Raw genomic sequence first — 57,671 nt, forward strand, 5'->3', positions numbered from 1 at the left:
GCAGCCCGAGCCACCCGGCAGTGAACGCCAGCAGCCTCCGGTTTCATCATCGAACGCACTACAGAACAAAGGAAATCCCATGAAGGGCGATAAAGAAGTCATCCGCATGCTCAACGCACAGCTCACCAACGAACTGTCGGCCATCAACCAGTACTTCCTGCATGCGCGCATGTACAAGCACTGGGGCCTGGAAAAGCTGGGCAAGAAAGAATACGAAGAATCGATCGGCGAAATGAAACACGCCGACAAGCTGATCGACCGCATCCTGATGCTCGACGGCCTGCCGAACCTGCAAGCGCTGCACAAGCTGCTGATCGGCGAGAACACGCCGGAAATGCTGGAATGCGACTTGAAGCTGGAACGCGCCGCGCACGCCACCGTCAAGGAAGGCATCGCCATCAGCGAAAAAGCGGGCGACTACGTCTCGCGCGACCTGTTCCTGATGATCCTGGAAGACACGGAAGAGCATATCGACTGGCTGGAAACGCAGATCGACCTGATCGCCAAGATCGGCATCCAGAATTACCTGCAAAGTCAGATGGCCGTCGAAGAGTAATGAGGACACCTGCCAAAACCTACTGCGCGTCGGCATAGGCGGCCTGCGATGCTCACCGTACTAGAGTACGGTTGCGCTTCTCGGCCACCTCTTCCTTCCGCTCGCTACGGTTTTGTCAGGTGTCGTAACATCGTTGGTGGAACAAGAAAAACCGGCAATTGCCGGTTTTTTTACGCCTGTACTTAGAGCCGTCCAGCGCCCTGGCGCCCGTTCAATTTGACGAACAGCACCGCCACCGCCGCGCACAGCAACAGGGCGCCGGCCAGCCGGATGACGTTCTCCGGATTGCCGCCCAGCCAGCTTCGGTAATACAGGGGCAAGGTGAAGATCTGGATGATCATCGGAATGACGATGAACATGTTGAATATGCCCATGTAGACGCCCGTGCGCTCGGGCGGAATGCAGCCGGCCAGCATGATGTAGGGATTGCCCATGATGCTGGCCCAGGCCAGGCCCACGCCCAGCATGGGCAGCAACAGCAGCGCCGGGCTGTGGATCAGCGGGATGCTCAGCATGCCCACGCCGGCCGCGCACAGGCACAGGCTGTGCATGCGCTTGGGGCCGAAGCGGCGCGTGAACGGCACCAGCGCAAAGGCAGCGACAAAGGCGACGAAATTATAGAAGGCGCCCACCTGCCCGTTCAGCAGGCCCGCGTCGCGAAAGCCTTGCGACGCCGGATCCGTCGTGTGAAACAGGGTCGCCGCCAGCGACAGCGCAATGTACTGCCAGTAGCAGAACATGGCGTACCACTGGAACAGGTTGACGATGGCCAGCTGCTTCATCGTCGGCGGCATGTCGCGCAGGGCCGCGCCGATATCGGCCAGCGTGTGGCGCCAGCCCGGCGGGCGGCTGCGGATGGCCGCCAGTTCGGCCGCCGTGAGGGGGTTTTCTGGCGTCGTCTTCAGGGTCCACAGCACCGAGGCGAGGGAAAAGACGGCACCGATCAGGAAGGCGGCGATGACGATGTGCGGGATATGGCTGCCATTGACGGCATCCTTGTTCATGCCCAGCATGACCAGCAGCGACGGCGTCAGGTAGGCCAGCGTTTGCCCCAGTCCCGTAAACGCGCTTTGCGTGAGAAAACCCAGCGAGTGCTGCTTCTTGTCGAGCTTGTCGCTGACAAAGGCGCGGTACGGCTCCATCGTCACATTGTTGGCCGCGTCGAGTATCCACAGCAGGCTGGCGGCCATCCACAGGGTGGGACTGAACGGCATGGCCAGCAGGCCCAGGCTGCACAGGATGGCGCCGATCAGGAAGTACGGCGTGCGGCGGCCCCAGCGCGTCACCGTGCGGTCGCTCATGGCGCCGATCAGCGGTTGCACGAGCAGCCCCGTCATGGGACCGGCCAGCCACAGGTACGGCAGGCTCGCTTCATCGGCGCCCAGGTATTTGTAGATGGGGCTCATGCTGCTTTGCTGCAGACCAAAGCTGAACTGGATGCCGAAAAAACCGACATTCATGTTGACGATCTGCCAGAACGACAGATGCGGACGGTGCGCGGTGGCGTCGCTCATGCTGGTTCCCTTTCCAGCCACAGCATATGCCATGGCTGCAGGCCCACGGTGCCGGCCAGCACGCTGCCATCGAGGCTGTTGCGCCATTCGCCCGCGGGCAAGGTGAAACGCTGGCTGGCGCCGCTGAAATTGCTCAGGTTGAGAAACGCGTCGCCGCGCAGCAGCGCCAGCACGGCCGGCGTGTCGGCGGGCAGCACGCTGCGCGGCGCAGCGGCGGCCAATGGCGGCAAGCGCCCGCGCGCGTCGATCAGCTGACGCAGCGCCAGGTACAGCCGGCCGCTGGCGCTCACGCCATCGTGGCGCCATGCCAGCAAGCTGTCGTCGAACGCGGGACGCTGCAGCCAGCGGCTGTCCATCGCCCGGTCGGCGCGCTGCGTGTAGCTGTCGTCGTTGGTCATGCCCAGTTCATCGCCCATGTACAGCACCGGCAAGGCGCCAAAGCTCAATGCCAGGCCATGCAGCAGCAGCAGGCGCCGCAACGCGTATTCCTGCTCCTGCACCGTGGTGGCGCTTTGCAGGCCGGCCAGCGAGGCGGCCATGCCGTTGCTGCCATGCGCCTTGTCGGCGCTGCTGCTCTGGAAGGCGGCGCCGCGCGCATAGCTGCCGGGCGCACCCGCAAAGAACTGCGCAATGCGCGCCAGGCGCGCCGGCCCGTCCGCGCCCGCCTCATTGAGCAGCACGTTCCAGCCGATGTCGTCATGGCAGCGCACATAACTGAGCCAGCTTGCGGCCGGCGGCAGCGGCGGCGTGGCGGCGATCACCTGCCGCAGCAAGTCCGTGCTTTCCTCCGCCAGCGCGCCCCAGCCGGCGGCCATCAGACTGCTGTGATAAGCGATATGGCATTCGGGCGCGCTATCGCTGCCAAAGTAGGCGGGCAGCTTGGGTGTGGGCACGATGGCTTCGGCCTTGAGCAGCACGCCAGGCGCGACGATGGCGGCGATGGCGCGCAAGGCTTGCAGCAGGCTGTGGGCTTCGGGCTGGTTCATGCAATCCGTGCCTTCGCGCTTCCACAGGAAGGCCGTCGAGTCGAGGCGGAACACCTCGATGCCCTTGTTGGCCAGTCCCAGCATGGCGCCGGCCATGGCAGCGAAGACGGCCGGATTGGCGTAGTTCAAGTCCCACTGATAGGGATAAAACGTGGTCCAGACCCAGCGCTGGAGCTCCGGCACGAAGGTGAAATTGCCCGGTGCCGCCTGCGGGAAGACCTGGCCAACGGTGCGCTCGTAACGGTCCGGCTGTACGCGGTCGGGATAAGTGTGGAAAAAATCGCGCAGCAGCGGATCGCCCGCCTTGGCGCCCAGTGCCCACGCATGGTCGTCCGCCACATGGTTGAGGATGAGGTCCGAGCACAGGCTGATGCCGGCCGCGCGCAGCTGCGCCGTCAACGCCAGCAAGTCGGCATTGCTGCCCAGCGCAGGGTCGACTTCCTCGAAACTGGCGACGGCAAAGCCGCCATCGCTTTCGCCGGCACGCGGCCGCAAAAACGGCAGCAAATGCAGATACGTCACGCCCAGTTCGCGCAGATGGGCAATGCGCGCGGCCACGCCCTGCAGGCTGCCGCCGAAGCGCTGCACGTAGGCGCTGTAACCCAGCATGGACTGGCTGGCAAACCAGTCCGGCTGCGCTTCGCGCTGCGCATCCTGCCGCAGCAGCGCCGGTGCGCGCGCCGCGTACAGCCGTCCCACGCTTTCCATCAGGTCGCCCAGCCAGGGCAGGAAGTCCGGCCGCTGGCCATACAGGCTGCCCAGGCGGTCGAGCAAGACCGCCTCCTGGCGCGCATAGCGGCGCGCCGCATCGTCGCGCAAGTGCGAGGGGATCGGCGCCAGCAGGCGCGCCAGGGGGCTACGTATCGACATCATGAATCCTATCCTTGCTTAAAATGCGTATTTCAGGCTGACCTTGACGGCGCGCCCCGTGATCGAGCGGGCCGCGTGGCCATCGCCCTCGACTTCCGTATAGCCGATCTTGTTGAGCAGATTGTTCGCCGTCAGCGCCACCTGCATATGCGGCGTGAGCTGGTAATTGACGAAAGCGTTGAGCACCTGGTAGGCGGGCAAGGTGATCGTGTGCGCATCATCACCCCACGACTTGCCCGTGCCGACCAGGCTGGCGCCCAGGGTGGCAGGTCCCCATTCATAGGTGGGCGCGAGCTGGTACACGACACGCGCCTGGCGCCGCGGCGTATTGCCGATCAGCGCCACGTCGGCCGCGGCCGTGCCCGTGATCTCGGCATCCGTGAACGTCAATCCGCCATTGATGCGGAAGTCGCCGGCGCTGTAGGCCGCTTCCAGTTCCACGCCCTTCGCTTCATAGCTGTTGGCCGTGCGCAGCTGCGTCGTCGCCTCGTAATTGCTTTCCTTCGTCTTGGCCTGGAACACGGTGACGAAGGTACTCAGGGGCCCCCGCCGCCATTTCACGCCGCCTTCGAGCTGGCGCACGGTGTTGATCGCCACCGGCACGCTGCCATCCAGGGGCGTGCCGAACAGGATGCGGTCGGCATTGAAGGCCACGCCTTCGCTGACGCGGGCAAACACGGCCAGGTTGGCTTGCAGCTTGTAGTTCGCGCCCAGCGAGTACGAAGTATGGCCCAGGGTGTAGTCGACCTGCTGCACCGTCGACGGCAGATAGGCTTGCGCGCCGGTGGCCTGGTTGGCCGTGCCACTGGCGTGCTGGCGGTCGCGCCGCAAGCCGCCGTCGAGGTTCAGCGCGCCGCTTTCCCAGGCCAGGTTTACGTAGGGCGAAGTCGTGCGATATTCCATGTCGACGGCGCGCGAACAGCAGGCGCCGAAGGCCGGGCCGATGTAGCCGGGCGTGCTGCTCGCCGTTTGCAGCAGCGCCGGCTGGTCGCCCGTGGCCTGCAGCAGGTATTCATTGAAATTCCAGGTCAGGCCCAGCTTTTGCTGCGACAGGTACAGGCCGGCCGTGGTGGTCAGCTTGCCGCTGTCGAGCACAAACGTCTTGGCCAGCTTGGTATCGCTCAGGGTATTGCTGGCGTCGTCGATCGAGGTGTTGAACACCACGGCGGAAAACGCGCGCCCCGTGTAGGGCTGGCCCCGGTTCGGGCCGCTGGCAAACACGTAGCTGCCGTCGCTGCCGTTATTCGACGGGAAGACGCCGATGAAGCGGCCCGAATTGTCGGCATAGCGGAAGTTTTCGCTCACGCTCCAGCCCTGTCCCAGCTTGAACGATGCTTCCAGTCCCACGGTGTCGCTCTTGACGTGCAGACCGTCGTTGACGCGGGTGGCCACGCGCTGGTTAGCCTTGTTCAGCACCATGTCGGGCACCCAGTACGGCGAATAGAAACTGGCCTTGCGCGGGTCGATGCCGGCGACTTCAGTAATGCGGCCATTGCGCACGCTGACCGGCACCGGCAAGGCCGTGGGCGACTGGTCGTCGAGGTGCTTGAACGACAGGCGCACGAAGCCGCTGTCGAATTCATGCGTGACATTGCCGCGGATCTGGCCGCCCTTTTCGCTGTTGACGCCACTATGGCGGATGCCTTCTCCCGTGCGCCAGGAGCCGCCGATGAAGAAGCGCGTGCGCTCGGAAACCGGCGCGCCGTAATCGAAATCCACGCGCGTCTGGTCGTAGCCCAGGCCCCGGCTGAGCGCCACGCTGCCGCCCTTCTCCTTGCCATTCTTGCTGATGAAATTGATGATGCCGCCCGGCGAGTTGGTGGCCAGGGTGGAGGCCGAACCGCCACGCACCACTTCTAGGTGGTCGAGGGTGGAATCGATCTTGACGAAGCTGTCGGGCGTGGTGAAGTTGAAGTCGCCGAACTGCAGCACCGGCAAGCCGTCTTCCTGGATCTGCACATAGCGCGCGCCGCCGGCGGAAATGGGCAGGCCGCGCACGGTGATGTTGGCATTGCCTTCGCCGCCCGAGGACTCGGCCCGCAAGCCCGGCACCGAGCGCAGGACTTCGGCGGCGCTGGTCGGCGCGTTGTGCAGGATGGTGTCGAGTTCCATGCTGCTGACGGAATTGCTCGATTTCATTTTGGACGTGCCGCCGGTGGTGCCGGTGACCACGATGCGTTCCAGGTTCAGGCCATCGGCGGGGGCGGCGCTGGCGGTGTCGCCGGCCGATTGCGCCTGGGCGGCGCCCCATTGCAGCAGGGCCAGGGCGACGGCTGCGGCCATGCAGCCGCGTTGAGCAGTACGTGTCTTCATCTTGTCTCCAGTGTTGTATGCCGATACATCGAGGTATCCGCTTGTTATGAGTCCTGGCCGCCGCATGCCGTGGCGCGCTGGCTGAACCGGTACGTCATTATTCAACGAATAAGAATTTATTGCAATCGATTGCAATAGAGCGCTGCAACATGGAATTTATGTTGTTTTTAAGGGAGCGCTACGGGCAGTAAAGAAGGAAGCAGGCGGAAATTGATACGAGGGCAGGGTTTTCATGCTGCCATGCAGCATGAAAATAGCGGGGAATTCTGAAATTATTGCAATCGGTTGCAACCGCGCTTTAGCGGCCCGAGGCGCGTACGATCAGCTCGGTTGGCAATTGCCGGGATGGCGCAGGCGCGCCATCGACCAGCGCCAGCAGCGAGGCCACCAGCGCGCGCCCGGCGGCGCGGATCGGCTGGCGCACGGTGGTCAGCGGCGGGTGGAAATACGCGGCCAGTTCGATATCGTCGTAGCCGACCACGGCCACCTGTTCCGGCACGGCCACGCCACGCGCGCGCAAGGCGCTGATGGCGCTCATGGCCAGCAAGTCGCTGCAGGCAAAGATGGCGTCGAACGGGAGCTGGCGATCCAGCAGTTCCTGCACGTCCGTCGCGCCGCCCTGCGGCAGGAAGGAGCCGGCCACGTACAGTTGCGGATCGGGCGCCAGTCCGTGCGCGGCCAGCGCCTGCGCATAGCCCTGGTGGCGCTGCGCCACCTCGGGCAGCTTGGCGTCGCCAAAGAAGGCGATGCGACGGCGTCCCGCCGCCAGCAAATGCTCCGTGGCCAGCCTGCCGCCGGCGACGTTGTCGCCGCCAACGGTGCAATACAGCTGCTGCGGCAATTGCGCGCCCCACACGACGATGGGCACCTGGCGTGCGGCCAGCTGGTTCAGTTGTTCATGGTGGCGCCACTGGCCGATCAGGATGATGCCGATCACGCGGCCGCTATCGAAGGACTGGGCGGCCGCATCGAGCGTTTCCGCATCCACGCGCGAAATGAGCATGTCGAAGCCCTGCTCCGTCAGCGCATCGGCCAGGCTGCCCAGCATGCTCAGAAAGAAAGGATCGGACAGGTGCTGGCGCGTGGCCGCGTCATACGGCACCACCACGCCCACCGTGCGGTTCTGTTTCAGGCGCAGGTTTTGCGCGCCGATATTGATGGAGTACTTGAGCGAACGGGCCAGCGCGATGACGCGCGCGCGCGTCTCTTCATTGACCAGCGAACTGCCGCTCAGGGCGCGCGACACGGTGGACGTGGACACGCCGGCCAGGCGCGCGATATCGGCCATCTGCAGGCGCTGCTGCGCCTTCGAATCGGTACCGGTCATCGTACGCTCACTGCGGCACGGTATCCTTGAACGACTGTCGCTCGGACAGTTTGTCGAACAGGCGCGCCAGCGCAGGATGGTCCGCGCGCCAGTCGATTTCCGGGAAGCGGAAGCTGAGCCAGCCCAGGGTGCAGCCCACGGCCACGTCGGCCAGGGTGTAGTTCTTGCCGGCGCAATACGCGCTCTCGCCCAGGCGTGCTTCCAGCGCCGCCAGGCCCAGGGTGACTTTTTCCAGCTGGCGCGCGATCCAGGCCGCGCTTTGCTGCTCGGGCGGGCGCTGCGTGCGCTCCAGGCGCACCAGCACGCCAGCGTCGAGGATGCCGTCGGCCAGCGCTTCCCAGTTCTTGATATCGGCCCGCTCGCGGCCATTGCCGCCGGCCGGCAGCAGCTTGCACACGGGCGTGAGCGTGTCGAGGTATTCGACGATGACTTTCGAATCGATCAGCGTGCTGCCATCCTCCATCACCAGGCAAGGCACTTTGCCCAGGGGATTGGCCTGGGCGATGCGGGTTTCCGGCACCCACACGTTTTCCAGCTCGAAGACATAGTCGAGCTTTTTTTCCGCCAGCACGATACGGGCTTTGCGGACATACGGGCTGGCGAGGGAACCGATCAGTTTCATAGGTACTTTAAGGTAAAGGAGCAGCAAGCAGTATAGCATCGGCGGCAGCGGTGTTTGGCAGCACGCGCCCGGCGGCCCCCAGTGTGTGGCAGGCACGCCGCATCGGGGCCGGATTCGGCCAAATTGCGGTGCGCCGGCGGCCGACGGACGGCTGGCCAGCGGCCAGCGGTGGTAAAATCGCCCTTTACTGTGGCGCCGTCAGTGTTGCTGTATTGCAATAGCCCTGCCCTCCCCGCGCGCCACACGCCAACCGTTTCTTTAACTTGCGTCCGCTCTCATGACTTCTACTACTCCGTATTCCACGCTGTCGGCCCTGTCTCCGCTCGATGGCCGCTACGCCAGCAAGACCGATCTGCTGCGCCCGATCCTGTCCGAAGCCGGTTTCATGCACCACCGCGTGAAAGTGGAAATCTCCTGGCTGCAAGCGCTGTCGCAAGCCGGTTTCGCCGAAATCAAGCCTTTCTCGGCCGAAGCGAACGCCCTGCTCGACAAGATGGCGAGCGATTTCTCGGAAGCCGACGCGGCCCGCATCAAGGCCATCGAAGCGGTCACCAACCATGACGTCAAGGCTGTCGAATACTGGCTGAAGGAACAAGTGGCGGACGTGCCGGAACTGGTGGCGGCGTCGGAATTCATCCATTTCGCCTGCACCTCGGAAGACATCAACAACACCTCGCACGGCATGATGCTGAAAGCCGCCCGCGATGGCGTGATGCTGCCGGCATTGAACGGCCTGGTGGCCAAGCTGACGCAGATCGCGCACGACAACGCTGACGTGCCGATGCTGTCGCGCACACACGGCCAGACGGCCAGCCCGACCACCCTGGGCAAGGAATTTGCCAACGTCGTGGCCCGCTTGCAGCGCGCCGTGAAACGCATCGAGCAAGTGGAAATCCTCGGCAAGATGAATGGCGCCGTCGGCAACTACAATGCCCACCTGTCGGCCTACCCCGGCTTCGACTGGCCGGCATTCTCGAAGGCCGTCATCGAACAGCGCCTGGGCCTGGTCTTCAATCCGTACACCATCCAGATCGAGCCGCACGACTACATGGCTGAACTGTTCGACGCCTTCGCGCGCGCCAACACGATCCTGCTGGACCTGAACCGCGACATCTGGACCTACGTGTCGCTGGGCTACTTCAAGCAAAAACTGAAAGCGGGCGAAATCGGTTCGTCGACCATGCCGCACAAGGTCAACCCGATCGACTTCGAAAACTCGGAAGGCAACCTGGGCCTGGCCAACGCCGTCCTGAAACACCTGTCGGAAAAACTGCCCGTCTCGCGCATGCAGCGCGACTTGACGGATTCGACCGTGCTGCGCAATATCGGCGTGGGCCTGGGCTACACCCTGCTGGCCTATGACAGCTGCCTGCGCGGCCTGAACAAGCTGGAAGTAAACCACGCGCGCCTGGCGCAAGACCTAGACGCGACGTGGGAAGTGCTGGCCGAGCCCGTACAAACCGTGATGCGCCGCTATGGCATCGAAAACCCGTACGAGCAGCTGAAAGAGCTCACGCGCGGCAAGGGCATCTCGAAAGAAGCGCTGCAAACCTTCGTCAATGGCCTGGCCATTCCGCAGGATGCCAAGGACGTGCTCTTGACCATGACGCCGGGTAACTACATCGGCATCGCGGCGCAATTGGCCAAAGCCATCTAAGCAGTTTCCACATGGGGATCATGCGATCCCACTCCTGCGGGGCGGCCAGCACACAAATGCTGCCCGCCCCGCGGTTTTTCCGGCAATCTTTCTTGTAGAATCTCCAGCACGCAGCGTAAATTGCTTTTCTTTGGTATATTAGGCCAAATTAGTCCTAATACGTACTACTTTCAAGAAAGCCGTCGATGCAACGCTACACCACCACCGCCATCATCCTGCACTGGCTGACCGCCCTGCTGATCATCAGCGCCTTCATCATGGGCCTGGTCATGGTCGATATTCCCGGCCTGACGCCCACCAAGCTCAAATATTTCTCCTGGCATAAATGGCTGGGCGTGACCGTGCTGGCCATCGCCGCCATCCGCCTGCTGTGGCGCAAGGCCAACGTACCGCCGCCGCACCCGGCCAGCATGGTGGCCTGGCAAAAGAAGGCGGCCGACGCCATGCATGTGCTGTTGTACCTGCTGATCTTCGCCGTGCCCGTTTCCGGCTACCTGTACACGCTGGCCGCCGGCGTACCCGTGGTCTACCTGGGCCTGTTCCAGCTGCCCGTCATCATGGCGCCGAACCCGGAACTTAAGCCACTTTTAAAAGAGATTCATTATGTTCTGAACATGACGATGGCCGCCGCCGTGGCTGCCCATGTGCTGGCGGCGCTGAAGCATCAATTTATCGACAAAGACGGCGTACTTAAACGCATGCTGCCATAACACCGACTTCACCCTTGCTCACTGAAACTCCAGGAAAAATAAGATGAAAACCACCCAACGCATCGTCCTCGCTTCCCTGCTGGGCCTATCCGTGGCCGCCACCGCCGCCACCCTGCTGAAAGTCGATCCCGCCAAGACCAGCGTGTCGGCCGTGTTCAAGCAAATGAACGTGCCCGTGGAAGCGAAGTTCAAGAAATTCAATATCGCCATCGATTACAACCCGGCTACGCCGGACGCCTCGAAAGCCTCGGTGGAAATCGAAACGGCCAGCATCGATATCGGCGACCCGGAATACAACAAGGAAGTGGCCAAGAAAGAATGGTTTAACGCGGCCCAGTTCCCGAAAGCCACCTTCGTTTCGAGCAGCATCAAGGCCGCCGGCGCGGGCAAGCTGACGGTCAGCGGCAAGCTGAGCATCAAAGGCAAGACCACCGACGTGACCTTCCCCCTGACGGTCAAAGCCGATGGCGGCAAATATGCCTTCGACGGCGCCCTGCCGATCAAGCGCCTGACCTACAACATCGGCGAAGGCGAGTGGAAAGACACGAGCATGGTTGCCGACGAAGTCACCATCAAGTTCCACGTCGCTGCGCAGTAACACCCGAAAAAACGTCCATGGCTGCATTGCTCTTGCCTCGTCGTACTATTCGTACTGCCTTCGGCAAGGCGCCTGGCCCTGAACGTTTTTCAGGCGTTACATATCAGATCACCGCCCAAAAATCTGTTGTTTAACTTAGTTAGGAATTCAATGAAATTGAAGCACTTGATGATCGCCGTGCTGGCAGCCGCCGGCGTGGGTTCGGCCATGGCCGCTACCGACACCTACAACCTCGACCCGACGCACACTTTCCCCAGCTTTGAAGCCGATCATATGGGCATGTCCGTGTGGCGCGGCAAGTTCAACAAGACCAAGGGTACGGTCACCCTGGACCGCGCCGCCAAGACGGGCAGCCTGGACCTCGTCATCGACGCCGATTCGATCGATTTCGGCCTCGACGCCATGAACACGCACGCGAAAAAAGCGGACATGTTCAACGTCGAAAAATTCCCGCAAATCACCTACAAGAGCAAATCGCTCAAGTTCGACGGCGACCAGCTGGTGGAAGTCGATGGCGAACTGACGCTGCTGGGCGTAACCAAGCCCGTCAAGCTGAACGTGAGCAAGTTCAAGTGCATCATGCATCCGCGCTACAAGCGCGAAGTGTGCGGCGCCGATGCCACGGCGGAATTCAAGCGCAGCGACTTTGGCCTGAACTACGGCATGCCGGCGTTCTCGCCGGAAGTCAAGCTGGCCATCCAGGTGGAAGCCATCAAGGCCGACTAAACACGGCCTTGCCACATGACAAGCCCGCCTCGCTGCCCGCAGCCAGGCGGGCTTTTGCATGCGCAGCGCGAATCCGCTGGACTTTTCTATCGTGCGGCATCACTATCCATTGGCATGATGTTGTTCTGACATGGCACACCCACTTATCCACCGCGCGGAGGACTACATGAATTTCATTATCTGGATCGTTATTGGCGGCGTCATCGGCTGGCTGGCCAGCATGGTCATGAAAACGAATGCGCAACAGGGCATCTTCCTCAATATCGTCGTCGGCATCGTCGGCGCCTTCCTCGGCGGCTGGCTGCTGGCCCCCCTGTTCGGCACGGGCACCATCAATAGCGACAATTTCAACCTGGCTTCTCTGCTGGTCTCGTTCCTGGGCGCCGTGATCCTGCTGGGCATCGTGAATCTTTTGCGCCGCGGCAAAATACGCTAAGCAGACACATGACAGCGCATCAGCAAGTGGCCGGGCCGCGCAAGCGCCCGGCCATTTTTTATTGCTGGCAAGACAATTGTATGGACAATACCACAGCCGCGGCACGAGAAAATGCCCGTTCGCAGCCCACTCCTGCCCCTGCAACGCCGAAAATAGTGCAATTTTTACAAGCAACTACAAACATGCCCTCGGGAAAATGTGATTGACTAGTGCGAGTTCGATACGGATACTCTAGGTCGCCCGCTGAGAAAAAACACTGGGTACACGTTGGTTCCGACTTCCCTTCATGTAAAAGACTAGAACTCGAATGAAAAAATCTTTAATCGCGCTCGCCATCCTGAGCAACTTCGCACACGCCGACGAAGGCATGTGGATGCCCCAACAGCTGCCACAAGTGGCCAAGGAACTGAAAGCGGCCGGACTGAAACTCGATCCGACCAACCTGACCAAACTGACCGAATTCCCCATGGGCGCCATCGTCAGCCTGGGCGGTTGCTCGGCTTCGTTCGTCTCGCCGCAAGGCCTGGTTGCCACCAACCACCATTGCGTCTACAACAGCGTGGCGGTCAATTCGACCAAAGAGCGCGATTTGCTGGCCAACGGTTTCCTGGCCAAGACGTTCGCTGAAGAATTGCCGGCCGCCCCAGGCAGCCGCATCTTCGTAACCTCGGCCGTGACCAATGTCAGCGACAAGATCATCACCGCCGACGTGGCCAAGCTGCAAGGCAAGGCACGCATCGACGCGATTGAGAAAAACCAGAAGAAACTGGTGGCCGAATGCGAAAAAGAAGCCGGCTTCCGCTGCACCGTGTCCGCCTACTACGGCGGCCTGGAGTTCTACCTGATCAAGCAACTGGAAATCCGCGACGTGCGCCTGGTGCACGCGCCTCCGGCAGGCGTCGGCAAGTTCGGCGGCGACACCGACAACTGGATGTGGCCACGCCACACGGGCGACTACGGTTTCTACCGCGCCTATGTCAGCAAAGACGGCAAAGCTGCCGACTTCAGCAAGGACAACGTGCCTTACCAGCCAAAACACGTGCTGAAACTGGCCAAGGATGGCTTGAAAGAAGGCGATTTCGTGATGGTCCTGGGCTACCCTGGCCGCACCAACCGCCACCGCCTGCCATCGGAAGTGGCGTACACGTTTGACTGGAACTACCCGGCCTTCGTGAAAGCGTCGGGCGAAACCCTGGCCATCATCGCGCGCGAAACCAAGGACAACAAGGATGTTGCCCTGAAATACGCGGGCCAGGTTGCTGGCGTGAACAATTACTACAAGAACCGCCAAGGCATGCTGGATTCCTACGCCGGCAGCGACTTCCTGGCGCGCAAGACGACGGAACACGAAGCCCTGAAAACCTGGGTCAACGCGAATGCTGCCCGCAAGGCGGAATTTGCCGGCGACATCGAGCAAGTGGAAAAGCTGATCGCCGAGCGCGATGCCGACACCAAGCGCGATTTCTTCCTGAGCTACGCACAGCCACGCCTGCTGAACACGGCACGCAGCCTGTACCGCCTGTCGAACGAAGGCACCAAGGCTGATACGGAACGCAAGTCCGGCTACCAGACGCGCGATTTGCCACGTCTGTCGTCGAGCATCACGTCGGTCGAGCGCACCTACGATGAAAAAGTCGACAAGGCACTGGTACTGAACAGCCTGACCAAGTACGCCGCGCAACCGGCAGCACAGCGCCGCGCCAGCTTTGACGCCGCCATCGGCATCAAGGACGGCATGTCGCAAGCCGACCTGTCCGCCGCCCTGGACAAACTGTATGCGGGCAGCAAGCTGGCCGACAAGGAAGAACGCGCAGCGTGGCTGAAACGCACGCCAGCCGAATTCCAGGCCAGCAAGGACAGCTTCATCCAGGCAGCCGTCGCCATGTATCCGGATTCGCTGAAAAACGAAGCGGAAGACGAAGAACTGGCAGGCAAGATCCAGCAAGCCTACGCCAATTACATGAAAGCAAAGATTGCCTTCATGAAGAGCAAAGGCCAAGCCGTCTATCCTGACGCCAACAGCACCCTGCGCGTCACGTTCGGCAAAGTAGCCGGCCGTGACCACGGCGCCGACGGCACCACCTGGTCTGCCTTCACCACCGTCAATGGCGTCGTTGCCAAAGCCACGGGCCAGGGCGAGTTCAATGCACCAGCGAATCAACTGGCCGCGATCAAAGCCAAGGACTTCGGTAAATTCGTCGATCCCAAGCTGAAAACCGTGCCGGTCGACTACCTGGCCACCCTGGACATCACCGGCGGTAACTCCGGTTCGGCTGCCCTGAACGCCAAAGGCGAATTCATCGGCCTGGCCTTCGACGGCACCTTGGACTCGATCATTTCCGATTGGGACTACAACAAGGCCAACACCCGTTCGATCCAGGTCGACCTGCGCTACATGCTGTGGAACATGAAACACATCGACCACGCAGACAACCTGCTGAAAGAAATGGGCGCTGAATAACAAGAAGCAATAACCCGGCAACGGGCGCTTTAGCCTGAGCCACTCCTGCGGGAGTGGCTTTTTTTCGCCTAACGTTTTACTTTGGTAAAACGGTAAGGTACGGCTTGCTCTTCGCCAAACACTGGCGCCCTGCCACTTCCCAGCGGCAGCATGACCCGCCGGCCATCCTGCAGCAGCAAGGCCAGGTCGGCGCCGGGAAAGCGCTGCGCCAGCAGCGGATAGGCGGGCCGCGCGATACCGGCGGCGGGAATCACGATGCGGTAGTCGCCATCGCCAAAGTCCAGCAGCAGCGCGGAAAGCTCATCTGGCCCCGGCAGCGCCGTGATGCGCAGGCGCGCGCTTCCCTTGACGAGCTCGAAAGCGGACCACAGGGGCAGGCTGCGCTGCATGGAGCCGATCCGCAGCTGCGGCGCGTGGCGCGCCTGCGCCGACGTCAGCACGATGTCAGGCCGTTCTTCCGGCACGGCGCCATCGACGGCCAGCAGCCAGCCCCGGTAACGTATCAGCGCGCCCTGCGCGGCAGCCGTGACAGAACCGCCCTGCGCCACAGGCTCCTTGCCCGCCGGCAAGCGCAACGGCGCCGCCTGCGCCGCCAGGCATATCCCCCACACCAGCGCCGCCATCGCCGACTTGCCCATGCCGCCTCCCCTCGTGCGTGAAACGTATTCATAACACAAGTACGGCAACAAGCCCCTGCGGCGCCTCAAGGCAAGAGCGCCGGTGCTACAATTGGCCCCTAGCGGGCGTACTTACCCAGCGCGCCTTCCCCCTCCCAGACTCAGACCGCTATGCCACCAGACTTGCGCACGACCTACGAACTCGGTAACCACAACCAGACCACGACCTGGCTGGAATGCATCACCTTCTATCAAGATCTTGCCGCACGCTATCCGCAAGTGCTGCACTTCGAACAGATCGGCCTGTCCGACTCGGGCGTGCCCATCCACGCTGGCGTCGTCAGCGCGGACGGCGTGTTTGACCGCGAACAGATCAAACGCGCGGGCCGCACGGTGTTCTTCAACAACAACGGCATCCACCCGGGCGAACCGGAAGGCATCGACGCCTGCATGGCCATCGTGCGCGACCTCTGCACGCAGCCGGAACGCCTGGCGGCGCTGGGCAGCACCGTCTTGCTGTTCATTCCGATCTACAACGTCGATGGCAGCCTGAACCGCGCCAATACATCGCGCGTGAATCAGGATGGCCCGGAGCAATTCGGTTTCCGCGGCAATAGCCGCCACCTGGACTTGAACCGCGACTTCATCAAGTGCGACAGCCTGAACGCGCAAGTGTTCAACCGCCTGCTGGCCAGCTGGGACCCGGACGTGATGGTCGACACGCATACGTCGAACGGCGCCGACTATCCGTACACGATGACCCTGATCCACACGCAGACGGATAAGCTGGGCAACGGCCTGGGCCCCTTCCTGCAAGACACCATGCTGCCGCACATCTTTGCGCAGATGGAAAACGCTGGCTGGCCCACCTGCCCGTACGTGAACCCCGTCAAGGACAGCCCCGACCACGGCATTGCCGAATTCCTCGAAGTGCCCCGTTTCTCGACCGGCTTTGCGGCCTTGCATCACGTCATCGGTTTCATGCCGGAAACGCACATGCTGAAACCGTTTGCCGACCGCTACGCTTCCATGCGCGCCCTGCTCGACATCACCATGGCGTTTACCATTGAACATGGCGAACAGATCAAGCAATTGCGCGCGCTGGCAAAAGCAGCTGGCCGCACGCAAGCCGCATGGCCGATCCACTGGGCCATGAATGAAGAGCAGCCGTCGACCTTCCCCTTCAAGGGCTATGCGGCGCAATACACGCCGAGTCTGCTGGGTGACTACCAGCGCCTGTCCTACGACCGCTCGCAGCCGTGGGAACGCGATATCGCCTACTACAACCGCTTCGATGCGGACGTCACCGTGGCCGCGCCGAAAGCCTATATCGTGCCGCAAGCGTGGCGCGAAGTGATCGAACGGCTGCGCTGGAACGGCGTCGAAATGAGCCGCATCACCACCGAACAGACGCTAACGGCCCGCTACTACCACATCGCCTCTGTCGGCACGCGCGCCACGGCCTACGAAGGCCACATGTTCCACGACCATGTAGAACTCGAAGCGCGCACGGGCCAGTTCACCGTGCAAGCGGGCGATTATGTCGTCAGCCTGGATCAGGACAACGCCCGCTACGCCGTGGAAACGCTGGAGCCGCAGGCGCATGACAGCTTCTTCCGCTGGGGTTTCTTCAATAGCGTGCTGGAGAAGAAAGAAGCGTTTTCCGATTACGTCTTCGAAGACATGGCATCCGAACTGCTGCGCGATGAACCGGCGCTGGCGGCCAAGTTTGCTGACTGGAAAGCTGCCAATCCCGCCTTGCTGAGCAATCAGGAGGCCGTGCTGAACTTCATCTTTGCACACTGCCAGCGCTTTGCCGAGCCGGAATGGCGGCGCTACCCAGTAATCGCCCTGATGTAAATCCGGGCTGTAGCGACGGCAACATCCTGGCGCCGCATCGGAGACCCCGGTGCGGCGCCTCTTTCTGTGCCCTACCCACAAGGTAATCCCATGCACTACGCACTGAACCTGCGCACCTTTATTTACAGCCATTATTTTTATCTGGGCTTGCGCGTGGCCATCGGTCTCGTCGGCCTGGCCTTGCTGACCCAGGAAATCAGCGATAGCGCCACCGCCATGACGGTATGCATCGGCGCCCTGTGCACGACCTTGATGGACATGCCCAGCCCGCTGCGCCACAAGTTCAACGAAATGCTGGCCTCGGTACTGCTGTGCAGCGCCGTCACCTTATTGATCAGCCTATGCGGGCCCGTGCAGTGGCTGTTGATGACGGTGCTCGTCCTCGTCAGTTTCCTCGCCAGCATGATGGTGGTGTACGGCAAGAAATCCATGCCCTTGCAACTGGCCGCCCTGTTCATCATGACGATGTCGATGGAGCACCAGATGACGTGGCAGCAATCGTTCCACCACGCGGGCCTGTTCATGCTCGGTGGCCTCATCTATCTGGCTTACGCCATGGCCATCGCCTGGGTCTTGCGCCACCGCATCAAGCAGCAAGTGCTGGCCGAAGCCCTGTTCGAACTGGCCGCCTACATCGACATCAAGGCCGATTTCTACGACACGCGTTTTAACCTGACGGAGCAGTTCAACAAGCTGGTGCGCCATCAAAGCATTTTGGCCGACCGCCAGCAAGCGTCGCGCGACCTGATTTTGCGCAGCCACAAGAACAGCAAGGATGCCATCGTCGTGCAAGTGCACGTATGCATGCTCGATCTATATGAACTGATCCTTTCCACGCACACGGATTACGCGCTGCTGCGCCAGCACCTGGCCGACTCCGACGTACTGAAGTCCTTGCACGACCTGGCCTACAAGGCGGCGCGCGACATCGAAGCCGTGGCCTACGCCGTCACGCGCAAGCGCGCCTCGTATGCGCAGATCAGCTACGACAAGGAATGGGCCGACATCGAAGGAGAAATTGCCCGCCTGCAGGCAAAGGGAGAAAATGCGCAGGAAGCGCTGGCCACCCTGCGCGCGCAGCGCAACAAGATCCGCGCCATTCTGAAAATGATCGCGGAATTGCACCTGGCCAGCCAGAAAGTCTACGACAACGTACCGTTCTGGAGCGGCGCGGACATGGCGCCATTCTTGTCGCAGCAGAAATATGAACTGAAAACCCTGCTGTCGAATCTGCGCCTGGATTCGCCCGTATTCCGCTTCGCCCTGCGCGTATCGATGGCGATCTCGGTAGGCTTGCTGATTGGCCACTGGCTGCCGTATGCGGCCCACAGCTACTGGATTGTGCTCACCATCGTCATCATCCTGCGCCCCACGTTCAGCATGACGCGACAGCGCCGCGCCGACCGCATCATCGGCACCATCATCGGCTGCGTGATCACGGCCATCGTGATCCGCTTCGTGCACAGCAATATCGTGCTGATGGCCATTTTGTTCCTCTCCATCGTGGCCACGCCCACCTTCATTTATTTGCGCTACCGCTACACGGCCATCGCCGTGAGCCTGATGATCTTGCTGCAAATGCACCTGGTGGCGCCCAGCAACCCGAACCTCGTCAGCGAACGCCTGATCGATACCCTGATCGGCGCAGCCGTGGCCACCGTGTTCAGCTTTGTGCTGGCCAACTGGGAATACCAGAGCCTGCCGCGCCTGGTGCGCCAGGTGCTCAATGTAAACCTCAGCTATATGCAGGCCAGCTTCGCGCTGTTGCAGGGAAAGTGTTTCGATGATTTCGCCTACCGCATCGAGCGCAAGCGCTTGATGGACAGCCTGGCCGCGCTCAGCTCGGCGCTGGTGCGCATGCTCGACGAACCGGCCAGCAAGCAGCGGGCCGTGGAAGACATCAACCTGTTCATCGTGCAAAATTACTTGCTGGTGGCCCACGTCGCGGCCCTGCGCTCCATCTTGGGACGCCACGCCAGCCAGCTGCCCGTCGCGCCCGTCAACGCCTTGCTCAGCCACAGCCATACGCAAGTGTGTTTGACCCTGTCGCGCGCGCTGGAGCAGCTCGACAACCAGGCCACCATCAGCGCGCCGCTGGCTCCCCCTGCCGCGCCGCCCGTCAGCGACGTGGCCTGGTCCGGTTGGCCGCTGGTGCAGCGGCGCATCCGCCTGTTGCAAGCCGATGCCGACAAGATCGTGATACATAGCGCGGCGATCGTACACATTGTGACACCGCGCTAAATCCCCGGGATCTATTTCAGATAGCGCTCAAACCAGCCGATTGTACGTTTCTGCAAGTCGCGCTGGTGCTCGGGCTTGCGGAAGGAGTGCCCTTCGCCATCGTAGATGAACAGGCTGGACGGTACGCCCATGGCGCGCAAGCCGTGCCAGAATTCCAGCGACTGGGCCGCCGGCGTTTCCACGTCGCGCTCGCCCACGTAGATCAGGGTCGGCGTCTTCGCCGCCTTGATCGATTCGATGGGCGAGGCACGGCGGTAGACCTCCGGCTTGTCATAGGCGGAAGCGCCAAAGAACGGGATCATCCACTGATTGATGCCGTTCTGGCCGTAATAGCTGATCCAGTTCGACACGCCCGCACCGGCCACGGCCGCCTTGAAGCGGTCGCTGTGCGTGACGCCCCACATGGTCATGAAACCGCCATACGAATGGCCGATCAGGCCCAGGCGCTGGCCATCGACGGGCGCCACTTTTTGCACCGTATCGATGCCGGCCAGGATGTCGCGCCAGTCGCCGCCGCCGAAGTCGGCCATATTGGCGCGCGTAAATGCCTGGCCCTGGCCAAAACTGCCACGCGGATTGGGCAGGAAGACGAAATAGCCCTTTTGCGTCAATTCATGGATCAGGGTGCTCGCCCCCACGTAACGGGGCGAGGCAGCCGCACCGGGGCCGCCATGCACGTTGACGATCATCGGATACTGCTTGCCTGCTTCCGTCTTCAACGGCCCCAGCAGCCAGCCTTGCACCTTGTATTGCTCGTTGTTCCAGCCCACGTTCTGCACCGTCAGCTGCGGCGCAAAACCGTCATTGTCACGCGTAATCTTTTTCAGCTGGCCCACCGGTCCCGCCACCAGGTAAGAAGCATGCGTAAAGGCTTCCTGGGCAGCGGCAGCGTACTGGCCGTCGGCGCTGAACGACAAGCGGCCGTCGCTGCCGCTGCTGCTCAGTTCACCAAGCATCACCGGCCGGGCCGGGCCGCTTTGCGCATCGACGGGCACCAGCGCCAGCTGCGAATCGATCAGGGCCGTTGCCAGCAAACCGGCGCCGCGCCAGACGACGCCATTGAAGGTGCCGCGATAGTCGGGTGTGAGATTGCGTGGCGTGCCGCCGGCTAGCGGCACGGTGTAGAGATCGCCGCCGATGGAGCCGAAATCGCTCATCAGGCCGCCGATGAAGACCACCGTCTTGCCATCCGGCGAGACGGAAGGCAGGTTCAGCTGCATGGCTGGCGACGCGATCACGCGCAGGGCGCCCGTGGCCGCATCAATATGGCTGAGCTTGGCAACCCACCAGTTGCTGTCGCCATTGCCTTGCGCGCTGGTGGCAACAAAGCCGCGGCCATCGGGCGTCCAGCTGTATTCATACACATAGGTGTCGCTTGGCGACAGCAGACGCGGCTCGCCGCCGCTGGCCGGCACGACGGCGATGCGCTGGGCATCGTCTTCGCTGCCCACTTCGCCCACCTGGCGCACGCCAGCCTCCACGGCGCCGGCCAGCTTGCGCGCGCCCACCGTGGCCAGCAGAGCCAGCTGCTTGCCATCCGGCGACCAGCGCACCGTGCTGGCCACGCCCTTGATAGTGGTCAACACACGTGCCTGCGCCTGCGACAGCGTGGCCAGGTACAGCTGCGCCGTGCCCGCCTTGGCGTCGTAGGCAATGAAAGCCAGCTGCCGGCCATCGGGCGACCAGCTGGGCTTGTCGTAGGAACACACGATACACGGATCGAATTGCTGCACGATGGCGCCGTTGGCGGCGTCGCGCACGACGATGGCCGCATGCGGGCGCTGCGGCTGCTCGCCCGCCTTGCTCGATTCGATGGCGGCGATGCGCTGGCCATTCGCGGACAGGGCCACGGCGCGGTAATCGCGCAATGCCGGCTCCGTTGCAGGGGCGGCCTGTGCCGTGTTGCCCAGAAGACTGCTTGCCAGCAAGCCGCAAACGGCCAAATCAGTTATTTTCATCATGTAAATTCCGGTTAGAAATAAAAAAAACCGCCGGCAAGCGCGGCGGTTTTGGATGGAACAGACTGCATTAGCGGGCCTTCTTGCCCAGATGCGAATGCCGCATGCTGTACAGGAAATAAATGGCCACCGTCACCGCCATCCACACGCTGAACACGACAAACGTCGTATGCGGCAAATCGCGCATGATGTACAGGCAAGCCAGGATGCTCAGGCCAGGAATCACGTACGGGCCGAACGGCACGCTGAAGCCTTCGATGCGGTTGGCGCCCTGCTTGTGGCGCAGCACGGGCACGGCGATCGAGACCACCATGAAGGCTGTCAGGGTACCGATGCTGACCATGTCCCACAAGTACGTGGCATCGACGGAACCGGCTACCACGGCCACCACCAGGCAAACGATGATGGTATTGCTGACCGGCACCAGGGTGCGCGGGTGGATTTTCTGGAACGATTTCGGGATCAGGCCGTCGCGGCTGACGGCAAACAGGATGCGCGTCTGGCCGTAGATCGTCACCAGGGTCACGCTGAAGACGGAAATGACGGCGCCGGCCGACAGCACCAGCGCGGGCCAGGTCTTGCCCGTGACGTTTTGCAGGATCACCGCCAGGCCCGCTTCCTGGCCTTCGAACAATTTCGCCTGCTGTGCGCCGAGGGCGGCCACGGCCACCAGCAAATAAAACACGGTAACGATGAGCAAGGCGCCGAGAATGCCGCGCGGCACGTTGCGCGTGGGATTTTTCACTTCATCCCCCGCCGTCGCCACCGTATCGAGGCCGATAAAGGAGAAGAAGACAGTACCGGCCGCAGCTGTGACGCCCGTCATGCCGGCAAAGCCCTTGCTGTTGTCGGCATTGAAGAAGGGGAAGAAATTGTCGGCGTTAAAGCCGGAAAACGCGATGACGATGAAAAATACGAGGATCGCCAGCTTGATGATGACCATGATGGCATTCATCAGGGCCGATTCCTTGGCGCCGCGCAGCAGCAAAAAGCCGCACATGCAGATCAAAAAGATCGGCGGCAGGTTGATGTGGCCGGCATGAAACTCCATGCCATGCGGGCCGGAAACGATCATCGGCGTGCGCAGCATCTCGGGGATGTGCCAGCCGAAGGCATTTTCCAGGAAATTATTCAGGTAGGACGACCAGCCGATGGCCACGGCACTGCCCGCCAAGCCGTATTCGAGCAGCAGACAGGCGGCCATGATGAAGGCAAGAAACTCGCCCACGGTGGCATAGGCAAACGAATACGAGGAGCCGGAGGCGGGTATGCGGAATGACAATTCCGCATAGCACAAGGCCGTCAAGCCGGCCGTGATGGCGGCGATCAGGAAAGACAGGACGACCGATGGGCCCGCCTTGGGGACGGCTTCGACCATGGTAAAGAAAATGCCCGTGCCGATGGTGGCGCCGACGCCGATCATGGTGAGGGAAAACAGGCCGATGGACCGGCTCAAGCCACTGCTGCTGAGGCCTTCACCATATTCGACCGTGGTATCGATCGGCTTGGTGCGGCAAAGTTTCTGGACCAGGGTTTGGCTCACTAGCATTCCTTTATGAGGCATGCACTTGAACACCTGCCAAAACCTACTGCGCGTCGTGATTTGCGGCCTGCGATGCTCACTGTGCATTCGCACAGCTGCGCTTCTTAGCCACAACTCGCATCCGCTCGCTACGGTTTTGTCAGGTGTCGTTCGAAACATGACGGGTAAAAACACTTAAAAACGGCGCTCCGGCCCTACCTGGCAAAAAACCGGAAAGATCGCGTCCATTTTCAAAACTAAGCGATTATAGGGCTTTCATCGGCGTAGCTAAACAGAAGTTTGATGCAAGGAAACAACGCCAGGCGTGCGCCGCAAAACGCGCACTGGCGCTAGGGGAACATGGAATTGCCAATATGAAAGAAAAAGCGCGCCGCTGCTGGAGCAGGGGCGCGCTTTCGGTTCAGCTCAGCCGAGCCGGATTACTTCTTGCCCTGCGGCGCATCGGCCGGCGGCCAGCCTGCCTCGTAGCCTTGCGGCACGTCATCGCGCCGCTCTTTCGGCGCCAGGCCCAGTACGTAGTACAGCACCGTCAGCAGGATCAGCCAGGCTGGTCCGACCATCAGGGCGATGCGCGTATCGGGGAAATACGCCATCAGACCGATCACGAGCGCCAGGAAAGCCAGCGAAATCCAGGAACCGTAAGGCGCGAACGGCATGCGGAAGGCCAGGTTCTTGATTTCCAGCGGCGTCAAGGTCTTGCGGAACTGGATCTGCGTGACGAGGATCACGCCCCAGGTCCAGACGGCGCCGAAGGTGGAAATCGAGGTGACCCAGATAAACACTTTTTCCGGCACCATGTAGTTCAGCAGCACACCGATCAGCAGCGCCACGACGGACACCAGGATGGCGCGGCGCGGCACGCCGCTGGCCGTGGTTTCCGCAAACGCCTTGGGCGCCTGGCCTTGCAGCGCCAGGTTGTACAGCATGCGGCCTGTGCTGAAGATGCCGCCATTGCACGACGACAAGGCCGCCGTCAGCACGACGAAGTTGATGATGCCGGCGGCTGTCTTGATGCCCAGGCGTTCGAACGTCATCACGAAGGGGCTGCCGGTGGTGCCGATTTCATTCCATGGATAGATCGACAGGATGACGAACAGCGCGCCGACATAGAAAATCAGGATGCGCCAGAACACGGAATTGATGGCGTCGGGAATCGATTTCTTCGGGTTCGCCGCTTCGCCAGCCGTCAGGCCGATCATTTCCACGCCCAGGTAGGCAAACATCACCATCTGCAGCGACATCAGCACGCCCTGCGCGCCATTCGGGAAGAAGCCGCCATGCGTCCACAGGTTCGAGATACCGATGGCCACGCCGTCGTTGCCGAGACCGAAGATGATCATGCCCGTGCCGCCGATGATCATCAGGATGATGGTGACCACCTTGATCAGGGCAAACCAGAACTCGAACTCGCCGTAGGCTTTCACGGCCAGCAGGTTGATGGCGCCCATGGAGCCCAAGGCCGCCAGGGCCCAGATCCAGCGCGGCACGTCGGGGAACCAGATGCCCATGTAGATGGCGACGGCGGTAATTTCCGCCACGCAGGTGACCAGCCACAGGAACCAGTAGTTCCAGCCCGTCAGATAGCCTTGCAGGGGACCCAGGTAATCCTGGGCATAGCGGCTGAAGGAGCCGGCCACGGGATTGTGCACGGCCATTTCGCCCAGCGCGCGCATGATCATGAAGATGACCGCGCCACCGATGATGTACGACAGCATGATGCCGGGGCCGGCCATCTTGATGGCGTTGCCGGAACCCAAAAACAGGCCCACGCCAATCGCGGCACCCAGCGCCATCAGGCGGATCTGCCGCTCGCCCAGGCCGCGGTGCAAGCCTTGTTCACTCGTTTTCATTACGTGTCTCCGTTTTTTTCTTGAATACACCGATCCCTCCACCCCAATGGCGGTTCCGCTCTTGCTGGAAAGGAGGAAAAGGCGCGCCGGCGGCAAGCGCCGGCATGTTCAGATGATCAGGCCAGTTCGGCGATCAGCTCGATCTCGACGCAAGCGCCCAGCGGGATTTGCGCCACGCCGAAGGCGGAGCGGGCGTGCTTGCCGCTGTCGCCGAAGACTTCGACGAACAGTTCCGAGGCGCCATTCGTCACCAGGTGCTGTTCCGTGAATTCGGACGTGGAATTGACCAGGCTCATGACCTTGACAATGCGCTTGACCTTGTTCAAGTCGCCGCCGCAGGCGTCTTGCAAGGTGGCGATCAGTTCGATGGCGATGCCGCGCGCTGCGATCTTGCCTTCTTCCGTCGTGACATCCTTGCCCAACTGCCCCACCCAGACCTTGCCATCCTTCTTGGCCAGGTGGCCGGACAGGAAGACGGTGTTGCCCGTGCGGGCATGCATCACGTAGGCGGCAGCTGGTGCGGCAACGACTGGCAGTTCGATGTTGAGGGCTTTGAGTTTTTCGTAAAACGACATGCTATTTCTCCAAGAAAACAATATAAGCGAAACCAAAATTCATGCACGGCAGGGCACGGAGGATGACGCCCTGGCAGCGCGGCAGTGACCGACAACAGTGCCAGATTAAACGTCATCATATTGGTGAACCAGCAGTTTTAGTTCACAAATAGGCCCGGTTATTCAGTGGATTATACCGACAATCAAACAAAATTCAGCATCGGTTCATGAAGCATGCTCTACAGGCATCGAGCGTGACTTTTTTCATTAAATTGTCACTTGTGCAATATCAAGCCCTCCGGGTCAAGGTTTATCGCATCCAGAAATGCCTGGTCGTGCGAAACCACAAGTAACGCGCCCTGATATTGCAGCAGCATCTGCTCCAGCGCCTGCAGGCTGGCCAGGTCCAGATGGTTGTCAGGCTCGTCAAGCAGCAACAGTTGCGGCGGCGCCTGCGCATACAGCTCGGCCGCCAGCGCCACCTTCATGCGCTCGCCGCCACTGAGCAGACGGCTGGGCATGGTGGCGCGCGCGCCGGCAATGCCCAGCAGCGCCAGCCGCGTGCGCAGCTCGCCTTCCGGCATGCTGCTATGGCGTTCCTGCAAGCGCTGCACGGCGCTCCACTCGCCGTCCTGCAGTCCCGCATGCTGGTCCAGCCAGGCTACCCTGGCATGGCAGCGCAGTTCGCCGCTGGCGGGCGCCAGCTGTCCGGCGATCACGCGCAGCAGGGTCGACTTGCCGCTGCCATTGTCGCCCGTCACGGCCAGGCGGCGCGGCCCGTTCAGTATCAGGTTGATGGCGTGCGCCTGGCCATGCGGCAAGACCAATTCGCGCAGCTCCAGCAGCAGCTTGCCGTTCGGCACGGCACTCTCGGGTGCCAGCAGCAACCGTTCGGCCTCGGGCGCGCAGCGGGCGCTGGCGTCCATCACCCTTTGCTGGCGCGCCTGCTGCGCCTCTTGCGCGCGCACGCGCAGCCTGCCCTGGCTATCCTGGCTTTTCTCCTTTTTCGCATCGAGCAGGAGCTTGCTTTGATTGCCTTCGCGGCCCTCGCGTTCACCGCGCGTCACCCGTTTCTGTTGCCGTTCTGCCTGCTGCTGCGCCTCGCGCTGTTCGCGTCTGGCGCCGGCCTTTTCCGCCTGCAGGGCGGCCGCAAAACCGGCCTGCTCCAGCGCGCGCTGCTGCGCATACATCGCGTAATTGCCGCCATAGCTGCGCAAGCCCTGCGGCGACAGCTCGGCGATTTCATCGACGTGCTCGAGCAAGCCGCGGTCATGGCTGACCAGCAGCAAGCCGCCAGGCCAGCGCGCCATCTGCGCCACCAGGCGGGCGCGCTGCTGCGCATCGAGATGGTTGCTCGGTTCATCGAGCACCAGCCAGTCCGCCTGCGACAGCCAGGCGCCTTGCAGGGCGATGCGCTGGCGCTCGCCGCCGCTCAAGCTGGCCGTTGGCGTATCGGCATCCACATGGCGCAAATCGAGCGCATCGAGCGCCTGGCGCAGGCGCGCATGGGCATCCCAGCGTTCGCCCACCAGGGCATAATCGGCTTCGTCGATGCTGCCTTCGGCGATGCGCGCCAGCGCCGCCAGCAAGCTGGTCACGCCAGCGAGGGCCGCCACGGTGGAATAGTGCTGCGGATCGAGTTCCTGCGCCACGTAATGCACGCTGCCGTCACAGCGCGCGGCGCCAGAAGACGGCTGCGCCTGGCCCGCCAGCAGACGCGCCAGCACGCTCTTGCCCACGCCGTTATCGCCGACGAGGCCGATACGTTGCGGGGCAAAGGAAACTTGCAAATCGGAAAACAGGGTGCGGCCATCGGGCAGCACGAAGGAAAGACGGTCGAGTTGTAGTAATGCGGGCATGGATACTCCTTGTACGTGCAGACAGGGCTGGCGAACCCGCGCGGCGCAAGGCGCTGTGGCGGGATGGGCGAGGCCGTGCACAGCACGGCAGTATCAATGGCGCATGTCGAAGCGTCCTGGAGAAATGGGGAGAAGCGTCAGTGTAGCAGAGCAGGGCCCTTAGCGCTGGCCCAGGGTCGTGTCGCCGAACAGGTTCTTGAATTCACGCGGCTGCGAGCGCCAGTACTGCGGCGGCGCCGACACTTGCGCGCCCAGCTGGGCCGCCGCGTGCCAGGGCCAGCGCGGATCGAACAGGATGGCGCGCGCCAGCGCCACCATGTCGGACTGGCCGTTGGCGATGATATCTTCCGCCTGCTGCGCTGCCGTGATCAAGCCCACGCTGATGGTGGGCAAGCCGCTGTCGCGCTTGATGCGCTCGGCAAACGCCACCTGGTAGCCCGGTCCCACGGGGATTTGCTGCTGGGGCGAAATGCCACCGCTGGAGACGTGGATGAAGTCGGCGCCCAGCTGCTTGAGTTCCTGCGCGAAGCGCACGCTTTGTTCGATGTCCCAGCCGCCATCGACCCAGTCGGTGGCGGAAAGGCGCACGCCCACGGCCACCGTGGCCGGCACGGCGGCGCGCACGGCTTCATAGACTTCCAGCGGGAAACGCATGCGGTTTTCCAGGCTGCCGCCATACGCATCCTTGCGCTGGTTGGCCAGCGGCGAGAGGAACTGGTGCAGCAGATAACCGTGCGCCGCATGCAATTCGATGCCCTCGATACCGAGCGCATGCACGCGCTGGGCGGCCGCCACAAAGGCGCCCTTGATTTGCAGCAAACCCATCTCGTCCAGAGCGATCGGCACGGTTTCGCCGGGTGCGTGGGCGATGGCCGACGGCGCCACCGTTTGCCAGCCGCCCTCGGCCAGATGCACGCAGGCGCCGCCCTCCCATGGCGCGCGGCTCGACGCCTTGCGTCCAGCATGGCCCAGTTGCACCACCAGCGGAATCGGAGAGTGGCGGCGGATCGCCTGCACCACCTTGGCCAGCGCCGCCTGGTTCGCGTCCGACCACAGGCCCAGGTCCTCGGCCGAAATGCGTCCCTCGGGCGAGACGGCCGTCGCCTCCGTCATCAGCAAGCCCGCACCGGACAGGGCCAGATGGCCCAGGTGGATCATGTGCCAGTCGGTGGCGTTGCCGTTGTCGGCCGAGTACTGGCACATGGGCGCAATGGCGATGCGGTTGGCCACCTGCAGCGGCCCCAGTGCATACGGCGTGAATAGCTGGCTCATGGCGGACTCCGGAAAAGGGGAAGCACCGATTCTACTGCGCTTTGGCGATCGGGGCCTTACACCTGCTTACGTTTGATACAGCGCACCGTCTAGCCTTGCGGCGAGGAGACCGTTAATCTGGACACATCAATAACACCCGCAGTGCCACCCCAGGAGAACACATGAACACGACGACTACCGCCAGCCGCATCCACCCCTTGATGGCCGGCGCCGCCATTTCCGTGACGGTCCTGTGCCTGGTGGGCGCAGCGTCCATCGCCGGCATCCTGCCCAATTCGCGGGCGAACGTGCCTGCCGACGTGGCCGCCATGACGCCAGCCGGCGCCGCTGCCCTGGCAGCGCCCGCGACTGCTCCCGTGACTGCACCGGTAGCCGCGCCTGTCGTCGCGCAAGCGGCTCCGGCACCAGCTCCGGCGCCTGTCGTGCGCAAGCGCGTCGTGCACCATACGCAAGTGGCGCAATCGCGTCCTGCCTACAATGACGATGGCTACCGCGAGACAGCCTACCGCGAACCCGTGCGCCAGCCGCAGCCAGTGCCTGCGCCAGCACCGGCACAACCCAACTACGTGGGCATCGGCACGGGCGCCGTCATCGGCGGCTTGATCGGCAATCAGGTCGGTGGCGGCCGCGGCAAGGCACTGGCGACGGTGGCCGGCGTGATCGGCGGCGGCATGCTGGGCAATGCTGTGCAGAACCAGGTCCAACAGCAGCCACAGCGATAAAAAACCTGCTGCGCGTCGCGCTTTGCGGCCTGAGATGCTCACTGTGCTTCAGCACAGTTGCGCTTCTCGGCCACAAATCATCGCCGCTCGCGACGGTTTTTCAGGCCTGTCAATCGTAAGGGCCCAGATAGTCGAGCTTGCCCACGGCCACGCCATTGTTCCTCAGGATGGCGTGGACCATGGAAACGTGGAAATAGAAGTTCGGCAAGGCAAAGCTGAGCAGGTAATTGTCGCCCGAGAATGTCGTTCCCTCGTCCGTCCAGTTCAGCACGACCTCCTTCTGCGCGCTGCCCGCCATCTGGCCCGCATTCACGCTGTCGATATAGGCGATGGTGTTGGCGATGCGCTCTTGCAGCTGCTCGAACGATGCCTCGTTATCCTCGAACTTCGGCGCCGGCACGCCGCTCAGGCGTTCGACCGACATCTTCGACGTATCGCTGGCGCGCTGCACCTGCGCCGTCAAGTCCAGCATGTCGGGCGCCAGCTGCGCGCCCAGTAGAATCTCGGGCACGATGCCATCTTCCTCAACATGGGCTTGCGCTTTTTCCAGCAGGGCCGAAACGACCCGCAAGCCGCGGATGAAGACGGGAATGGTTGCCTGATACATGGACACGGACATGGCGAACTCCTGATAGTGAACGATGAGCCAGTGTACCCGAGGCGTCGTCTTCCGGCAGCGCGCGCATGTGCGCCGACGCACGGATCAGCTCAGTTCGTTCTACTTTTCCAGATTCACCTTGCCATCCGGCGCATGGCCGGGCTGTTCCGCGGGTTCGGCCTGCGGCGCCTGCTTTTCCTTGCGCTTGCCGCCCAAAAACTTGACGATGGCCGCGCCGCCGCCCACCAGCGCCAGCAGCAACACTTTCTTGAAGGCCAGCAGCAGCGCCAGCAGCTTGCCAAACAAGCCCAGCTTGCTGGCCACGCCGCCGGCCACCAGCGCCGCCAGGCCATATTCAGCCACCTTGTCCGTCTTGCTGTCGAAATCCGTGTAGCGGTTACCGTCGGTAAATTCCGTGAACGCCGTCACTTGCTGCATCTCTTTCTTGATCGCCTCGATCTGCTGCATGCTGGCAATCGCGTTCAGATTCAGCACGCCTTCGCGGCCCAGCACGCGCACATTGTAGTTCAGCGAATGCTCGCCGCCATCGACCATCAAATCCTTGGCCCAGTACAGCTTGTGCGTATCCTTGGCATAGCTGGGTTTTTCCGCCCATCCCATCAGATGGATGCCGGGATACCCCTGCTTCTTGCGCTCCGCATTGTTTTCCAGCACGGACGCCTGCATATCCTTGAGCAATTCGTCGTACTTGATGCTGTCCGCATCGTCATCCTTGATATGCCCTTCCTTTTCATACGTCACCACCACGCCCCAGCTGTCGCGCTCGAGCACGCTGGTCTTGGCAGGCACGATCATGCCCAGCGATTCCATACCTGGCGGATTACCCCAGGCATCGACCAGCACGCGCTCGGCGTCCGCCGGCGACAAATAACGGAAGCTGGCGGGCAAATCCAGGGTGGCGATGCCGCCTGGCAAGGTGATCTTGCCGCGCTGCAGGTGCAACTGGGCAAGGAATTGCTCGGCCGTCATTTCCGGTGCGGCTGCCTTCTCTTCGGCGGGGGCGGCAGCCGTCAGGCTGGAAAGGGTCAGGCACAGCAGGGCTGTCAGCAGGCGTTTCAACATGATCGGTCCAAAAAATTGCAAAGGGTAAATATTTTAAATCAACTGATTGCCTAATGGATAATTATTTCCGTGCGGCATTTTTCCCATGAAAAAAGCGCCAGGCGGGTTTCCCCGGCTGGCGCCTGTGAGGCTAGACGATTACTGGACAATCAAGAGACGCGCACCACCATCAGCCCCGCGCGCAAGCCCACGCGCACGTCCGGGTTCGGAAACACCACCAGTTCTTCCGCATGCTGCACCGTGTACACCTGCTCGCCATCGCTGGCGATCACGGCATGCTGCGGCAGGGACGTGAAATTTTGTGTGCTGCGGTCAAAAGCCATGCGGAACTCATCGCTGTGCTTGATGATTTCCTGCGCCACCTTGAACACGTGCGGCGCTGCCTTGACCGGTTGCGCAGGCAAGCCGCGCAGCAAGCCGTCCAGCGCCCGCGACACGTCGTCGAACAGGGACAGATCGTTCTGCCCCAGGGTGCCCACGCGGCCCAGTTCCACCGTGCTGGCGGCCGCGCCGAAATGCTCGGCCGAGTAATAACTGTAGGTGCCGGCCGATTGCGGGTTCATGATGATGGCGCCGATGGCCGCCTGGCCCAGCCAGGATATCAGCTGCGCCTTGGCGTCGTCGGCCACCAGGTCGGGCACGATGGCAAACGTGGGGTACACGGAAGGCCGGATGGCCGTGTGCAAATCCAGGTGCCAGCGCACGGGACCGGCCGCTTCAAAGAACGCTGCCGTGGCGGCGATCATTTCATCGGCGCGCGCGCTTTCCGCCGCTTGCGCCAGGCTCCCCCGCACGGGGCGGAACATGCGATTCAGGTCGGCGTCGATGAAACGCTTGCCGGCCCGGATCGCATCGACATTGCCCACACAGACAAGCAGGTCGACGGCCAGCGTCGATGCATCGCGCGACAGCGCGTCGAGCAGATGCGCCAGCACTTCGATCGGCCCCGTTTCGTCGCCATGCACGCCCACCGAGACGGCCACGCTGGCGCGCCCTTCTCCCGGCTTGACGACCTGCAGCATGCCGGGCGCCGGCAAGGCCACCGTGAAACCGGCGTTGGCGAACAACTGCGCCACGCCGCTGAAATCGGCCTGCGCCAGCGCCTGCACGGCCGGCGGCAAGCCGCCAGCGCCCTGTCCAGCTTGTCGTACTTCTTGCGTCATTACACCGCCGCTTCCGCTGTGGATTCCGCCGTGATTTTATTCACGGCTTCCGACAAGGTCCACACGTCCAGCATGGCTTGCTCCAGTTCCGTCGCCGCCACATAGGCCGACAAGCCCAGCGCGCCCGTCACGGCATCGACGGCCTGGCCGGCATTGCCTTGCTCGGCGCGCGCCAGCACCTGCGTCAGCAGACGCTGTTGCGTGCGGCGCAGGGCTTGCTGCGCGTAGTTGCGCAACTGTTCCTGCGACTTGCCTTGCGCGGCCAGCTTCAGGCCACGTTCCAGGGTGTCGATGCCCGCCTGGCTGCGCAGGGCCAGGCCCACTTGCAGGAAGGCGGCCAGGTCCATCGCCGCAGGACGCGGCACGGACAGGGCCGGGAACAGGAAGCCGGCGACGACTTCCAGCGCATCGACCGCATCCCACGCCTGGACGAAGGCCGGCGTCAGGCCCGGCACCAGCGCTGCTTCCGACTTGATGCCGACGGCTTCCAGCAGCTCGCGCTTCGATTCCGCACCAAACAGGCGCGTGAGTTCGGCCAGGCCGGCGCCGCGCAATTGCTCGGCCGGCACGGACAGGACACCGGCGATCATCGTTTGCTGCAGCACGCGCGTTTGCGCGTCGACCTTGATCGACACGTCGCGCGGCACCGTCAGCGCATCGGCGTCGAGCGCGTCGAACACGGGCGCCAGGTTCAGCGCCACCCAGGCTTGGCCCCAGGCCAGGATCACGACCGATTCGTCCACGCCATGCTCCGCCGCCAGGTTGCGGATCATCAGCGGACCGCAGCGGTTGATCACTTCATTGGCCAGCACGGTTGCCAGGATGGCGTTGGCCAGCGGGTGGTCGAGCGCCGAACGGGTTTCCACCAGCAAGGATGGGAAGTAAGGCTTGAGCACCGGCTCGGCCCACGTTTCATCCGTCAACGGCAGCGCGGACAGGATGCGCTTGAAGCGGTTCTTCACGTTGGCGATCACCACCGCCAGTTCCGGCGTGGTCAAGCCACGGTTATCGAGCTTGCGGCGTGCCAGTTCGGCCACCGATGGCAGCTGCTCCAGCTCGCGCGACAGGGCGCCCTCTTCTTCCAGGCTGGCGATCAGTGCGGCATAGCCATCCTGCACGGCGCTTTCGCTTTGCGCCTGCAACTCGCGTACCAGCAAATGCGTCTGCTGCGTGTTGTCGCGCAAGACCAGGCGCTCGACGTCGTCCGTCATCGCATACAGCTCGCGATTGCGTTCCTCTTCCGTCAGCTTGCCCGCATTGACTTCCACGTCCAGCCAGATTTTCACGTTCACTTCATGGTCCGAGCAATCCACGCCGGCCGAGTTGTCGATCGCATCGGTGAAGATGCGTCCGCCCGCCAGCGCGAATTCGATGCGGCCGGCCTGCGTCGCACCCAGATTCCCCCCTTCGGCCACGACCTTCACGCGCAGCTCATTGCCGCTGACGCGGATATGGTCATTCGCGCGGTCCTTCACTTGCGCGTGCGTCTCCGTCGAAGCCTTGATGTAGGTGCCGATGCCGCCGTTGTAGAACAGGTCCACGGGCGACTTCAGGATGCGGTGCATCAGTTCTTCCGGCGCCAGCGAGGTCTCTTGAATATCGAGCGCGGCACGGATCTGCGGCGACAGCTCGATGGTGCGGCTTGAACGCGGATACACGCCGCCGCCTGCCGAGATCAAGTCCTTGTTGTAGTCGTCCCACGAGGAGCGCGGCAAGGCGAACAGGCGTGCGCGTTCTTCGAACGAGACGGCGACGTCCGGTGTCGGGTCAAGGAAGATGTGGCGGTGGTCGAATGCGGCCACCAGTTTCAGCTGGCGCGACAGCAATACGCCGTTGCCGAACACGTCGCCCGACATGTCGCCCACGCCGACCATGGTGATCGGGGTGGTATTGAGGTCGTGGTCCATTTCATAGAAGTGGCGCTTCACGGCTTCGAATGCGCCCTTGGCGGTGATGCCCAGCTTCTTGTGGTCGTAGCCGTTCGAGCCGCCCGAGGCGAACGCGTCGCCGAGCCAGAAACCGCGCTGCACGGCGATGCCGTTGGCGATGTCCGAGAACGTGGCCGTGCCCTTGTCGGCAGCGACCACCAGGTAGGGATCGGCTTCATCGAAGCACACGGTATCGACTGGCGGGACGATATTGCCCAACGAGCGGTTGTCCGTCACTTCCAGCAGGCTGGAAATGAACAGGCGGTAGACGGCTTCGCCTTCAGCCGCGATGGTTTCGCGCACGGCGTCCTTCGGCATCATCTTGCAGACAAAACCACCCTTCGCCCCGGCCGGCACGATGACGGCGTTTTTGACCATCTGGGCCTTGACGAGGCCCAGTACTTCGGTGCGGTAGTCTTCCATGCGGTCGGACCAGCGCAAGCCGCCACGGGCGACAGGGCCGCCGCGCAGGTGCACGCCTTCAAAGCGGCGCGAGAAGACGAAAATCTCGCGGTAAGGACGCGGTTCCGGCACCAGCGCCAGGCTGCTGGTGTCGAACTTGAAGATGATCTTGTCGCCGGCTTGATTGTTCTGGAAGTAGCTGGTGCGCAGGGTGGCGGCCATCAGGTCGGCCAGCGCGCCGAGGATTTCCTCGGTATCGGCATGGTTCACGGAGGGCAGGCCGGCCTTGATGGCGGCGATGCTTTCCAGGGCGGCCGCGTGCTGCGCGTCGGACAGCGCTGGATCGAAGCGCTGCAGGAAGGCTTCGACCAGGGCCTTGACCTGGGCCGGCTGCTTGCGCAGGCTTTCGGCAATGTAGCGCACCGAGAAGCGGCTGCCCGTCTGGCGCCAGTAGCTGGTGTAGGCGCGCACCAGTTGCACTTCGCGCGTCGACAAGCCGCCTTCGATGACGAGGCCATTCAGGCGGCCATCTTCGGCCGTGTCGTTGAACAGGGCCGCAAACAGTTCCTGCGCCACGGCGACGACGGATGGCTGCGCCAGTTTCGCCGCGCTGGCGGCATCGACCGTCAGGCTGGTGACGAAATAGCGCGTGCCGTCGGACAGCGAAACCGAATACGCCTGTTCGCGGTCGATCGCCACGCCCGCATTGTGCAGGGCCGGCAGGATGGTCGACAGCGGCGGTACCTTGTTGGCCGAGTACAAACGGATGGTGGTAACGGCGCCCGTTTCGATGCGCACGGCCACGTGCGCCGGATCGGTGTTGCGCAGGATGGTGTCGAGGTCGCGGAAGGCGACGGCTGGCGCGGTGGCGGCCACGTAATCGAGCGGCAAGGTAGCGCAGAGTTTACGCAGGCTGGTGCGCAGGGCCACGTCGGGCACGGCGTCGGCCACGGCGGCAAAGCCGTTATGCCAGCCATCGAGCACGCTCAGGAGCGGCTGTTCGATGTCCGTTTCCAGGTCCAGCGGGTAGCGCGCGGCGTGGGCGATCAGGTAGACGCGCGCCAGCGGGCCGTCGGCCACCAGGGTCTGTGTGCTCACATGCGTGGCGCCGGAACTGGCTTGCAGGGCCTTTGCCAGGCTCGATGCCACGCTGGCGCTGTAGCGCTCGCGCGGCAGATAGACCAGTACATTCAGGTGGCGCGCGTACACGTCGCGGCGCGCGAAGACCTTGGTGCGCGGCTGCTTGTACAGCGAGACGACGGCGCCGCACACTTGCGCCAGCCAGTCGAGGTCCGCTTCCAGCGCTTCCGTGCGCGGCAGGGATTCGAGGATTTCGCGGAATTTCTCGGCACGGAAGCCTTGCTGGCGCACGCCGGCCAGGCTCAGTACCTTGGCCACGCGGCCGCGCGCAAACGGCAGTGCCGCCAGCGGAGTGGAATTGCCGGCGCGGGTGAACAGGCCGACGAAGCAATGCTCGCCCAGGATCGCGCCTTTCGCATCCATGTCGCGCACGCCGATGAAGTCCAGCTGCTGGTCGCGGTGCAAAGTGCCTGCCACGTCGGCCTTGACGATGGACAGCGCCGAGTCGCGCTTGGCCAGGGTATCGAAGTCGCCCGGGATATTCGCCAGGCAGGTGCCGTAGACGGGGTGCGCCGTATCCTGCAGCACGCCGACGCGGCTCGGGATGTCGCGTTCGAGTTCGCGCACGCCCGGCTTGACGCGGTAGTAGGCGTAGCCGAACACTTCAAAGCCGCCGCTGCGTGCCCATTCCAGGAAGGCGGCAACTTCCGCGCCTTCTTCGCCATGCTGGGCGGCAGTCGTGGCGACAGCGGCCAGGCGCTCGCTCATGGCGGCGCTATCGCGGCGCACCACCGCGGCGTCACGCGCGACCGTCTCCAGGGCGGCGACCAGCGCAGCCAGGGCTTCCGGCGCCAGCTCTTCGTCGAGCAGCACCAGCACATACGATTCAAGCGGGTCGCCCGGCTGGCGCACCGCTTCGACGCTGCCGTCAGCGGCGCGGCGCACGGGCAGCACGGTGTTCATCACGCCGCGCACTGCCAGGTGCTGGCGGCGCATGGCCATGACGATGGAGTCGACCAGGTAAGGCATGTCTTCGTTCAGGATCAGCAAGGCGCTCGCCATGCCGCCACGGCCATCCGCATAACGCAGGGTGGCGATCTGGCAGCCGCTGCCGGTGCGCTTGGCCGCTTGCGTGAAGCCGTCAACCAGCACCGGTGCCAGGCTGTCGGGCGCGATATCGGCCAGGTCTTCGGCGTCGAGCGAGTCGAGCCATGCCTGCACCAGCTGCACGACAGGCGCTGCCGCCTTGCCTGCATTGCCAGCCGCGTTAATCAACTCCAGCGTTTGTGTACGCAAATCTTGTGGCGTGTGATTCATCTTGCATCTCCATTACGGTAATGTGAATGTCCAACGCTGTCGTTCGGGCTTGTGGCTGGGCGGCAGCGGTGTCAAGAGACGGGGGTCGCCCGTCCAATTCTGTGTTGCGGATAGTCTGTCTCGGATTTTCTGTGTGTTTTTCTATCGCCTACAAGTCGTACAATCCAGGTAAGTTGAGGATGATCGTCAATTCTTCAAGCGCCGCATGCACTTCCAGCGCCAGTTGCGGATCGGCCAGGTCGCCCGGTTCCAGATGGTCGCGGTAGTGTTTTTCCACCCACTGCACCAGCCGATGGTACAGCGTTTCCGTCATGATCACGCCCTGGTGCATGGCGCGCGCCTCGGTTTCCGTCAGGGCCACGCGCAAACGCAGGCAGGCGGGCCCGCCGCCGTTGCGCATGCTCTGGCGCAGGTCGAAATGTATCAGTTCATCGATGGGTCCACCGCTGGCCACCAGGCCTTCCAGGTAGCGCGACACGGCGCGGTTTTCCTGGCATTCCTGCGGTATCACCAGCGCCATCTTGCCGCCCTCTTTCGTCAGCAGCTGGCTGTTGAACAGATAGCTGGTCACCGCATCCTGGATCGGCACCTGGCCCGTGTCCACGCGCAGCGCATCCAGTTGCGCGCCCGTGGCGGCGACGGCGCGGCGCAGCTGCGACAGGCTTGCCTCTTCATCGGCAAACGCCTGCTCGTGATAGAACAGCACATTGCCATTGCCGACGGCGATGACGTCGTTATGGAACACGCCCTGGTCGATCACGTCCGGGTTCTGCTGCACGTACACGGCGCGTTTCGCATCGAGGCCATGCAGGCGCGCCACGGCTTGCGACGCTTCCAGGGTCTGGCGCGCCGGGTAGCGCTTCGGCGATGGCGCGGAAGGATCGAACTCCACCCGACCATACACGAACAATTCAACGGATGGCGCGCCGTGGCTTGCGCCCAAACGCGTGTGGTTGGCCGCGCCCTCGTCGCCAAAGGCCGGCGTCGACGGCAGCGCATCGTGCACGGCGAAGTGCTTGTCGTCGCTGAAAATGGCGCGCAGGCTGCGCGCCGACTGCGCGTGCTCGAAGGCGCGGTGCAGCTTGTTATTCAGATTGGCGGCCGTGAAATGCACGCGGCCATCCTGCGTGTCCGCCGACGGGCTGACCGTGGCGGCGTTCGCCGTCCACATGGGCGAGGCGGAATACGCGCAGGCCAGGATCACGGGCGACTCCTTGTAGGCGCGCGCCAGCACTTCGGCGTCCGTGCCCGTGAAACCGATAGCGCGCAGCAGGCGGAAATTCGGCCGGTCCTGCGGCGGCAGCAAGGCTTGCGCAAAGCCGCGCGCGGCCAGGGCGCGCATCTTGGCCAGGCCCTGCAAGGCGGCCTGCTTCGGATTCGAAGCGCTTTTCACATTGCTGAACGAGGCCACGTTGCCGAACGAGAGTCCGGCATAGTTATGCGATGGCCCGACCAGGCCGTCAAAATTGTATTCGCGCGTGCTGTGCATGGAAGGCATGTCCTTAAAATTTAAAAACTCAGGCCGGGCGACAGCTTGGCCGGCATTTCCAGCGCGCTGTTCTCGATCGAGGCGACCGGATAGGCGCAGTAATCGGCCGCGTAATAGGCGCTCGGACGGTGGTTGCCCGACTTGCCGATGCCGCCGAACGGCGCCGTGCTGGCCGCGCCCGTGGTCGGACGGTTCCAGTTGATGATGCCGGCGCGCGCGCGCGTCTGGAACGTTTGCCACAAGGCCGGATCGTCCGACAGGAGCGCCGCGGCCAGGCCAAATTCGGTGGCGTTGGCGACCTTCAGGGCCGCATCGAAATCGGCCACGCGGATCACCTGCAGCAGAGGGCCGAACCATTCTTCGTCGGGGATGCCAACAGCGTTGGTAACGTCGACGATACCTGCCGTCACAAAACCCGCCTGCGGATTGAGCTGGCGCATCTGCAGCAAGGTGGCGCCGCCCTTGGCGACCATGTCCGCCTGCGCCTGCACCAGGCGCGCGGCCACGGCACTCGATACCACGGGACCCATGAAGGGCTGCGGCTGCGCGTCGGAGGCGCCGATGCCCAGTTTCGCGGCTACTTCCACCAGGCGCGCGACGAAGGCAGACCCCGCAGCATTGTCCTGCACCACCAGGCGGCGCGCGCACGTGCAGCGCTGGCCGGCCGAGACAAAGGCGGAGAAGATCGCGTGGTGCACGGCCGCGTCGACATCCTTGACGTCCCATACGACCAGGGCATTGTTGCCGCCCATTTCCAGCGCCAGCATCTTGCCCGGCTGGCCGCCGAACTGACGGTGCAGGCTGATGCCCGTCTGGCAGGAACCCGTAAACAGCACGCCGTCGAGGTGGGGATTGGCGCCCAGCGCCACGCCCGTGTCGCGCCCGCCGTTGACGAGGTTGAGCACGCCATTTGGCAAGCCGGCCTGCTGCCACAGCTGCACGGTTTTGATGGCCGTGCGCGGCGCATACTCGCTGGGCTTGAAGACGATGGTGTTACCGGCGATCAGGGCCGGCACGATATGGCCATTCGGCAGGTGGCCAGGGAAATTGTACGGGCCGAAGACGCCGAACACGCCATGCGGACGGTGGCGCAGCACGGCGTCGCCATCGGCGATCTTGCTTTGCGTGATGCCCGTGCGCGCGTTGTACGACTGCACCGAGATATCGATCTTGTTGGCCATGGTGGCCACTTCCGTGCGCGACTCCCACAACGGCTTGCCCACTTCTTCCGAGATCAGCAGCGCCAGCGCTTCCGCATGTTCCTTCAGCAGTTCGCGAAAGCGCACGCAGATGGCGATGCGTTCGTCGACGGGTGTGTCGGCCCACGCTTCAAAGGCGGCGCGGGCGGCCTGGCAAGCCTGTTCGACTTCCCGCTCCGTCGCTTCCAGGCTGGCCCAGGTCTGCTTGCCGTTCGACGGATCGATGGTGACCAGTTCACGGCCCGTGCCTGGCAGCCAGGCGCCGTTGATGAAATTCGATGCTGCGGTAGATGAATTAAGGTTCGACGATTTAGACATGGGGATGCTTCCTCGGGTTGAGTGACAAGGTGCGCACGGTGTCGCCGTGATGGCAGCGCAGCAGATGCAGTTCATCGTCATCGAGCGCGATCTTGCCGCTGTGCGGATTGGCGCTGGTGACGATCATGCGGAAATCTTTCAGGTCGGTGTTCGACACCAGGTAAGGCTCGGCCTGGGCAACGTCGCCGCACACTTCAGGCGCAGCCTCGGCGTCGAGCACGGCCGGCATGCTGTCGCGCATGGCGCGCAGTTCAGACACGCGCGCCTGCAGCACGGGACCGGCGTCGAAAATGTCGACATAGCCTTCGAAGTGCAAGCCTTCCTGTTCCAGCAGGCGGCGCGCGGGCGCCGTGCTCAGATGCACCTTGCCGATGACTTCCTGCGCCTCGTCTGGCAGGTAGGCCACGTACATGGGCTGGCGCGGCATCAGTTCGGCGATGAACGATTTTTTACCGAGGCTCGTCAAGTCGTCGACGTGGTGGAAATCCATCTTGAAGAAGTGGCGGCCCAGGCCTTCGTAGAACGGCGAACTGCCGTCCGGCGCCTGGTAGCCGCGCATTTCCGCAATCAGCTTTTCCGTGAACAGCTGCGGGAACTGGGCGATGAACAGGAAACGGCTTTTCGACAGCAGCTTGCCGTTGTTGCCGCTGCGGTAATCGGGATGCAAAAACAGCGAGCACAGTTCCGTGCTGCCCGTCAGGTCGTTCGACAGGTACAGCGTCTCCATGCGCGTAAACACATCGAGCTCGCGGCTGGAATGGACCAGGGTGCCGATGCGGTAGTTATAGAACGGCTCTTCCAGGCCCACGGCGCCCTTGATGGCGCACACGCCGGCCAGGCGGCCCGTATCCGTATCCTCCATGACGAACATGTAGTCGCGCTTTTCGGGCGGAATGGTTTCGGCGAACGAGGCGCAGGCGATGGCCAGGCGGTCGCCCAGCATTTTCATGTCCGGCTTGAGGGTGGTCATGCCGGTGCCGACCTGGCTGGCCAGGCCATACAGGGCATCGAGGTCATTGGCGTTGATGGCACGTACTACTAGCATAAAATTAACTCCCTTAGATACGCACGCAAATGACGCTGTCGCCTTCGGCCACGGCCAGCGCCTCGAGCAGATCGGCCGGCAAGCCGACGCTGTCCTGCGCTTCGAGCGCATCGCAGGCAAAGGTGACGGCGCGGAAATTGCGCTCGGCGCCGGAAGCGACCGCATAATTGACTTTCAGGCCCGTGCGGCTGGGCGTGACGCCAGCGACGACGCGGCGCGTGAGCGAACCCGTAAACGAACGCAGCGCATGCTTGTGCGCCTGCAGGATCGGGCCGCCATCGAAGATGTCGATGTAATCGTCGGCTTCAAAACCTTCTTCCGTCAGCAAATTGAAAGCCAGTTCGCCGCTCGGGTGGATCTGGCCCATGGCCGCCTGCGCATCGCCGGGCAGCAGCGGCACGTAGACAGGGTAGTGCGGCATCAGTTCGACGATCAGGGTGCGGTTGCGCGCACCGCCGATGACTTTTTCGGCATCGAGGAAATCCATCTGGAAGAACTTGCGGCCCAGCGCATCCCAGAACGGCGACTGGCCGTTGGCGTCCGTGATGCCGGCCAGCGGCACGAAGAAGCGGTCGCCGAAGCGGTGCGGCGCCAGCACGGCGAACAGCAGCCGCGCGCGCGACAGCAGGGCCGCTTCCAGGCCCGCCTGCTCCATGTTGCGCACATAGAAACCGGACAGCTGCGAGTACGCCGTCAACTCGGAACACAGGGTCAGCGCATGCACGCTGTGGCTGATATTCAGGTCGCGCGAGACTTGCTGGATGACGTCGTTGCGGAAGGAAAAATAGGTGCCGTTCGAGCCGGCCGAGGCAAAGATGGCGGCCGTGCCGGCGATGCTCTTGTCGAGCAGGGATTCAAGCACGAAGAGATACGACTCTTCGCTGGGGATGTCGACATGGGCGGCAAACGAGGCGATGGAGCGCTCGACGGAGGCGGCGATTTTTTCGCGCGTCTTCGGCAGGGTATGGACACCCGGCATGGTTACCGCGGCCAGCGCTTCGAGGGCTGCAATATCCGCAATTTCTACCGGACGGACAACATACATGGGTACTCCTTCAATGCTGACGATGCTGGGGTAGAACCAAGCCGGCCCGCAGCAAAGCGGCGGGCCGGTGATCAAACAGGGAGCGAGGCTAGCCTCAGGCTTTCAGCATGCCATCGATGGCCACGCGCAGCAGACGGCCCGCTTCGGCAATCTGCTCGTCCGAGACGATCAGGGCCGGCGCCAGGCGCACCACGTCCATGCCGGCGATCAGCACCATCAAGCCTTGCGCTTCGGCCGCTTTCTGGATGTCTTTCGCGCGGCCTTTGTAGGCATCGGTGACTACCAGGCCCAGCAGCAAACCGCTGCCGCGCACGACGGAGAACACTTGCGGGTAATCCGTGATCAAGCCTTGCAGCATGGCGATGGTGTTGACGCTCGCTTCTTTCACACGCGCCAGGAACGCCGGCGTGTTGATCGTTTCCAGCACGGTCAAGGCCACGGTGGCGGCCAGCGGGTTGCCGCCGTAGGTGGTGCCGTGGGTGCCGACGGCCAGGGTCTGCGCCAGTTCATTCGTGGTCAGCATCGCGCCGATCGGGTAGCCGTTGCCCAACGCCTTGGCGGCCGTCAGGATGTCCGGCGTGACGCCGTAGCCCATGTAGGCGAACAACGCGCCAGTGCGACCCATGCCGCACTGGACTTCGTCGAAAATCAACAGGGCGCCCGTCTTGTCGCACAGGGCGCGCAATTCCTTGAGGAATTCCGGATTGCCCGGCACGACGCCGCCTTCGCCTTGTACCGGCTCGACGATCACGGCGCACACGTCATCGCCGATGGCGGCGCGCGCCGCTTCGATGTCGTTGTAGGCGATATGGTCGATCGATGGCGGCAGCGGCTCAAAGCCTTCCGTGTACTTGGCCTGGCCGCCGACGGAGACCGTAAACAGGGTACGGCCGTGGAAGGAGCTGAAGCACGAGATGATGCGCGACTTGTGCGCGCCAAACTTGGTGTGGGCGTACTTGCGCGCCAGTTTCAGGGCCGCTTCGTTGGCTTCCGCACCCGAGTTGCAGAAGAAGGCGCGGTCGGCGAAGGTCGCTTCCGTCAGGGCCAGCGCCAGGCGCAGGACAGGCTCGTTGGTATAGCCGTTGCCCAAATGCCACAAATTATTGATTTGCTTGGTCAGCACGTCGACCAGGGCCGGATGGCAGTGGCCCAGGCTGTTGACGGCGATGCCGGAGGTGAAATCGAGGTAATGCTTGCCTGACTGGTCCCACAGGTCCAGTCCGGAACCGCGCACGGGTACCATGGCAGCGGGAGCGTAGGTAGGAACGAGGACCTGGTCAAAGGTTTCCCGGGTGACTGGACGAGCCGTTACGGTCGAATCAAGCTTGGCATTCATAGCATTTCCCCATCAATATGTTAGGTACTCCGCAGCTACGACAGCTACGTGTGTACTGCATTATAAAAAGCGGGATGCTAAAACTCTTTTGAATCTGCGACAAGGATTTTCACAATTCATCACCGACGGGCTTGCCTGAATCAAGCCGGGGGCATGAGCTTTCTTTGCCGCTCTTCGCGCGGGGTATTGCCAAACAGGGTGCCAAAGGCCGTGGAAAAGTGCGAGCCGGAAGAAAAGCCGCACATCAGGCCTACTTGCACGATGGAATAATGTGTATCGAGCAATAGTTGCCGTGAGCGCTGCAGGCGCAATTCCAGGTAGTAACGCGACGGCAGGCTGCCCAGGTATTGCTTGAACAGCCGCTCGAGCTGGCGCCGTGACAGGCCCACCAGGCTGGCAATGTCGTCGGTCGACAGCGGTTCCTCGATATTGGCCTCCATCAAGGTCACCGCTTCGGACAATTTCGGCTGCAGCACGCCGAAGCGCGCCTGCAGGGCCACGCGCTGGCGCTCTTCCTTGCCGCGCACCTTGTCCACGCACAACGCTTCCTTGACGAGCGCCTGCACGTCGGCGCCAAAGATGGTTTCGATCAGGGTCAGCGAAAAGTCGATGCTGGCAGCCCCGCCGCAACACGTGATGTGCGGGCCGTCGATGTCGAACAGGTGCGGCGTCAGGATGGCCCGTTCCGCCTTGGCTTCCGCATCCGCGTACAGGGCCCACGGCAAGGCGATGCGCACGCCATCCATGACGCCCGCGTCGGCCAGCCACAGCACGGCCGCGCCCACGCCGCCCCAGAATGGCGCCGAGCGGCAGCGCTCGATCACGGCCCGGCACAGCTCGGCGCGCAGCGGCACTTCCGTTTCATCTGCCACCAGCAGCGCGATATGCCAGTTGCCGCCCTGCGCAGCCACCTGTTCCGGCGTGCGCACCTCCAGTTGCAGGGCGTCCGGCCCCAGCGCCCGCGCGCACAGGCGCAGCGGCTGCACCAGGCCGGACCAGGTGATCGACTCGGCATCGCCGGCATGGACCAGCAGCAAACGCAGCGGTTTGTCGAGGCCGATACGGGAAAGATTAGCGAAGGACATCGGCGAGGCGGGCCAGGGGCAAGGGCTGAGTTGCCCACATGATACCGGACTTCCGCCCCCTCCAGCCCCTCATGCAAGGACGCATCCTGACGCGGCGGAAAAAAGCGGGGCGGAAGGATATAATCACCCCCATGGGTGAACGATATTTAAAAAGTATCCGGCTGCTGGCCGAATGCATGCAAGGCTTCGAGCGGTTTTCTAGCGACTTCGTGCGCCAGTACGGCTTGACGCATGCGCAATTCGACATCATTGCCACGCTCGGCAACACCTGCGGCATGTCCTACAAGGAACTGGGCCAGAAAACCCTGATTACCAAGGGTACCTTGACGGGCGTGGTGGACCGGCTGGAACAGAAGGGGCTGGTGATACGCGAACGTTGTCCACGCGACAAGCGTTCCTATTACGTGCGCCTGAGCTGCGAGGGTGAACAGATGTTCCAGGACGTGTTCCCCAAGCTGACAAGGCAGGGCCAGCGCCTGTTCGACGGCTATACCGAAGACGATTTCATGCGGCTGGAAACCACCCTGGCGGGCTTGAAACACGCCATCGCCAACGGCCACGGCTGACCATTCACCAAGCACAGACATTCAAACAAGACAAAGGAAACCAAGTTGAAAACCTCACTGCTCGAAGGCAAAAAACCCGCTCATTTCGATAAACACATCATCGGCAACCTGCTGCTCAACGCCAGCACGCCGGAACTGGTGCGCCAGGAAAAACTGATCATCGGCGTGCGCAACGAAGACGGTGAAATCTACCGCCTGATCGGCGCCACCAAGCACAACAGCTTCATGAACGCCGTCGAGGAATTGTTCGACCTGGGCTTGACGGATGAGCTGGAAGACAGCGATGAACTCGTTGAAGGCTGCGACGCCATCTTCAGCGAATCCCTGTAGTAGCACTTGACAGTACCTGCTGCGCGGTGCGCTTTGCGGCCGGCGATGCTCACCGGCTCGGCGCCCCCGTACTAAAGTACGGTTGCGCTTCTCGCGCCACAAATCCCATCCGCTCGCGATGGTCCTGTCCAGCGCCGTGACGAACGCTGTCGTTAGAAAAAAGGCATGCCACCCATATAGGAGCATGCCTTTTTCCGTTTACGGGGCTTTGCTTGCCTTTTGCTCGGCTGTTTGCGAAAAGATCACGGTTAAAAAGTTCCGCACGGAAATATTGCGAGTATAATTTTTTCAATGAACAGACTCGACGCCTTTAAAAGCATCGCCGCACAAGCCGCTCGTGGCGAGCTGACCTTTCCTGCCAATGTGGACGCTTCGCTCAAGCTGCAAGAGGCGCTGGCCGATCCCGACTGCCATATCGAGGCCGCCGCCAAGCTGGTGCAGGCCGACCCGCTGCTGGCCGCGCGCACGGTGGCTATCGCCAATTCCGTGGCGTTCAACCGTTCCGGCAATGAAATCACCAGCGTGCGCAACGCCGTGCAGCGGCTCGGCGTACGCACCCTGCAGTCGGTGGTGGCATCGCTGATCGTGCGCCAGCTGGGCAGCACCATTACCGATCCCGTGCTGCAAGCGAAGGCCAACCAGCTGTGGGAACATACGGCCCACGTGGCGGCCCTATCGCAAGTGCTGGCCCGCCGCGTCACCAGGGTGGACCCTGATACGGCCCTGTTTGCCGGCATCATGCATGAAGTGGGCGGGTTTTATCTGCTGTCGCGCGCGGCCGAATTCCCCGGCATCCTCGACGGCGAACCGGAGGACTGGGTCGAACATGGCGAACAGGCCATCGGCCATGGCGTCCTGACCAAACTGAAGGTGCCGGAAGCGGTGATGGGGGCCATCGATGCGCTGTGGGAAGGTCTGCGCGCCATCCCGCCCGAATCGCTGGGCGACACCCTGCTGCTGGCGAATGACCTGGCGCCCGTCTCTTCGCCCCTCAACGAAAGCCCGGCCGCCATCGCCGTGCGCGCCGCCCGGGCTGCCGGCAGCATCGATTGCGTGATCGGCGACGATGCGACCTTGTCGAGCATCATGGAAGAATCGGACGATGAAGTGCAGTCATTGCTGAAGGTGCTGGTGCACTAAGTAACTAGCCTGCAGGCTTCTTCTTGCTCGCTGGCGGAGGCGCCGCCGGCTTGGGCGTATCGACGATCAGCACATGCTTGTCCATGGCCGGCGTTCCCTGCTTTTGCTGGGCGACTTGCGTGGCAACCGCCTTGGTACTCAACAGGGGTTGCGGATGGCGTGGCATGAACATGACTTACCTGCTGGCAGTGGGATAGGCCCCATATGTGCAGCAAGTATCAAATTATCAAGCCACCTTCCAACGCCGGACAAAAAAAACCCGCTCGAAAGCGGGTAAAGTCCAAAGCTAGGGATGTCCTGAAAGAGACAGCCCTATCTTAAGCGGTGCGCCATGCCGGCTCCGTGCGCTGGCACACTTAACGCGCACATTAGCCCGGCAACAGCTCCACCTCCGTTTCCTGCCAGGCGCGCAACTGCCGCACGCGGGCAAACCACGCCTGGATGTGCTGGTACTGCGCCAGCGGCAGCCGCACGGCCTCGCTGTACATCAGCGGCGCGGCCACGGCAAAATCGGCCAGGGTCACATCGTCTCCGCTGACCCAGCTGCGCCCCGCCAGATGCGCATCCAGCACCACGGCGCATTCATGCAGGTCGCGCTCGCCGCGCGCCTCTTCCAGCGGGTCCGCCGGACCATTGCCCGTCATGCCTTTCCAGGCCCGTTCCCAGGCCAGCACGCTGATGGCAGGCGCGAAATGCTGCGCGGCCCAGAACAGCCAGCGGTTGACGTCGGCGCGGGCTTGCGGCGCCTGCGGCGCCTGCGGATAAATCGTCTGGCCCGGCACCTGCTCGGCCAGGTATTGCATGATGGCGCACGATTCCCACAGCAGGAAAGCGCCATCGGCCAGCACGGGCACCTTGCCGTTCGGGTTCAGCTCGGCCAGGCGGCGGCGGTCGTCCGCATTCATCAGGTCGACTTCCGCCAGTTCCAGAGGCAAGCCGAGGTGGATCGCCGTCATCAGGGCACGGCGGGCATTCGAGGACATGGGGTGGTGGTACAGACGCATGATGGATGACTCCGGTGAGTGAAGAAGCCACCATCGTAGGCCCAGGCACTGACAGTTTTTGTCAGGAGCGCAAATCAGGATTCAGGATCGATATCATGCGCCTTGCGCCAGGCCTCCAGCAGCACGTGGCGCCGCGTGGGATAGCGCTCCTCATGCTGCTGCACGCTGGCGATGCGGTCGATGCGGAAATGCCGGTAGTCGCCGCGCAACTCGCACCAGGCAGCCAGCAGGCGCTTGCCTTCGAAAAAGGCCAGGGCAAACGGCCACACCGTGCGCGAGGTGGCACTGCCATGCTCATCCTGATAGGCAAGCGTGAGCTTCTGTTCGTAGCGGATCGCCTCGCGCACGGGCTGCACGTAGCGGTCGGCCGGCTGCGTGCCGTCGGCGGGACGCCCCAGCGGCACCCACAAGCTGGTCTCGGCCATGCTGTCGCGCAAATCGCGCGGCGAGGCGGCCGCGATCTTGGCCAGGGCATTGCTGGCCGCCTGCGCCAGGCCCGCATCGCCCTGCCGGCGCACCCAGCGCGCGCCCAGCACCAGCGCTTCCAGTTCATCGGCGCCGAACATCAGCGGCGGCAGGAAGGCGCCGCGGCGCAGCACGTAGCCGATGCCGGCTTCGCCCTGCAAGGGCGCGCCCAGTTCGGCCAGGGTCTGGATATCGCGGTAGATCGTGCGCTCGGAAACACCCAGCTGCTGCGCCAGCTGGGCAGCCGTGACGGGCACGCGCCTGGCGCGCATGGCGTCCATCAACAGGAACAGACGGCCGCTGCGGCTCATGGACAGGCCTGCAAGCCCTGGTCGCCCATGACGAGGGCCGACAGGGCCGGCACGTACAGATAGCCATCGAGCGCCAGGCGCGTCGCGCGCGTCCCCTCGTCCACGCCGGCGATGCCGTAGCAGCGCTGCAGCCGGGCGGCGGCCGGCCACCAGTAGACGGCCGCCTCCTGGTCGGGAAAGCGCAGGCGCACGCTATCGGCCTGCGTTGCCACCTGCCGGAAGTCGCGGTAAAAGGCGGGGACAATGCCCAGCTCCGCGGAAAATGCCGCCTCCAGCGCCGCCGTCTGCGCCAACTGGGCCGCCAGCACGGCCGTTTCGCTGTCCAGGTCTTCGGTCGCCACGCCCGCTTCAACCAGGCTGCGCCGCATGCTCGCCCGGTTCGCCTGCGCGCGCAGGAAGGCCGATTCCTGCAGCGCCAGCACGGCATCGGCCGGAATGTGCTTGCGGCGCGCGGCCGGGAAGACATACAGCGCGCAGCTGCCGGCGCACACGGTGTCGATGGCGATATCGAGTTGCAGCTGGCTCACCAGGCGACCCAGCTGCATCGCCGCCAGCGGATCGCCGGCGTCGCTATTCACGCGCAACAGCGTCATACCCGGAGCGGCCAACAGCCGCAGCTTGTCCACGTCGCCCTCGGCAATCGGGCCGCGCATGGCGATGCTGTCACTGCCACCGCGGCTGAAATCGGCGGCGCCGGCCAACGCCGTCACGCCCGCCATCACACCTGCCCATAAAAAACGCTTCATCATCATCCGCCATAAAAAAAACGACCACCGCAAACGGTGATCGTTCTTCATTCGACCTGCAAAAAAACCTGCTCTTACACCACGGCGCCGTCGGTTTCGTCTTTTTCCTTGACCGGCTTGATCAAGTCTTCGCGCTTGACGCCCAGCCACATGGCGATCGAGGCCGCGACGAACACGGACGAGTAAATACCGAAGCAGATACCGATGGTCAGCGCCAGTGCGAAATGGTGCAGGGTCTGGCCGCCGAAGACCAGCATCGACAGCACCATCATCTGGGTGGAACCGTGGGTGATGATGGTACGCGAAATGGTGCTGGTGATCGCGCTGTCGATCACTTCATGCACGGTTGCCTTGCGCTGCTTGCGGAAGTTTTCGCGGATACGGTCAAAGATCACCACCGATTCGTTGACCGAGTAGCCGAGCACCGCCAGGATCGCCGCCAGTACCGTCAGCGAGAATTCCCACTGGAAGAAGGCGAAGAAGCCCAGGATGATCACCACGTCATGCAAGTTGGCGATAATGGCCGAGACAGCGTATTTCCACTCGAAGCGGATGGCCAGGTAGATCATCACGCCCAGAATCACCATCACCAGCGCGTTCAAGCCATTCTGCGCCAGTTCCTCGCCCACTTGCGGGCCGACGAATTCGACTTTCTGCAAGACGACCGCTTCGCTGCCGGCCGCGTCCATGCAGGCGCTCTTGATGACGTGTTCACCCTTTTCGGTGACGGTATCGATGCCCTTGGTCGTACCTTGCTCGGCCTTGCACAAGGCTTCAAACACGCGCTGCGAGGTGTTCGCGGCGCTGACGCCATTTTCCACCGGCAGGCGGATCATCACGTCGCGCGCCGTATCGAAGCTGGTCACGCCCGGCTCTTCGTAGCCCATGCCGATCAGGGTGCCGCGTATGCCTTCAAGGTTGGCCGCCTTCGGGTACTTCACCTCCATCAGGGTGCCGCCCTTGAATTCCACGGACAGGTGCAAGCCCTTGTGCACCAGGAAGAAGACGGCGGCAAGGAAGGTCACCGCCGAAATCACGTTGAAAATCAACGCATGGCGCATGAAGGGAATATCTTTTTTAATCCGGAAAAATTCCATGAAATCCTCTGAGTTCTATTCTGTGCGTCCGGCGGCTATGCCACCGGACGCTATCGCTGTTGACGCTATTGGGTAAGGCTGGGCCGTCGCTTATTTGCTGGTGCCCGGCACCCACACCGTGCCGATCGACAAGGTCGTCAGCTTTTTCTTGCGGCCATACCAGAGGTTGACCACGCCGCGCGACACGAACACGGAGGAGAACATCGAGGTCAGAATACCCAGGCAATGCACAACAGCGAAGCCGCGCACCGGGCCGCTGCCGAAGGCCAGCAGTGCCAGGCCGACGATCAGGGTGGTCACGTTCGAGTCGAGGATCGTGGCCCAGGCGCGGTCGAAACCGGCAGCGATCGCCGCTTGCGGCGTATTGCCAGCACGCAGCTCTTCGCGGATACGTTCATTGATCAGCACGTTGGCGTCAATCGCCATACCCAGCGCCAGCGCGATCGCGGCGATACCTGGCAGTGTCAGGGTCACCTGGATCATCGACAGCAAGCCGATCAGCAACAGCAGGTTGGCGGCCAGGGCCAGCACGCTGAAGGCGCCGAACAGCATGTAGTAGGCGATCATGAAGATGGCGATGGCGATGAAGCCGTACAAGGTCGAGTGGAAGCCCTTGGCGATGTTTTCCGCGCCCAGCTGCGGTCCGATCGTGCGTTCTTCGATGACGGTCATCGGTGCGGACAGGGCGCCCGAGCGCAGCAGCAGCGCCAGTTCATTCGCGTTTTCCGCGCCGCCCATGCCGGTGATCTGGAAGCGCGAACCGAGTTCCTGCTGGATGGTGGCGACCGACAGCACTTCCGGCTTGCCCTTTTCAAACAGCACGATGGCCATGCGCTTGCCCACGCGTTCGCGCGTCGCTTCGCGCATCTTGCGGCCGCCGTCGCCGTTCAGGTCGATCGACACGGCCGCTTGCTGGTTCTGGTCGAAGCTGGCCGTGGCGCTGGAAATATAGTCGCCCGTCAGGATCACGTCTTTCGCCAGCACGACAGGAACACCCTTGCCAACCGTAAACAGTTCCGAGTTGAATGGAATAGCGCTCGACAGTTCGGTGCCAGGCACGATGGTTTCATCGACCAGGCGCACTTCCAGGGTAGCCGTGCGGCCGATGATGGCTTTTGCGCGGGCCACGTCCTGCACGCCAGGCAATTGCACCACGATGCGGTCAGGACCTTGCTGCTGGATCAGCGGCTCGGCCACGCCCAGCTCGTTGACGCGCTTGGACAGGGTGGAAATATTTTGCTTCACGCCTTCGTCGATGGTTGCCTTCAGGGCCGCCGGCTTCAGGGTGATGTTCAGTTTCAGGTCGCTGCCTTCGCCCGCATCGGCGAACGCCAGCTCCGTCATCTGGTCGGACAATACATTCTTTGCCTTCAGGCGTGTTTCCGCGTCGCGGAAGTTGATCTGCACGCTGTCGCCCACGCGCTCGATGCCGGCGTGGCGGATATTCTTGTCGCGCAACACGCTACGCGCGGCGGACTGGACGCCCTGGACTTTCTTGTTCAGTACGGCTTTCGCATCGACCTGCATGAGGAAGTGCACGCCACCGCGCAAGTCCAGGCCCAGGAACATGGGCAAGGCATGCAATTTCTGCATCCACATCGGCGTATTGGCTTGCAGATTGACCGTCACGATGAACGCAGGATCGGTGGAATCAGGATTGAGATCCTTTTCCAGCACCAGCTTTGCCTTGAACTGGGTATCGGGATCGGCAAAACGCACGCGCACGGAGGCCAGGTTGCCGGCGCCATCCATGGTGACACCTTCCGACTTGACGTTCTCTTTCGTCAATATTTGCTCGACTTGCGTCATCAGATCGCCCGTCACTTTGACGGTCGACTTGCCGCTGGTTACTTGCAGCGCCGGTGATTCACCGAAATAATTGGGCGCCGTATAGAGTGCGCCCAGCAATAAGGCGACGACGATGATGATGTATTTCCAGGCAGGATAGCGATTCATAGTGATTCAGCGTTCAGTGTTGAGCGTCGGAGGCGTCCCGAGGGGCGGCCGATAGCCGCCCCGGGTCTATCATTGCCGAAGCAATGACAGCGAGGAATTACAGTGCCTTCAGGGTGCCTTTAGGCAGCAAGGTGGTAATGGAGCTCTTTTGCACCGTGACTTCGGTGCCGGTCGCCACTTCGATGGTGACGTAAGCGTCCACTACCTTGACAACACGGCCCAGCATGCCGCCGGCGGTGACGACTTCGTCACCCTTGGCCAGCGCGTCCATCATCGCCCGTTGTTCTTTGGCGCGTTTTTGCTGTGGGCGGATCATCAGGAAATACATGACCACGAACATCAATACCAGCGGCAGGAAGCTGGTCAGGTTGCCGCCGAGGCCCAGGGCTTCGGTTGGGGCTTGCGCATAAGCGTTGGAAATGAAAAACACGGTGACTCCAGTTCTAATCAGTTTGAAAAAATAGCGCTGTATTCTAGCATTGGCTATACGTCATAACCCGAATTGCAGCCATGGCAACTTTAAATGGGGCTAAAAAAGCATTATGCAATGCTTTATCGCCCCAGTCCAAGCACCAATACACAAAACTTCCGGCCATGCTGCCGCCAGCCATCAAGCTAAGCTTTTCTTAAGTTCCGCGTGCGCGTTCCGCATGGAATTGCAAGGTAAACGCGTGGAAACGGTCTTCGTCCAGCGCCTCGCGCATCTGGCGCATCAAGTCCAGATAATAATGCAGGTTGTGGATGGTATTGAGGCGCGCGCCGAGGATTTCCTTGGAGCGGTGCAAATGGTGCAGGTAGGCACGCGAGAAATTGCGGCAGGCGTAGCAGCTGCAGGTCTCGTCGAGCGGCGCCTGGTCTTCCTTGTACTTGGCGTTCTTGATCTTGATGTCGCCAAAACGGGTGAACAGCCAGCCATTGCGGGCGTTACGCGTCGGCATGACGCAATCGAACATGTCGATACCGTTCGACACGCCCGCCACCAGGTCTTCCGGCGTGCCCACGCCCATCAGGTAATGCGGCTTGTTGGCCGGCAGGCGCGGACCCACGTGGGCCAGCATGCGCATCATGTCTTCCTTCGGCTCGCCGACGGACAGGCCGCCGATGGCGATGCCGGGGAAATCGATCTCTTCCAGCTTGGCCAGCGACTCGTCGCGCAGCATCTCGAACATGCCGCCCTGCACGATGCCGAACAGCGCATTCGGGTTTTCACCACGGTGGAACTCGTCCTTCGAGCGCTGCGCCCAGCGCAGCGACATGCGCATGGACTTGGCCGCTTCCTCGATGGTGGCCGGGCGGCCCTGGATTTCGTACGGCGTGCATTCGTCGAACTGCATGACGATGTCGGAATTCAGCACGCGCTGCACCTGCATCGACACTTCCGGCGAGAGGAACAGTTTATCGCCGTTGATGGGCGAATTGAAGTGCACGCCCTCTTCCGTGATCTTGCGCATGGCGCCCAGCGAAAACACCTGGAAGCCGCCCGAATCCGTCAGGATCGGCTTGTTCCAGCCCATGAAACCGTGCAAGCCGCCGAATTTCTCCATGACGGTGTTGCCAGGACGCAACCACAGGTGAAACGTGTTGCCCAGGATGATCTGCGCGTCGATCTCGTTGAGTTCCAGCGGCGACATGGCTTTTACGGAGCCGTAAGTGCCCACTGGCATGAAGATCGGCGTCTGCACGACGCCATGGTTGAGTTTCAAGGTGCCACGGCGTGCCTTGGTCAGGCCGCTCGTGTCGGTCTTGAGTAATGTAAATTCCAGCATGTCAGTCTTTCACGGGAGTATCAAGGTTCAGCGCAGCGCGCGATTGCGTGGTGAGCAGCATCGCATCGCCATAGCTGAAGAAACGGTAGTTCTGCGCGATCGCATGCGCATAGGCGCTGCGGATCGGCTCATAGCCGGCAAAGGCCGACACCAGCATCAGCAGGGTCGATTTCGGCAAATGGAAGTTGGTGATCAAACGCGTCACCGTCTTGAACGCATAGCCGGGCGTGATGAACAGGGCCGTATCGGCGCTGCCCGCCACCAGCTGGCCGCTTTGCGAGGCCGACTCCAGCGCGCGCAGGCTGGTCGTGCCGACGGCGACCACGTCGCGCCCGGCAAGTTGGGCGGCGCGCACGGCGTCGACGGTTTCCTGCGGCATGGTGTACCACTCGGTATGCATCTTGTGCTCGGCCAGCACTTCCGTGCGCACGGGCTGGAAGGTGCCGGCGCCCACGTGCAAGGTCACATAGGCAAAATTGACGCCCTTGGCCTTCAATTGATCAAGCAGGGCCTGGTCGAAATGCAGGCCGGCCGTCGGCGCGGCGACGGCGCCAGGCACCTTGTTGAACACGGTCTGGTAGCGCGTCTCGTCGAATTCGTCCGCATCGTGCTCGATATACGGCGGCAGCGGCAAGCGGCCATGCGCCTCGATCAGCTCGAACACGTCGGCCTCGAAATGCAGGGTAAAGAATTCGCCGGCGCGCTGGCCCACCGTCACATCGAAGGCATCGGCCAGGCGGATGCGGCAGCCGGGCGGCGGCGACTTCGACGCGCGCACCTGGGCCAGCACGGTGCGGTCATCGAGCACGCGCTCGACGAGCGCCTCGATCTTGCCACCGCTTTCCTTGACGCCAAAGAAGCGCGCTTTGAGCACGCGCGTATCGTTCATCACCAGCAGGTCGCCCGCTTGCAACAGCCCGACGATGTCGGCGAATTGACGGTCGACCAGGGCGTCGCCGTCCAGATGCAACAGGCGCGAGGCGCTGCGCTCGGCCAACGGAGTTTGCGCAATGTTTTCTTGCGGCAAATTAAAATCGAAATCGGAAAGCGAATACATGCGTTTTGCTTCAAAAGTACATCAAAAATGATTAGGAGTGCGCAATGGAACATCTGGCACTATACTGTGCGCCTATACAGGCATTACAATAATCCGCCGCAACAATTTACAACTGCGGTACGCACAGGGTGTGCCGGACAACCCTCTATTTTACGCTAGCGGCACAAAAATCTCCGATATGTCCGAACCCAAGCCCGATCTTCCTCCCGCAGCCAAGCCGGCCGCGAAGCCGAAAGCCGTCAAAAAAGTGGTCAGCACGGAAAGCCGGCTGGCCAAACTGGGCTTGCGCACGGATATGGACCTGGTGCTGCACCTGCCGATGCGCTACGAGGACGAAACCAAGGTCTACACGATACGTGACGCCTGCCTGCGCGGCGGCGAGTCGTGGCAAGTGGAAGGCGTCGTCACCAAGTGCGAAGTCAATTTCAAGCCGCGCAAGCAATTGCTGGTGACGATCGCCGACGAAACGGGCAATTTGCTGCTGCGCTTCATGAATTTCTATGGCAGCCAGGTCAAGCAGCTGGCCGAAGGCACGCGGGTACGCGCGCGCGCCGAACTCAAACACGGCTTTTTCGGCGCCGAGATGGTGCACCCGACGTACAAGGTGGTCAACGAGGGCGCGCCGCTGCCCACTGCCCTGACGCCCGTGTATCCGTCCGGCGAAGGCCTGTCGCAACACGTCTTGCGGCGCGAAATCGCCGACGCCATGCGCCGCATCGACTGGCAGGATACCTTGCCCGATCACCTGCTGCGCGAGATGCAGCTGTCGCCTTTCCGCGCCGCCGTGCACCTGCTGCACTATCCGCCTCAGGACATCGATGAAAGCGCGCTGATGGACCGCTCGCACCCGGCCTGGGTGCGCATGAAGTTCGATGAGCTGCTGGCGCAGCAGCTGTCGCTGAAACGCGCCCAGCGCGCGCGCCGCTCGAAAGGCGCCGCTTCCCTGCCCATCGTCGGCACGCTGTCGGATGCCTTTGGCGCCGCCCTGCCCTTCAAGCTGACGGGCGCGCAGGCGCGCGTGCTCGAGGAAATCCGCGCCGACCTGCGCCAGCCGTATCCCATGCAGCGCCTGCTGCAAGGGGACGTCGGCAGCGGCAAGACGGTGGTGGCGGCGTTGTCCGCCACGCAAGCCATCGACAGCGGCTACCAGGCAGCGCTGATGGCGCCCACGGAGATTCTGGCCGAACAGCACTTCCGCAAGATCGCCGCCTGGATGGAGCCGCTGGGCGTCAAGGTGGCCTGGCTGACGGGCAGCCTGAAGAAAAAGGAAAAGACGGCGGCACTGGCCCTGATCGAATCGGGCGAAGCGCAGCTGGTGATCGGCACGCATGCGCTGATCCAGGATAACGTGCTGTTTGCCAAACTGGGCCTGGTCATCGTCGACGAGCAGCACCGCTTCGGCGTGGGCCAGCGCCTGACCCTGCGCAACAAGGGCGACAGCGCGGCCGTGCCGCACCAGTTGATGATGTCGGCCACGCCCATCCCGCGCACCTTGGCCATGACCTATTACGCCGACCTGGAAGTGTCGGTGATCGACGAACTGCCGCCGGGACGCAGTCCCATCGTCACGCGCGCCATCGACCAGAACCGGCGCGACGAAGTCATCGCCCGCGTGTATGCGGCCGCGCTGGAGGGCCGGCAGGTGTACTGGGTCTGCCCCCTGATCGAAGAATCGGAAGCACTGCAGCTGCAGACAGCCACCGACACCTACATGATGCTGGCCGAAGCCTTGCCCGCGCTGCAGGTGGGCCTCGTGCACGGACGTTTGAAACCGGCGGAAAAGCAGGAGGTGATGGACGCCTTCATTGCCGGCCATATCCACGTGCTGGTGGCCACCACCGTCATCGAGGTGGGCGTCGACGTGCCGAATGCCTCGCTGATGGTGATCGAGCACGCCGAGCGTTTTGGCTTGTCGCAGCTGCACCAGCTGCGCGGCCGCGTGGGCCGCGGCACGGCCGCCAGCGTCTGCCTGCTACTGTATCAGGGCCCCTTGGGCGGCGTGGCGCGCCAGCGTTTGATGACCATGCGCGAAACGACGGACGGTTTTGAAATTGCCCGCCGCGACCTGGAAATCCGCGGCCCCGGCGAATTCCTTGGTGCGCGCCAGTCCGGCCAGGCCATGCTGCGCTTCGCCGACCTGGAAACGGATCAATGGTTAGTAGATCAGGCGCGCGACGTGGCGCACGACCTGCTGCATGCCACCACGGCGGCTGCCGCGACCACCGTGGAAGCGCATTTGGCGCGCTGGCTGGGTGGGAAAGAGGAGTTCCTGAAGGTGTAAATCGGGTGTTGCACGCTTCCGGGTGTTGTCGGATTACGCACATACGCAAACGGTAGGTCGGATTAGGCCGCAGGCCGTAATCCGACAACATTGTTGGCTTCGTTCACTCCCGCCCTACACCGGCCACGTCCACACCATCCCCGCCCCAATCCGCGGCACACCATCCCAACGCCACGTAACGGTGAAAACTGGAATGCGGCCAATCCATGACCTTGCTCACAAGCCCATGCTTGACAGGGTTGTAATGAATGTAATCGACATGCTTGGCAAAGTATCGCGCATCGCGCAAGACGTGTTCCCAATACCGCTGCTGCCAGACATTTTCAAGATCGCTGTGCTTGCTGAACCATGTCTTGATCAGTCTCCAGCGCGTCATGAAATCGCCATCGCCTTCAGGCAAGGTCCAGATGCAGTGCAGATGATCGGGCAGGATGACGATGGCGTCGATATTGAATGGCCGCTTATGGCGTACGGCGCGGACAGCATTCCGCAGTAAATCCACGGCAGTTGCCGACGCAAAGACGGGCCGGCGGTGTGCCGTCACCACCGTGAAGAAAAAGCTGTCGCCTGGCTGGAATGCGCGTCGGTATCGCATAGTTTCATGGGTGTTGT

The 57,671-nt window shown here is 62.7% G+C and carries 46 protein-coding genes; 14 read left to right on the forward strand and 32 right to left on the reverse strand.

Annotation, left to right across the window (positions count from 1 at the left end; genetic code table 11):
- Positions 1-79: 79 nt before the first annotated feature.
- Positions 80-556 (forward strand): bacterioferritin, encoded by a 477-nt coding sequence (gene bfr, locus LSO07_RS27820; protein WP_034778875.1) that lies wholly within the window; start codon positions 80-82, stop codon positions 554-556.
- 182 nt (positions 557-738) lie between these two features.
- Here the strand turns inward: bfr and LSO07_RS27825 are convergent, their stop codons facing one another.
- The 5 genes from LSO07_RS27825 to LSO07_RS27845 form a co-directional block, all read right to left on the reverse strand.
- Entirely contained in the window at positions 739-2,070 is a 1,332-nt protein-coding gene (locus LSO07_RS27825; RefSeq protein WP_151097416.1) for an MFS transporter, read from the reverse strand.
- Complete coding sequence (locus tag LSO07_RS27830; RefSeq protein ID WP_225317442.1) at positions 2,067-3,929, reverse strand: alpha-amylase family glycosyl hydrolase; 1,863 nt, start codon at positions 3,927-3,929, stop codon at positions 2,067-2,069. Before LSO07_RS27830 ends, LSO07_RS27825 begins: the two co-directional genes overlap by 4 nt.
- Before the next feature lie 15 nt (positions 3,930-3,944).
- Complete coding sequence (locus tag LSO07_RS27835) at positions 3,945-6,239, reverse strand: TonB-dependent receptor (RefSeq protein WP_151097419.1); 2,295 nt, start codon at positions 6,237-6,239, stop codon at positions 3,945-3,947.
- Between the two features lie 298 nt (positions 6,240-6,537).
- On the reverse strand, positions 6,538-7,566 hold the full coding sequence (locus LSO07_RS27840) for a LacI family DNA-binding transcriptional regulator (RefSeq protein ID WP_070254744.1): 1,029 nt from the start codon (positions 7,564-7,566) through the stop codon (positions 6,538-6,540).
- Positions 7,567-7,573: 7 nt separating this feature from the next.
- Positions 7,574-8,188: a glutathione S-transferase N-terminal domain-containing protein gene (locus LSO07_RS27845; protein ID WP_070281805.1), complete on the reverse strand. Its 615-nt coding sequence runs from the start codon at positions 8,186-8,188 to the stop codon at positions 7,574-7,576.
- Positions 8,189-8,465: 277 nt separating this feature from the next.
- Here LSO07_RS27845 and purB point away from each other — a divergent pair, with 277 nt between their 5' ends.
- The 6 genes from purB to LSO07_RS27875 all read left to right on the forward strand — a co-directional run bounded on the left by purB (position 8,466) and on the right by LSO07_RS27875 (position 14,776).
- The gene (purB, locus tag LSO07_RS27850; RefSeq protein WP_034778887.1) at positions 8,466-9,845 is read left to right on the forward strand and encodes an adenylosuccinate lyase; all 1,380 of its coding nucleotides are present in this window, start codon (positions 8,466-8,468) and stop codon (positions 9,843-9,845) included.
- A 185-nt stretch (positions 9,846-10,030) separates the two neighbouring features.
- Positions 10,031-10,555: a cytochrome b gene (locus tag LSO07_RS27855; RefSeq protein WP_151097421.1), complete on the forward strand. Its 525-nt coding sequence runs from the start codon at positions 10,031-10,033 to the stop codon at positions 10,553-10,555.
- A gap of 43 nt (positions 10,556-10,598) precedes the next feature.
- On the forward strand, positions 10,599-11,153 hold the full coding sequence (locus tag LSO07_RS27860; RefSeq protein WP_034778891.1) for a YceI family protein: 555 nt from the start codon (positions 10,599-10,601) through the stop codon (positions 11,151-11,153).
- A 150-nt stretch (positions 11,154-11,303) separates the two neighbouring features.
- On the forward strand, positions 11,304-11,879 hold the full coding sequence (locus LSO07_RS27865) for a YceI family protein (protein WP_034778892.1): 576 nt from the start codon (positions 11,304-11,306) through the stop codon (positions 11,877-11,879).
- Positions 11,880-12,045: 166 nt separating this feature from the next.
- The gene (locus LSO07_RS27870; RefSeq protein ID WP_151097424.1) at positions 12,046-12,315 is read left to right on the forward strand and encodes a GlsB/YeaQ/YmgE family stress response membrane protein; all 270 of its coding nucleotides are present in this window, start codon (positions 12,046-12,048) and stop codon (positions 12,313-12,315) included.
- A 307-nt stretch (positions 12,316-12,622) separates the two neighbouring features.
- Positions 12,623-14,776, forward strand: coding sequence for a S46 family peptidase (locus tag LSO07_RS27875; protein WP_070254752.1), 2,154 nt, complete (start codon positions 12,623-12,625; stop codon positions 14,774-14,776).
- A 68-nt stretch (positions 14,777-14,844) separates the two neighbouring features.
- Here LSO07_RS27875 and LSO07_RS27880 read toward each other — a convergent pair whose 3' ends face one another.
- Positions 14,845-15,414 carry a hypothetical protein gene (locus LSO07_RS27880; protein ID WP_151097427.1) on the reverse strand — a complete coding sequence of 190 codons (570 nt, stop codon included), beginning with the start codon at positions 15,412-15,414 and terminating at the stop codon, positions 14,845-14,847.
- Positions 15,415-15,564: 150 nt separating this feature from the next.
- Here LSO07_RS27880 and LSO07_RS27885 point away from each other — a divergent pair, with 150 nt between their 5' ends.
- Together LSO07_RS27885 and LSO07_RS27890 are read left to right on the forward strand one after the other, a co-directional pair.
- Positions 15,565-17,253 (forward strand): M14 family zinc carboxypeptidase, encoded by a 1,689-nt coding sequence (locus LSO07_RS27885; RefSeq protein ID WP_151097429.1) that lies wholly within the window; start codon positions 15,565-15,567, stop codon positions 17,251-17,253.
- A 90-nt stretch (positions 17,254-17,343) separates the two neighbouring features.
- Entirely contained in the window at positions 17,344-19,494 is a 2,151-nt protein-coding gene (locus LSO07_RS27890) for an FUSC family protein (protein WP_151097432.1), read from the forward strand.
- 11 nt (positions 19,495-19,505) lie between these two features.
- Here the strand turns inward: LSO07_RS27890 and LSO07_RS27895 are convergent, their stop codons facing one another.
- The 6 genes from LSO07_RS27895 to LSO07_RS27920 form a co-directional block, all read right to left on the reverse strand.
- A complete protein-coding gene (locus LSO07_RS27895) occupies positions 19,506-21,455 on the reverse strand; it encodes a S9 family peptidase (RefSeq protein WP_225317443.1) in 1,950 nt (649 codons plus the stop codon).
- 67 nt (positions 21,456-21,522) lie between these two features.
- Entirely contained in the window at positions 21,523-22,995 is a 1,473-nt protein-coding gene (locus LSO07_RS27900) for an amino acid permease (RefSeq protein WP_080753216.1), read from the reverse strand.
- A gap of 419 nt (positions 22,996-23,414) precedes the next feature.
- Complete coding sequence (locus tag LSO07_RS27905) at positions 23,415-24,845, reverse strand: amino acid permease (RefSeq protein ID WP_034778907.1); 1,431 nt, start codon at positions 24,843-24,845, stop codon at positions 23,415-23,417.
- 116 nt (positions 24,846-24,961) lie between these two features.
- Positions 24,962-25,420, reverse strand: a complete 459-nt coding sequence (locus LSO07_RS27910; protein ID WP_034745569.1) for a RidA family protein — start codon at positions 25,418-25,420, stop codon at positions 24,962-24,964.
- A 254-nt stretch (positions 25,421-25,674) separates the two neighbouring features.
- Positions 25,675-27,258 (reverse strand): ATP-binding cassette domain-containing protein, encoded by a 1,584-nt coding sequence (locus tag LSO07_RS27915; RefSeq protein ID WP_151097435.1) that lies wholly within the window; start codon positions 27,256-27,258, stop codon positions 25,675-25,677.
- Positions 27,259-27,417: 159 nt separating this feature from the next.
- Positions 27,418-28,530: an NADH:flavin oxidoreductase/NADH oxidase gene (locus LSO07_RS27920; RefSeq protein ID WP_151097436.1), complete on the reverse strand. Its 1,113-nt coding sequence runs from the start codon at positions 28,528-28,530 to the stop codon at positions 27,418-27,420.
- A 161-nt stretch (positions 28,531-28,691) separates the two neighbouring features.
- Here LSO07_RS27920 and LSO07_RS27925 point away from each other — a divergent pair, with 161 nt between their 5' ends.
- Complete coding sequence (locus LSO07_RS27925) at positions 28,692-29,252, forward strand: glycine zipper 2TM domain-containing protein (protein WP_034778914.1); 561 nt, start codon at positions 28,692-28,694, stop codon at positions 29,250-29,252.
- A 109-nt stretch (positions 29,253-29,361) separates the two neighbouring features.
- On the opposite strand, the gene LSO07_RS27930 is transcribed toward LSO07_RS27925, so the two are convergent.
- From LSO07_RS27930 to LSO07_RS27975, 10 genes are all read right to left on the reverse strand, one after another.
- On the reverse strand, positions 29,362-29,871 hold the full coding sequence (locus LSO07_RS27930) for a DUF1993 domain-containing protein (RefSeq protein ID WP_070254768.1): 510 nt from the start codon (positions 29,869-29,871) through the stop codon (positions 29,362-29,364).
- Positions 29,872-29,970: 99 nt separating this feature from the next.
- Positions 29,971-30,933, reverse strand: coding sequence for a DUF2167 domain-containing protein (locus LSO07_RS27935; RefSeq protein WP_099389328.1), 963 nt, complete (start codon positions 30,931-30,933; stop codon positions 29,971-29,973).
- A gap of 149 nt (positions 30,934-31,082) precedes the next feature.
- Complete coding sequence (locus LSO07_RS27940; protein WP_151097439.1) at positions 31,083-32,096, reverse strand: succinylglutamate desuccinylase; 1,014 nt, start codon at positions 32,094-32,096, stop codon at positions 31,083-31,085.
- Complete coding sequence (locus tag LSO07_RS27945; RefSeq protein ID WP_151097442.1) at positions 32,096-36,823, reverse strand: NAD-glutamate dehydrogenase domain-containing protein; 4,728 nt, start codon at positions 36,821-36,823, stop codon at positions 32,096-32,098. The genes LSO07_RS27940 and LSO07_RS27945 overlap by 1 nt, the downstream gene beginning before the upstream one ends.
- A 148-nt stretch (positions 36,824-36,971) precedes the next feature.
- On the reverse strand, positions 36,972-38,312 hold the full coding sequence (gene astB / locus LSO07_RS27950; RefSeq protein WP_034778921.1) for an N-succinylarginine dihydrolase: 1,341 nt from the start codon (positions 38,310-38,312) through the stop codon (positions 36,972-36,974).
- Between the two features lie 20 nt (positions 38,313-38,332).
- Positions 38,333-39,829: a succinylglutamate-semialdehyde dehydrogenase gene (gene astD, locus LSO07_RS27955; RefSeq protein WP_151097444.1), complete on the reverse strand. Its 1,497-nt coding sequence runs from the start codon at positions 39,827-39,829 to the stop codon at positions 38,333-38,335.
- Entirely contained in the window at positions 39,822-40,874 is a 1,053-nt protein-coding gene (gene astA / locus LSO07_RS27960) for an arginine N-succinyltransferase (protein WP_070254776.1), read from the reverse strand. Before astA ends, astD begins: the two co-directional genes overlap by 8 nt.
- Before the next feature lie 13 nt (positions 40,875-40,887).
- The gene (locus LSO07_RS27965) at positions 40,888-41,919 is read right to left on the reverse strand and encodes an arginine N-succinyltransferase (RefSeq protein WP_034778925.1); all 1,032 of its coding nucleotides are present in this window, start codon (positions 41,917-41,919) and stop codon (positions 40,888-40,890) included.
- Between the two features lie 94 nt (positions 41,920-42,013).
- Positions 42,014-43,255 (reverse strand): acetylornithine/succinylornithine family transaminase, encoded by a 1,242-nt coding sequence (gene astC, locus LSO07_RS27970; RefSeq protein WP_151097447.1) that lies wholly within the window; start codon positions 43,253-43,255, stop codon positions 42,014-42,016.
- Positions 43,256-43,395: 140 nt separating this feature from the next.
- Positions 43,396-44,340, reverse strand: a complete 945-nt coding sequence (locus LSO07_RS27975; protein ID WP_099389242.1) for a GlxA family transcriptional regulator — start codon at positions 44,338-44,340, stop codon at positions 43,396-43,398.
- A 131-nt stretch (positions 44,341-44,471) separates the two neighbouring features.
- On the opposite strand from LSO07_RS27975, the gene LSO07_RS27980 reads away from it, so the two are divergent.
- The 3 genes from LSO07_RS27980 to LSO07_RS27990 all read left to right on the forward strand — a co-directional run bounded on the left by LSO07_RS27980 (position 44,472) and on the right by LSO07_RS27990 (position 46,376).
- Entirely contained in the window at positions 44,472-44,906 is a 435-nt protein-coding gene (locus LSO07_RS27980) for a MarR family transcriptional regulator (RefSeq protein WP_191909774.1), read from the forward strand.
- A 45-nt stretch (positions 44,907-44,951) separates the two neighbouring features.
- On the forward strand, positions 44,952-45,236 hold the full coding sequence (locus LSO07_RS27985) for a hypothetical protein (protein ID WP_034778933.1): 285 nt from the start codon (positions 44,952-44,954) through the stop codon (positions 45,234-45,236).
- Between the two features lie 291 nt (positions 45,237-45,527).
- Positions 45,528-46,376 (forward strand): HDOD domain-containing protein, encoded by an 849-nt coding sequence (locus tag LSO07_RS27990; RefSeq protein ID WP_070254782.1) that lies wholly within the window; start codon positions 45,528-45,530, stop codon positions 46,374-46,376.
- 4 nt (positions 46,377-46,380) lie between these two features.
- Here the strand turns inward: LSO07_RS27990 and LSO07_RS27995 are convergent, their stop codons facing one another.
- The 9 genes from LSO07_RS27995 to queA all read right to left on the reverse strand — a co-directional run bounded on the left by LSO07_RS27995 (position 46,381) and on the right by queA (position 54,778).
- Positions 46,381-46,548, reverse strand: a complete 168-nt coding sequence (locus LSO07_RS27995; protein ID WP_162835749.1) for a hypothetical protein — start codon at positions 46,546-46,548, stop codon at positions 46,381-46,383.
- Positions 46,549-46,744: 196 nt separating this feature from the next.
- Entirely contained in the window at positions 46,745-47,380 is a 636-nt protein-coding gene (locus LSO07_RS28000; protein ID WP_151097450.1) for a glutathione S-transferase family protein, read from the reverse strand.
- A gap of 74 nt (positions 47,381-47,454) precedes the next feature.
- Positions 47,455-48,156, reverse strand: coding sequence for a helix-turn-helix transcriptional regulator (locus LSO07_RS28005; RefSeq protein WP_070254786.1), 702 nt, complete (start codon positions 48,154-48,156; stop codon positions 47,455-47,457).
- Positions 48,153-48,902: a hypothetical protein gene (locus tag LSO07_RS28010; RefSeq protein ID WP_151097453.1), complete on the reverse strand. Its 750-nt coding sequence runs from the start codon at positions 48,900-48,902 to the stop codon at positions 48,153-48,155. The genes LSO07_RS28005 and LSO07_RS28010 overlap by 4 nt, the downstream gene beginning before the upstream one ends.
- 74 nt (positions 48,903-48,976) lie before the next feature.
- Complete coding sequence (gene secF, locus LSO07_RS28015; RefSeq protein ID WP_034778943.1) at positions 48,977-49,999, reverse strand: protein translocase subunit SecF; 1,023 nt, start codon at positions 49,997-49,999, stop codon at positions 48,977-48,979.
- 90 nt (positions 50,000-50,089) lie between these two features.
- Positions 50,090-51,955 (reverse strand): protein translocase subunit SecD, encoded by a 1,866-nt coding sequence (gene secD / locus LSO07_RS28020; RefSeq protein WP_034778946.1) that lies wholly within the window; start codon positions 51,953-51,955, stop codon positions 50,090-50,092.
- 97 nt (positions 51,956-52,052) lie between these two features.
- Positions 52,053-52,385: a preprotein translocase subunit YajC gene (gene yajC, locus LSO07_RS28025; RefSeq protein ID WP_034778948.1), complete on the reverse strand. Its 333-nt coding sequence runs from the start codon at positions 52,383-52,385 to the stop codon at positions 52,053-52,055.
- A gap of 196 nt (positions 52,386-52,581) precedes the next feature.
- Positions 52,582-53,721, reverse strand: coding sequence for a tRNA guanosine(34) transglycosylase Tgt (tgt, locus tag LSO07_RS28030; protein WP_034745502.1), 1,140 nt, complete (start codon positions 53,719-53,721; stop codon positions 52,582-52,584).
- Between the two features lies 1 nt (position 53,722).
- Positions 53,723-54,778 carry a tRNA preQ1(34) S-adenosylmethionine ribosyltransferase-isomerase QueA gene (gene queA / locus LSO07_RS28035; RefSeq protein WP_034778950.1) on the reverse strand — a complete coding sequence of 352 codons (1,056 nt, stop codon included), beginning with the start codon at positions 54,776-54,778 and terminating at the stop codon, positions 53,723-53,725.
- A gap of 178 nt (positions 54,779-54,956) precedes the next feature.
- Here queA and recG point away from each other — a divergent pair, with 178 nt between their 5' ends.
- A complete protein-coding gene (gene recG / locus LSO07_RS28040) occupies positions 54,957-57,059 on the forward strand; it encodes an ATP-dependent DNA helicase RecG (protein ID WP_151097456.1) in 2,103 nt (700 codons plus the stop codon).
- A gap of 103 nt (positions 57,060-57,162) precedes the next feature.
- Here recG and LSO07_RS28045 read toward each other — a convergent pair whose 3' ends face one another.
- Positions 57,163-57,654, reverse strand: a complete 492-nt coding sequence (locus LSO07_RS28045; protein ID WP_151097460.1) for an REP-associated tyrosine transposase — start codon at positions 57,652-57,654, stop codon at positions 57,163-57,165.
- Positions 57,655-57,671 lie beyond the last annotated feature (17 nt).

Source organism: Janthinobacterium sp. PLB04 (genome assembly GCF_021165895.1).
GTDB classification, from domain to species: domain Bacteria; phylum Pseudomonadota; class Gammaproteobacteria; order Burkholderiales; family Burkholderiaceae_D; genus Janthinobacterium; species Janthinobacterium lividum.

What these genes read in the sequence shown, in the direction of transcription:
- bfr (WP_034778875.1), top strand. Translation starts at nt 80, where the DNA reads ATGAAGGGCGATAAAGAAGTCATCCGCATGCTCAACGCACAGCTCACC.
- LSO07_RS27825 (WP_151097416.1), bottom strand. Translation starts at nt 2,070, where the DNA reads ATGAGCGACGCCACCGCGCACCGTCCGCATCTGTCGTTCTGGCAGATC.
- LSO07_RS27830 (WP_225317442.1), bottom strand. Translation starts at nt 3,929, where the DNA reads ATGATGTCGATACGTAGCCCCCTGGCGCGCCTGCTGGCGCCGATCCCC.
- LSO07_RS27835 (WP_151097419.1), bottom strand. Translation starts at nt 6,239, where the DNA reads ATGAAGACACGTACTGCTCAACGCGGCTGCATGGCCGCAGCCGTCGCC.
- LSO07_RS27840 (WP_070254744.1), bottom strand. Translation starts at nt 7,566, where the DNA reads ATGACCGGTACCGATTCGAAGGCGCAGCAGCGCCTGCAGATGGCCGAT.
- LSO07_RS27845 (WP_070281805.1), bottom strand. Translation starts at nt 8,188, where the DNA reads ATGAAACTGATCGGTTCCCTCGCCAGCCCGTATGTCCGCAAAGCCCGT.
- purB (WP_034778887.1), top strand. Translation starts at nt 8,466, where the DNA reads ATGACTTCTACTACTCCGTATTCCACGCTGTCGGCCCTGTCTCCGCTC.
- LSO07_RS27855 (WP_151097421.1), top strand. Translation starts at nt 10,031, where the DNA reads ATGCAACGCTACACCACCACCGCCATCATCCTGCACTGGCTGACCGCC.
- LSO07_RS27860 (WP_034778891.1), top strand. Translation starts at nt 10,599, where the DNA reads ATGAAAACCACCCAACGCATCGTCCTCGCTTCCCTGCTGGGCCTATCC.
- LSO07_RS27865 (WP_034778892.1), top strand. Translation starts at nt 11,304, where the DNA reads ATGAAATTGAAGCACTTGATGATCGCCGTGCTGGCAGCCGCCGGCGTG.
- LSO07_RS27870 (WP_151097424.1), top strand. Translation starts at nt 12,046, where the DNA reads ATGAATTTCATTATCTGGATCGTTATTGGCGGCGTCATCGGCTGGCTG.
- LSO07_RS27875 (WP_070254752.1), top strand. Translation starts at nt 12,623, where the DNA reads ATGAAAAAATCTTTAATCGCGCTCGCCATCCTGAGCAACTTCGCACAC.
- LSO07_RS27880 (WP_151097427.1), bottom strand. Translation starts at nt 15,414, where the DNA reads ATGGGCAAGTCGGCGATGGCGGCGCTGGTGTGGGGGATATGCCTGGCG.
- LSO07_RS27885 (WP_151097429.1), top strand. Translation starts at nt 15,565, where the DNA reads ATGCCACCAGACTTGCGCACGACCTACGAACTCGGTAACCACAACCAG.
- LSO07_RS27890 (WP_151097432.1), top strand. Translation starts at nt 17,344, where the DNA reads ATGCACTACGCACTGAACCTGCGCACCTTTATTTACAGCCATTATTTT.
- LSO07_RS27895 (WP_225317443.1), bottom strand. Translation starts at nt 21,455, where the DNA reads ATGATGAAAATAACTGATTTGGCCGTTTGCGGCTTGCTGGCAAGCAGT.
- LSO07_RS27905 (WP_034778907.1), bottom strand. Translation starts at nt 24,845, where the DNA reads ATGAAAACGAGTGAACAAGGCTTGCACCGCGGCCTGGGCGAGCGGCAG.
- LSO07_RS27910 (WP_034745569.1), bottom strand. Translation starts at nt 25,420, where the DNA reads ATGTCGTTTTACGAAAAACTCAAAGCCCTCAACATCGAACTGCCAGTC.
- LSO07_RS27915 (WP_151097435.1), bottom strand. Translation starts at nt 27,258, where the DNA reads ATGCCCGCATTACTACAACTCGACCGTCTTTCCTTCGTGCTGCCCGAT.
- LSO07_RS27920 (WP_151097436.1), bottom strand. Translation starts at nt 28,530, where the DNA reads ATGAGCCAGCTATTCACGCCGTATGCACTGGGGCCGCTGCAGGTGGCC.
- LSO07_RS27925 (WP_034778914.1), top strand. Translation starts at nt 28,692, where the DNA reads ATGAACACGACGACTACCGCCAGCCGCATCCACCCCTTGATGGCCGGC.
- LSO07_RS27930 (WP_070254768.1), bottom strand. Translation starts at nt 29,871, where the DNA reads ATGTCCGTGTCCATGTATCAGGCAACCATTCCCGTCTTCATCCGCGGC.
- LSO07_RS27935 (WP_099389328.1), bottom strand. Translation starts at nt 30,933, where the DNA reads ATGTTGAAACGCCTGCTGACAGCCCTGCTGTGCCTGACCCTTTCCAGC.
- LSO07_RS27940 (WP_151097439.1), bottom strand. Translation starts at nt 32,096, where the DNA reads ATGACGCAAGAAGTACGACAAGCTGGACAGGGCGCTGGCGGCTTGCCG.
- LSO07_RS27945 (WP_151097442.1), bottom strand. Translation starts at nt 36,823, where the DNA reads ATGAATCACACGCCACAAGATTTGCGTACACAAACGCTGGAGTTGATT.
- astB (WP_034778921.1), bottom strand. Translation starts at nt 38,312, where the DNA reads ATGCACAGCACGCGCGAATACAATTTTGACGGCCTGGTCGGGCCATCG.
- astD (WP_151097444.1), bottom strand. Translation starts at nt 39,829, where the DNA reads ATGTCTAAATCGTCGAACCTTAATTCATCTACCGCAGCATCGAATTTC.
- astA (WP_070254776.1), bottom strand. Translation starts at nt 40,874, where the DNA reads ATGCTAGTAGTACGTGCCATCAACGCCAATGACCTCGATGCCCTGTAT.
- LSO07_RS27965 (WP_034778925.1), bottom strand. Translation starts at nt 41,919, where the DNA reads ATGTATGTTGTCCGTCCGGTAGAAATTGCGGATATTGCAGCCCTCGAA.
- astC (WP_151097447.1), bottom strand. Translation starts at nt 43,255, where the DNA reads ATGAATGCCAAGCTTGATTCGACCGTAACGGCTCGTCCAGTCACCCGG.
- LSO07_RS27975 (WP_099389242.1), bottom strand. Translation starts at nt 44,340, where the DNA reads ATGTCCTTCGCTAATCTTTCCCGTATCGGCCTCGACAAACCGCTGCGT.
- LSO07_RS27980 (WP_191909774.1), top strand. Translation starts at nt 44,472, where the DNA reads ATGGGTGAACGATATTTAAAAAGTATCCGGCTGCTGGCCGAATGCATG.
- LSO07_RS27990 (WP_070254782.1), top strand. Translation starts at nt 45,528, where the DNA reads ATGAACAGACTCGACGCCTTTAAAAGCATCGCCGCACAAGCCGCTCGT.
- LSO07_RS27995 (WP_162835749.1), bottom strand. Translation starts at nt 46,548, where the DNA reads ATGTTCATGCCACGCCATCCGCAACCCCTGTTGAGTACCAAGGCGGTT.
- LSO07_RS28000 (WP_151097450.1), bottom strand. Translation starts at nt 47,380, where the DNA reads ATGCGTCTGTACCACCACCCCATGTCCTCGAATGCCCGCCGTGCCCTG.
- LSO07_RS28005 (WP_070254786.1), bottom strand. Translation starts at nt 48,156, where the DNA reads ATGAGCCGCAGCGGCCGTCTGTTCCTGTTGATGGACGCCATGCGCGCC.
- LSO07_RS28010 (WP_151097453.1), bottom strand. Translation starts at nt 48,902, where the DNA reads ATGAAGCGTTTTTTATGGGCAGGTGTGATGGCGGGCGTGACGGCGTTG.
- secF (WP_034778943.1), bottom strand. Translation starts at nt 49,999, where the DNA reads ATGGAATTTTTCCGGATTAAAAAAGATATTCCCTTCATGCGCCATGCG.
- secD (WP_034778946.1), bottom strand. Translation starts at nt 51,955, where the DNA reads ATGAATCGCTATCCTGCCTGGAAATACATCATCATCGTCGTCGCCTTA.
- tgt (WP_034745502.1), bottom strand. Translation starts at nt 53,721, where the DNA reads ATGCTGGAATTTACATTACTCAAGACCGACACGAGCGGCCTGACCAAG.
- queA (WP_034778950.1), bottom strand. Translation starts at nt 54,778, where the DNA reads ATGTATTCGCTTTCCGATTTCGATTTTAATTTGCCGCAAGAAAACATT.
- recG (WP_151097456.1), top strand. Translation starts at nt 54,957, where the DNA reads ATGTCCGAACCCAAGCCCGATCTTCCTCCCGCAGCCAAGCCGGCCGCG.
- LSO07_RS28045 (WP_151097460.1), bottom strand. Translation starts at nt 57,654, where the DNA reads ATGCGATACCGACGCGCATTCCAGCCAGGCGACAGCTTTTTCTTCACG.